Genomic DNA, 57,671 nt, shown 5'->3' on the forward strand with positions numbered 1-57,671 from the left:
GCGGTTCTTCTGGGGACTGCGCCTGCACCTGGTGTGCACTCCCGGCGGGCTCCCCATCGCCTTCGCCCTGACCAGCGCCAAAGCCGACGAGCGCACCACCCTGCTGGACATGCTCAAGGCCGACCCTGACCTGGTCACCCAACGCCCGGGGCAGACACTGACCGCGGACAAGAACTACTACGGGCGCGACTTCGAACGCGCTCTGGCCGAAGCGGGCCTACGGCTGCTGCGGCCGGCCCGCAAGGGCGAGCCCCCACGGGCCGGGGCGTACCTGCTGCGGCCGTTGCGTCAGGTCATCGAGTCCATCAACCAGACCTTCAAGGGCCAGCTGGACCTGGAGCGACACGGCGGTCGCACCCCGGGCAGGGTGATCGTCCGGGTGCTCCAACGTGTTCTGGCGCTGACCGCCGCGATCTGGCACAACGATCGCACCGGCCAGCCGGTCCTACGCTCTTTGACGGCCTACGACCACTGACCCCTTGGAATCACTCATCTAGTCGCGGTGACGGCGGGCCGGGTGGACGGGCTCCAGCACCGCCAGGCACTCCACGTGGTGGGTCATCGGGAAGGCGTCGAAGGCGCGCAGTTCCGTCAGCCGGTAGTCGGCCCGCTCGAACGAGGCCAGGTCGCGGGCGAGCGTCGCGGGATCACAGGAGACGTAGGCGACCCTGCGCGGGCGCGTCCCGGTCAGGGAGCGCACCACCTCGGCGCCCGTGCCGGCCCGGGGCGGGTCCAGGACGACCACGTCGGCGTGCACGTCCGCCCACTCGCGCAGCTGGGCGGCCACGTCGCCCTGCTCGATGCGCACCTGCTCCATGTCCCTGAGGTTGTACCGGGCGTCACTCACGGCCTGGGTACCGCTCTCCACACCCATGGCGCGCCCCTCGGGGCCCACCGCCTCGGCCAGCGCACCGGTGAACAGGCCCGCGCCGCAGTACAGGTCCAGGGCGGTCTCACCGGGCTTGGGCTCCAGGGCCTCCATCACGGCGGTCGTGAGGGCCTCCGCGGCTGCCGGGTGCACCTGCCAGAAGCCGCCCGCGCTGACGCGGTACTCGCGGCCGTTCGCCTGCTCGCGCACGCCCCGGCGCCCGCGCACCTGCTGGACGCGGCCTCCCTTGAACCGGCGCAGCACCGCGCTGGAGGTGCCCAGTTCGGGAAGGGCGTTCAGCTTGGCCCCGGTGGGGGTGACGACGACGGCGCGGTCCGCGCAGGCGGACGAGGCGACCGCCTCCACGTCCCGGACGCCCTCCCACTTCACGTCGGTCACGCCGAGCTCGGCCACGCCGGGGTGGGCGATCAGGCAGCGGTCGACGGGCTCGACGTCGTGGGAGCGGTGGCGGTGCAGTCCGGCGCGGCCCTCGGAGTCCACGGCGAAGCGCACGCGCGTGCGCCAGCCCAGGCCGTCGGGGGTGCCGGGCAGTTCCTCCACCACGACCTCGCGGTCGATCCCTGCGATGCGGTGCAGCTGGTCGGTGACGACCTTGGCCTTGAGCGCGCGCTGGGCCTCCGGGGAGACGTGCTGCCAGTCGCAGCCGCCGCACTTTCCCGGTCCGGCGAAGGCGCAGGGGGCCTCGACCCGGTCGGGGGAGGCGGTGAGGATCTCCACGGCGTCGCCGCGGAGGAAGCGGGAGGTCATCTCGGTGACGCGTACGCGGACCCGCTCGCCGGGAAGGGCGTGGCGCACGAAGACCACCTGGTCACCGTGGCGTCCCACGCACCAGCCCCCGTGCGCGACGTCGTCAACAGTCAGTTCGAATTCCTGGCCGGTCATGGTGGGGTGTCCTCAAGAGTGGTCGGGTCGCTTCTGGGTGACCCTGCGCGCACAGCCACCAACCATTCCCAATCTACCGGCCTTGACACACCATCCGCGCTGTTCCGTGGGCGGGGCGCCGGTCCCGGGGCCGACGCACGCGGCGGACGCGTCTGTGTCAAGGTGGGATCAGGCACGCGCGGCGTGCGTGACGGTCGGCTATCTCGACGGGAGTGCGGGCGAGGTGCACATCGTGATCATGGGGTGCGGCCGGGTGGGGTCCACCCTGGCGCACACCCTGGTGGATCTGGGGCACACGGTGGCGGTGATCGACCAGGACCCCGAGGCGTTCCGACGCCTGCGCGGCTCCGTGGCCAAGCACGCCGTCCGGGGCGTGGGCCACGACCGTGAGGTCCTGCTCTCCGCCGGAATCGACCGGGCCGGAGCGTTCGCCGCGGTCAGCAACGGTGACAACTCCAACATCATCTCCGCGCGGGTGGCGCGTGAGACGTTCGGGGTCGAGCACGTGGTCGCGCGGATCTACGACCCCCGCCGCGCGGAGGTCTACCAGCGTCTGGGCATCCCCACGGTGGCGACGGTGCGGTGGACGGCCGACGCGATCCTGCGCCGCATGGTGCCGGGTGACGGACGGCTCACGGTGGGACCGGAGTGGCAGGACGCGTCCGGGACCCTGGCGATGAACGAGCTGACCCTGCCGCCGGGGTGGGCGGGGCGCCGCGTCGCCGACCTGGAGGAGCGGGCGCCGATGCGGGTGGCCTACCTGACCCGCCGGGGACGGATCGTCCTCGCCCGTTCCGACGATCCGCTGGAGGAGGGCGACGTCCTGCACGTGATCGCCCACGGCCGGGACCTGGACGGGCTGCCCGGGCGGCTGCACGACGACGAGACGGGGCGTGGGTGAGATGCGGATCGCCATCGCGGGAGCCGGGAGCGTGGGCCGCTCCATCGCCACGGAGCTGGCGGGCAGCGGCCACGACGTACTGCTGATCGACCGGGACACCCGGGCCATCGGAGTGGACGACCTGCCCCAGGTGGAGTGGCTGCTGGCCGACGCCTGCGAGCTGGCCACCCTGGAGGACGCCCGGCTGGGCGGTTTCGACGTGGTGATCGCGGCCAGCAGCGACGACAAGGTCAACCTGGTGGTGTCCCTGCTGGCCAAGAACGAGTTCGGGGTGGACCGGGTGATCGCCCGCATCAACGACCCCGAGAACGAGTGGCTGTTCAACGAGTCCTGGGGCGTGGACCTGGCGGTCTCCCCGCCGCGGCTGATCGCCGACCTGGTCGAGGGCGCCCCGGAGGAGGGCCTGGACCAGGAGGGGGCCCTGCCGCCGCTGCCGGGCGCGGAGATCGCCGAGTCGGTGCTGCACGCCGAGAGCCCGTTCGCGGGCGGGCCGGAGAGCGGGTTGGCGGGGTCGCTGCCCGAGGGCGTGGCCCTGGTGGCGGTGGTCGGCCCCGGAGGGGTGCGCCCTCCCGCACCGGAGAGAACCCTGTCCGTGGGCGACACGGTGGTGTTCCTGGCCGAACCCGAGGCGCTGGGCACCCTGGAGGCCCTGATGGCGCCCCCGGACGAGGACCTCTAGCGCCGCACGCTCCCGCCTCATGCGTCGTGGTCTTGTACTCACAGCGAGGCTCGACGCTCGAACCCCGCTGTGAGTACAAGACACCCCTGGTGGGACGGGGCCTCTAGCCCTGCCGGGGGCCGCCCTCCCCGTGGGCGGCGGTTCCCTCCCCGCGCTCGTCCAGGGGGGTGCGCCCCCGGGCCAGCACCCACACCATGGCGGCGAACGCGGCGACCTGGAGCGGCCAGCCCATGGCGATCTTGGAGAGGCCCAGCAGGCCGAAGGTGTCGGCCCAGCCGTAGGTCTCGGCCATCCACAGCGGGTACTGCACGAGCACGCGGATCACGCAGGGCAGTACCAGCAGCCAGGTCAGGCGTGAGGCCAGGGAGAGCACGGCCGGGTTGGAGCGCCAGGAGGTGAAGTCCTCCTTGTTGCCGATGAACGGGCCGATCATCAGTCCGATCGCGGGCCAGCGCACCAGGACCGACAGGCTCAGCACCACGGCGTAGACGGCGTTGTAGATGATGCCCGGCAGGAAGGCGTCGGCGGCGTTGCCGCTTCGCATGGCGAAGACGGCGGCGATACCGATGCCGAACAGGCTGGTGACCACGTACTGCGCCGAGGAGCGCTGCAGGAGCCGGACCCCGCCCAGGAGCAGGGCCGCGGCCACACCGAGGCCGATCGACGTCCTCAGTTCCGAGGTGAGGACGTAGGAGACGGTGAAGGTCAGGGTGGGCATGGCCGCCTCGACCATGCCGCGCTTGCCGCCCAGCGCCTTGGACAGCTGGGAGCGCACGAGCGCCTCGACCGTGTCCTCGGTGACCGCCGGGGGATCCTCGGTGCCCGCCGGGGTGTCCTCGGCACCCTCCCCTCCGGGTTCCGGCTCCGGGGTGGGAGCGTCGCCCCGGTCGTCCGCCTCGGCCCTCGATGCGGCCTCCTCGGCGGCCCGCTGCTGCTCAGTCATTCTGCTCCGGTCCGGTCGGTCGTGGGTGGTCGGTCCTCACCAGGCGGTGCGCACGGCGCTGACCCGCCCGCCATGATGCCCCAGACTATGCGACCTGTCACCAACTCCGGAACACGCAACGTGGTCGATCGGACGCTCTCCGCTCTCCCCTGTCCCGTCCGGCCCTCTTGCCGCGTGCGACTCCTCACGCGGTTGTCCGCCCCCCCGGCCGGACCGGTGACCCTGGCGGTCACCCGGCCGACTCCGTACGCTGGCGGCCAGAGCCGCCGGAGCCGAGAGCGAGCGAGGGATCCCATGCAGCCGAGCACGTCCCCGAGACGGGACCACCTGGAGTTCGCCGCCTCCCTGGACCGGGTCCTGGCCCGGGCCGGCGAGTCGCACGTGTGGTCGCCCCACTCGGTGGGCACGGTGCTGGGTCTGCTGGCCGCCGGGGCCGCGGGCCGCACCCTGGCCGAGCTGGAGGCGCTGCTGGGCGCGGACACCAAGGGCCAGCTGGAGGCCCTGGACGCGGCCGTGGACACCGGTTCCGGCCCCGACCTGGCCACCCTGAACGGACTGTACGTGCCCGCCGACCTGGAGGTCCGGCCGGACTTCGAGGCACGGGTGCGCGAACGCGCCGGCGCCGAGGTGGAGCACGCCGACTTCGAGCACGACGCCGAGGGAGTGCGAGCCCGCGTCAACGGCAAGGTCGCGGACGTGACCCGCGGCATGATCAGGGAGCTGCTCCCGCCGGGCGGCGTCCACCCCGACCTGCGGCTGCTACTGGTCAACGCGCTGTGGGTGAAGGTGGTCTGGCCCGACCCCTTCGACCCCGCGCGGACCCGCGCCAGGCCCTTCCACGCCCCGTCCGGGAAGCGGAGGGTGCCCACCATGCACCGGTCGGCCCGCCTGCCCCACGCGCGCGCGGGGGGATGGAGCATGGTGAGCCTGGAGGGCGACCACGAGCTGGTCCTGGACGTGCTGCTGCCCGACGAGCGGACCACCGCTCCCCCGCCGGTGTCCGCCGGGGTGCTCGCGGACCTGTACCGCGAGCGCTCCTCCCAGCAGGTCGACCTGGCCCTGCCGCGCTTCCGGGTGGAGACCGACACCTCCCTCCTCGGACCGCTGGCGGCCGTGGGCGTGCGCGAGCTGGCCACGGACGGGGCGCGCCTCGACGGGATCAGCACGGAGCCGCTCAGGGCCGACGAGATCCTGCACCAGTCGGTGCTGAGGGTGGACGAGAAGGGTGCCGAGGGCGCCGCCGCCACCGCCGTGATGATGCTCATGGCGGCGGCCACGCCCTCCCGGCCGGTCCGGTTCACGGTGGACCGGCCGTTCGTGTTCGTGCTGCGCCGCCGCGAGGCGGTCCTGTTCCTGGGCCGCGTCACCGATCCGGTGGATCCGGGCCCGGCCTCCTGAGGCCGGTCGGCGCGCGCCCCCTTCCTCCCCGGCCCTCCGGGGCCTCAGACCTCGAACACCTCGAAGCCGGTGGCGAGCGGAACACCGGCCCACTCCCCCGCCCGGGCCGCGGCCTGGGGCAGGAAGGCCTTCTGGTCGAACCCGGACAGGTTGGACAGGTAGACCTCGTGGGCGTCCAGCGAGGCCACGCCCGCGGCCAGATCGTCCTCGCCCAGCTCCACGTAGTGGGTGGCCCGGGGCGAGGCGCCGAAGGCCACGAGGCGCACGCCCGACCACGGCCGCAGGCCCTCCTCGAACTGCTCGCGGAACACCCACCGGTTGGCGGCGTCGCGGACCGAGTCCAGCAGGGCCGGGCCGAGCACCCGGTGGTCGGCGTGGTTGAACCCGCCCCCGCCCGGGAAGTGGTCGCGGAAGTTGATGGAGACGACCACCTCGGGCCGGTGGCGCCGGATCGCGGCGGCGAGCGCGGCGCGCAGCGGCAGCCCGTACTCCAGGGTGCCGTCGGGGAAGTCCAGGAACTCGACGGTGGCGGCGCCCACGGCCGCCGCCGACGCGCGCTGCTCGGCCATGCGCAGCGGCGCGCACTCCTCGGGGGCCATGCTGTCGATGCCCGCCTCGCCCTTGGTGACCAGAAGCTCCACCACGTCCTTGCCCTGGCCGGTCCACCGGGCGATCGCGGAGGAGCTGCCGAACTCCAGGTCGTCGGGGTGGGCCACCACCGCCAGGGCGCGCTCCCAGTCCTCCGGGAGCGGCCGGGGCACGCTGTTCTCCGTCATCTGAGTCATGGGACACAGGTTACGGAAGGGACGCGTGCCCCCGGCGCGTTCCCGGCGTGTCCGGGATCAGGACGGTCCGGAACCGTTGGAGGCGCCGCCTGAGGGGCCGGGCTGGCCGCCGGGCGCGGCCCCGTTGGGCGAGCGGCCCGCGTTACCGCTCTGGGCCGCCTGCTGGGCGGCGCGCGTCTTGGCCGCCTGGGCCATCTGCTCCTGGATCTGCTTGGGCACGGTGATCGCCAGCAGCTCGTTCGGGGGCACCGGCTGGTCGCCGCGCACCACCACGACGTCGGCGAAGAGCTGCTCGACCTCGGACATCACCTCGGGCTTGGAGGCGCCCTCACCGCGGATCACGCCGCGCAGCACCCAGCGCGGCCCGTCCACACCGATGAACCGCACCCGCTGGGCGAGCTGCTTGCCGTCCTCGGTCTTGCGGCCCTTGACCGGTACCAGGGCCCTGAGCTCGGGGCCGAAGGTGCCCTCGTGGTCCTCGACCTTGCCGCCCTGTTTGACGACCTGCTCGCGCAACTCCTCGCGCATCTCGTCCCACAGGCCGGAGGACTTGGGCGCGGCGAAGGGCTGCACCTGCAGCGCGCTCTTGTCCCGCACCAGGGTCACACCGATGATCTTCTGCTTGCCCTGGGCGTCCTGGGCGACGTTGACCTGGATCTCGGTACCCTGCGCCATGGGCAGGAGCATGCTGCCCACGTCCATCCGCTTGGCCTCGGGGGCGTTCTCCGTGGAGTCCCACGGCCCGGTGGCGCGGTAGCGGTCGACCTCCTTGGCCGGCTGCTCGATGGGACCCTCCGGCTCGATCTCGTTGCCGAAGGAGACCGCTCCGGCGGCGCCCTCACGTCTGGGTGCGGCCTCCGTCCCCGTACTCTCGGTCTTCGCGTCCCGCTTCTTGCGGCGGCGTCCGAACACGCCCTCACCTCTTCGCTTTACGTTGGTCCCGGGATGACACCGGGGATTCGGGCGCCGTCACCTCTGTGCGGCGTGGCCCCCGGTCGAACCGAAACCGCCCGTTCCCCGGGGCGACTCCGGCAGGGAGTCCGCCTCGACGAACACCGCGCGCTCGACGCGCTGGATGACCAGCTGTGCGATCCGGTCGCCCCGGGACAGTTTCACCGGGGTGTCCCTGTCGGTGTTGAGCAGGGTCACCCTGATCTCACCCCGGTACCCGGCGTCGACCGTGCCCGGCGCGTTGACGATCGTGAGCCCGCAGCGCGCGGCCAGGCCCGAGCGGGGGTGCACGAAGGCCGCGTACCCCTCGGAGAGGGCGATCGCCAGGCCGGTGGGGACCGTGGCCCGCTCTCCGGGGTCCAGTACGGCGTCGACCGCGGTGTACAGGTCCGCGCCCGCGTCACCGGAATGAGCGTACGCGGGCAGGGGGAGGCCGGGGTCCAGGCGGTGGACCGTCACAGGGATCCGTCCGCCTTCCAGGGATGTGGTACTCACATTGGCCGAGCCTATCGCTCCTCCGGCTCCGGACCGGTGCCCAGCGCCGCCGGATCGTGACGCGGGGCGGTACCGGATTCCTCCGGCGCCGCCCCGCGGTGTTCGCTCCGGGGCTCCGCTTCGGCCCGTGTTCGGGCGCCCGGAGGCGGGAACCCTCGGCGCCGCCGGCGCCCGAAGCACCCCCTGTCGAGCGGGTGCTACCCCTCGACGGGATCGGGCAAAGTCACCTCGACGGTGAGCTCGGCGTCGTCGGTTGCCTGGAAGTCGATCCCGGCGGTACGGCCCGCGGCGGCGATGTCGCCACGGGCGGCGCGGGCGGCGTCGACCCGCTTGCCCGACACCCTGACGTGTTCGACCTCGGCCCGCATGGACAGTTTGGCCCCGGACTTGGCCTTGCGCACGGCGCGCAGCACCTCGGCGGTCGCGGACAGGACGGCCGGGTCACCGTCGGCGGCCGCCGTACGGTACTCGGCGGTCGCGGGCCAGCGCTGGGCGTGGACCGAGCCCTCCTGCCACCAGCTCCAGACCTCCTCGGCCACGAAGGGCACGAAGGGGGCGAAGAGCCTGTGCAGGGCGCCCAGGGCGATGAGCAGCGCGCTGCGGGCGGAGGCTCCCTCGGCGGAGTCGACGTCGTAGGCGCGGGTCTTGACCAGCTCCAGGTAGTCGTCGCAGAAGTCCCAGAAGAAACGCTCGGTGCGCTCCAGGGCCCGGGTGTGGTCGTAGGCCTGGAAGGCGGCGGTGGCGTCCTCCACGACGTCGGCCAGCGCGGCCAGCATCGCCCGGTCCAGCGGCTGGGTGACCCGCGCGGGGTCGGACGTCGCGCCTTCACCGGCCACGGACATGACGAACTTGCTGGCGTTGAGGATCTTGATGGACAGCCTGCGGCCGACCTTCATCTGGCCCTCGTCCATGGCGGTGTCGGTGCCCAGCCGCCCGCTGGCCGCCCAGTACCGGACCGCGTCGGAGCTGTACTTCTCCAGCAGCGCCAGCGGAGTGACGACGTTGCCCTTGGACTTGGACATCTTCTTGCGGTCCGGGTCCAGGATCCAGCCGGAGATGCCGGTGGTGCTCCAGGGCAGGGTGCCGTTCTCGAAGTGGGCCCGGACCACGGTGGAGAACAGCCAGGTACGGATGATGTCCTGGCCCTGCGGCCGGTAGTCCATGGGGAAGACCCGGGCGTACAGGTCCGGGTCGCGCTCCCAGCCGGAGGCGATCTGCGGGGACAGCGAGGAGGTCGCCCAGGTGTCCATGACGTCGGGGTCGCCCATGAACCCGTTCGCCTGCCCGCGCTGGTCCTCGGTGTGGCCCTCGGGCGTCTGCGAGCTGGGGTCGACGGGCAGCTGGTCCTCGTCCGGCAGGATCGGCTCGTCGTAGCGCGGGTTGCCGTCGGCGTCCAGCGGATACCAGACGGGGAAGGGAACGCCGAAGAAGCGCTGGCGGCTGATCAGCCAGTCGCCGTTCAGTCCCTCGACCCAGTTCTCGTAGCGGGCGCGCATGTGCTCGGGGTGCCAGGTGAGCTCGCGGCCGCGCTGGAGGAGCCGCTGGCGCAGGCCCTCGTCCCGTCCGCCGTTGCGGATGTACCACTGGCGGGTGGTGACGATCTCCAGGGGCTTGTCGCCCTTCTCGTAGAACTTCACCTGGTGGGTGATCGGCGTGGGCTCGCCCACCAGGTCGCCGCTCTCGCGCAGCAGGGCGACGGTGCGCTCGCGCGCGGTGTGGACGGTGGCGCCGACGAGCGTGTCGTAGGCCTCACGGCCGGGTCCGCGATCCAGGCCCCTGGGCGGGTCGGCGATGACGCGTCCGTCCCAGCCGATGATGGGACGGGTCTCCAGCTGGAGCTCGCGCCACCAGGTGACGTCCGTGGTGTCGCCGAAGGTGCAGATCATGGCGATGCCCGACCCCTTCTCGGGGTCGGCGAGGCGGTGTGCCCTGACCGGGACCTCGACCCCGAAGACCGGCGTGCGCACGGTGGTGCCGAACAGGTCCTGGTAGCGCTCGTCGTCGGGGTGGGCGACCAGGGCGACGCAGGCGGCCAGCAGCTCGGGACGGGTGGTCTCGATGTGGACCGGGGCGCCGTCGGGCTTGTGGAAGGCGACCTTGTGGTAGGCGCTGGGGCGCTCGCGGTCCTCCAGCTCGGCCTGGGCGACGGCGGTGCGGAAGGTGACGTCCCACAGGGTGGGGGCCTCGGACATGTAGGCCTCGCCGCGGGCCAGGTTGCGCAGGAAGGCGCGCTGGGCGGCGGCACGGGAGTCGCCGTCGATGGTGGCGTAGGTGTGGCGCCAGTCCACGCTCAGGCCCAGGCGGCGCCAGATGGACTCGAAGACCTTCTCGTCCTCGGCGGTGAGCGTGTCGCACAGCTCGATGAAGTTGCGCCGGGAGACGGGGACCTGCCGCTTGGGATCGGGCTTGGCGGGCGGCTGGAAGTCCGGGTCGTAGGGGACCGAGGGATCGCAGCGCACGCCGTAGTAGTTCTGGACGCGGCGCTCGGTGGGCAGGCCGTTGTCGTCCCAGCCCATGGGGTAGAAGACGGCCTTGCCGTTCATGCGCTGGAAGCGCGCGACGGTGTCGGTGTGCGTGTAGGAGAACACGTGGCCGATGTGCAGCGAACCCGAGACCGTGGGCGGCGGGGTGTCGATGGAGTAGACGTCCTCGCGGCTGCGGGTGCGGTCGAAGTGGTAGACGCCGGACTCATCCCATACGTCGACCCACTTCGCCTCGATACCGTCCAGCGAAGGCTTGTCGGGCATGCGGAAGGAATGAGAGCGGTTGGTCATGGGGCAATGGTAGTGCTCCCCGGGCCGTGATCGCTCCGGGTTTCCGCCCCTCACCCGAGGGTCGGAAACCCTGCCCCGGAGCGCTGGCGTGCGGGGTTGGCCCACGCGCTCGGAGAGCGGACATGAAAGTATCTCCCCGTACGGACGGGAGGGTGTGCGCCGGGCGCGCATCCTCGGCCACCCCAACGGAAACGGTGAAGGATTCGATGGCTAAGAAGGACGGCGGTGACATCGTCCCCGCGCTCGTCGGGGCAGCGTCCGGGCTCGCGGCGCAGTTCCTCATGCGCAAGGCGCTGAACTTTACCTGGGCCCGTGTGACGGGTGAGGAGCCGCCCACTGACGTGGACTCCCCCGACATCAGCCTCGGCCGCGCACTGAGCTGGGCCGTGCTGGCCGGTGTCGGCACGGAGGTGGCCCGGGTGCTGGCCGTACGCGCCGCCCGCGCGAAGCTGGTCGGCGCCGGCCCCGAGGAGCTGGACGTCTGACACCGGGGGCGCACCGCCCCCATGACGACGGCGGGCGGCCGACCGCACCGGAGTGTGGTCGGCCGTCCGCCGTCGTTTCCGCGACGCCCCCGGGTAGGGAGCCCGCGACCGCGGGTGCTCCACGCGTCCGCGAGCGTGCGGGGACGTGCTGACACCCGCCCGCGCGGGCGGGGCCGCCGGGAGGGACGGGGCCGGTTCAGGGGCCGTCCCGTCCGCTCAGGCGCACTCCTTGCAGACCAGCTGACCGGCGCGCTGCTCGGCGAGCTGGCTGCGGTGGTGCACAAGGAAGCAGCGCGAGCAGGTGAACTCGTCGGCCTGGCGCGGGAGTACGCGCACCGCGAGTTCCTCGCCCGACAGGTCTGCGCCGGGCAGTTCCATGCCCTCGGCAACCTCGTCGGGGTCGACGTCGATCGTGCCGGTGCCCTTGTCCACGCGCCGCGCCTGCAGCTCCTGGAGGCTGTCCTCGTTGATGTCCTCGTCAGTCTTGCGCGGGCTGTCGTAGTCGGTGGCCATCTCTGCTAACTCCATCCCCCTCGTTCAATGCCTCGTCGCGCGGGTGTAACGCTTGAGAGACCTTCGTTGTGCCCGATTCGGCCGATGAGTTTTCCCGGTGCCGGAGGACCGCGTCCCCTCCCGGGTCACTGTCCACAGGTCAGCAGTACTTTCACGGGGTCGTGACCGGAGACGGCCACGTGCGGTTACCGCCCAAGGATCGGTCCCCTGATGTACTACCCAACACCGGGCGTCTCGTAGACCTGGAAAACCCGTTTTCACCCATTCCGGACAAAACGCAAAGCGCTTCCCATGAGTGGGCAAAAACCAGGACATGCCCACGTCAGGAGGCATTCTCTCCGTGTCCACGCCCGGGGAAGCATACACACCCGAGTTCGGCCCCCGTGACACAGGCGGGCGTGTCTTCGGACACGTATAGATACCACGAAGTACGGCAGAACGCAGCCTGGACCCTTGGGGCTAGGACGGAACGGGAAGGCAGACTGTGACGACGAGGCCTCCTCCGGCACGCGGCCAGGCGGTCACCACGCCCTCGTGCGCGCGCACCACCGACCGGACGATGGACAGTCCCAGACCGGCGCTGCGGCCCGAGCCGACCCTGTCACTGGAGCCGCGGCGGAACGGTTCGAAGAGCCCCTCGATCTCGTAGGCCGGGATGACCTTGCCGGAGTTCTCCACCTGGACGGCGGGCATGCCCTCGTACATGCCGCTGCGAACGGTGATCTCGCCGTCCTTGACGTTGTACTTGAGGGCGTTCTCCACGAGGTTGCCCACGAGCCGCTCCAGCAGGACGGGATCGCCGACCACGGAGGCGGGGCGCAGGTCCTGGCGCAGGTGCAGACCCGACCCGGACAGCTCGCCCTCCAGCTGGCTGAGCACCGTCCCGGCGACCTCGCCCAGGTCGACCCTGGCCCGGACCTCCAGTTCGCGATCGCTCCTGGCGAGGAAGAGCAGGCCGTCGATGAGGCGTTCGTGGCGCGCGTTGGTCTCCAGCAGGGTCTGTCCGACGCTCTTGAGGTCGGAGGAGACCTCGGGGGCGCTGAGCGCCACCTCCAGCAGGGTCCGGTTGATCGCCAGGGGCGTGCGCAGCTCGTGCGAGGCGTTGGCCACGAAGCGGCGCTGGCCGTCGAAGGCGCGGTCCAGACGCTCCAGCATGCCGTCGAAGGTGTCGGCGAGCTCACGGATCTCGTCGTCGGGCCCCGACAGGGCGATGCGCTCGTGCAGGGAGCGCTCCGACAGGCGGCGGGCGATGCGGGTGATCTTCTGCAGCGGGGACAGCGCCCTTCCGGCCACCGCGTACCCCAGGGCGACCGCGAGCAGACCCACCAGGAACAACGCGAGCAGGGAGAACCTGGTGACGTGGGTGAGGACCTCGTCGATGAGATACCGGTGGGTGATCAGCTCCGAGGCGGTGTCCTCGTCCAGGAGCGCGTTGAGCAGGACCGCGACGATCAGGTAGTTGACCAGGACCAGGACCGATCCCGCCGCGAAGAAGAGCATCCCGTAGATGAGGGTGAGCCGCGCGCGCAGGCTGAGGTTGTCGGTGAAGCGGTACACGCGCTCGGCCGCGGCCGAGCGCTCCCCGCCCTCGGGCGCGGCGGCGTTCAGGCGCCGCCACGTACCGGTGTCGCCGGGCCGGGTGGGTTCCGCCTGTCCCGGTTCGGAGCGGTCCACCGGTCTCACAGCCGGTACCCCGCGCCGGGGACGGTCTGGATGACGGGAGGGTCGCCGAGCTTCTTGCGCAGGGTCATGACCGTGACGCGGACGACGTTGGTGAAGGGGTCGGCGTTCTCGTCCCAGGCCTTCTCCAGCAGCCCCTCGGCGCTGACCACCGTTCCCTGGGCGCGCATGAACACCTGCAGGACGGCGAACTCCTTCGGGGTGAGGGGGATCTCGCGGCCGTCACGGTGCACACGGTGGTTGGCCGGGTCGAGGGTGATGCCGTGGCGCTCCAGGACGGGGGGCAGCGGGGGCGCCGACCGGCGGCCCAGGGCGTGCACCCGGGCGATGAGCTCGGCGAAGGCGAAGGGCTTGGCCAGGTAGTCGTCGGCGCCGATGGTCAGGCCCTCGACCTTGTCCTGGACGCCGTCGGAGGCGGTGAGCATCAGGATGCGGCCGTTGTAACTCTCCTGGACGAGGGTCCGGGCGACCTCGTCGCCGTGGACACCGGGCAGGTCGCGGTCGAGCACGATCACGTCGTAGTCGTTGACCGCGGTGTGCTCCAGGGCGGTGTCCCCGTCGTAGACCACGTCCACGGCCATCGCCTCACGCCGCAGTCCGACCGCCACGGTATCGGCCAGGACTCGTTCGTCTTCGACCACGAGTACGCGCACGTTGTCCTTCTCAAGCGTTGGTGCGGGAGAGAGAGGGGGCCGCTGCCGGCGCATCCCCCAACACACCGGCAGCGGCGTTCTTGGTCCCGGCCGCGTCATCCGTTGTCCCACGAGCGGGGTAAGGAGACGGTAAACCCGCCGCGGCGGTCTCGTGCGACCTGCCGCTCTCCTCGCCCCGTGCGGACACGGGCGCTGGGCCGGGAGCTTCACTGCTCCCCTGAGCGCGGGGAGTCGCCGCCGGCGAATCCCCCAACCGCCGGCAGCGACTTAACCCCGCACATCTCAAATCTGACACATCAAGAATAAGAAACAAGTAAGCACAAGCCCTCACGCGCAAATGTGTCGTGGGACACCCTTGCCCGTTACTTGGCCATCCGACACCCGGCCCGGTCCGGACGGCCGCACCCGCGTCCCTCCGCACACGCCCCGCCGCGGCCGCGGGGCCCTCCCGTCCCGTGGAACCGGCCGGCACCGCACGAGAGGAGGTCACGGGAGGATTTCGCCAGGGGGCGGAGGTTTGGCGCGGGCCACGGTGCGGTACAGGTAGGAGATGCACGCGTGGACACCGGCCCCGGGCCGGACCGCGACGTGCACGCATGTCACAGGGACGTGACTACTTCGATCATGCGAACGCTGCGGCGTGCGCGGACGGATTCCGCACCGGTCCACGGCCGTGTACCGGTGCCTACCCCTGGAAGAGGTGCAATGGGCGAGTTCCTCGCGGAGATCAAGGTCCGCATCAACGAGACCTACCGGTCGTTCCAGGCCGCTCAGGCCGAAGGGGACGACTTCCTCGCCGACACGCATGCGTCGGAGTTGGAGGATCTTTACCGCATCGCGGCTCGCAACGGCGTCGACACCTGCGCCTAGCTGACCGGAGGGCGCGGTGGGACATGACCTCCCACCGCGCCCTCCGTGTGTCCGGACCCGTGTTGCGCCTCAGCCGTCGGTGTCGGCCCCCAGCGGCGCCAGGAGCGTCCGCAGGGACTCCTGGAGCTCCGGGCGGCCGGCGATGACCAGGTCCTCGCTGGGCGGCCCGCCACGCAGGTCCCCCACACGCAGGCCCGCCTCGCTGGCGACCAGCCCGGGGGCGGCCCAGTCCCAGACGTGGAGTCCGCGCTCGTAGTAGGCGTTGACACGTCCCATGGCCAGTCCGACCAGGTCCACGGCCGCCGATCCTCCGCGCCGGATGTCGCGGACGCGCGGAACCACCTCCAGCAGGATCCTGGCCTGCTGGGCCCGGCGCTCGGGGAGGTACCCGAAGCCGGTGGCGACCAGGGCCTGGTCCAGCGGCACCGCGGGCGGGGCCTGGATGGTCCGGCCGTCCAGGCGCGCGCCTCCCCCGAGCACCGCCTCGTACATCTCACCGCGCCGGGGGACGTTCACCGCGGCCGCCACGACCACACCGTCGACCTCGGCGGCGATGGACACGGCCCAGTCGTGATGTCCGTACAGGTAGTTGACGGTGCCGTCGATGGGGTCGACGACCCAGCGCACCCCGCTGGTGCCGCCCTCGTCGTCGCCGCCCTCCTCCCCCAGGACGGCGTCGTCGGGGCGCTCGGCGAGCAGACGGGCCCGGATGAGGTCCTCCGTGGCCCGGTCCATCCTGGTGACGACGTCGGTGGGGCTGGACTTGGTGTCGAGCACGGTGATGCCCGCCTGTCCCTCCCTGGCGAGTTCCCCCGCCTCCGCCGCCACTCTCACGGCGAGGTCGCGCAGGCTCTCCCGGTCGGGTGCGGCGCCGGTGGTACTCACTGGATGTCCTCCCTGTCGTGGCGCGGTGTCGCGCGGGCTGCTCCCCGCACGCGGGTCCGGTCGGGCACCGCGGCGGCGCCCGACCGGTTCACGGACGGTTCAGAGCAGTTCGGGCCTGCTCCACTCCTTGCCGTGCACATGGTGGTCGAGGAAGGCGAAGACCGTCTCGTACCAGACCTGGGCGTTGCCGGGGCTGAGGATCCAGTGGTTCTCGTCCGGGAAGTACAGGAACTTGGCGTCCACCTCGTGCAGCATCAGGTCGCGCCACAGGCGCAGCCCCTCGGAGACGGGTACCCGGTAGTCCTTGTCCCCGTGGATGACGAGTATCGGGGTGCGGATGTCGTCCGCGTGCAGGTGCGGCGAGTTCAGGGTGTAGCGCTCGGGGCGGTCCAGCGGGGTGCCGAACTCGTGCTCCCACACCGGCGGGTAGTCGGTGGTACCGCTGAAACCGTCCAGGCCCCACAGGGATGCGTGGGAGACGATGGCCCGGAACCGGTCGGTGTGCCCGGCGATCCAGTTGGCCATGTAGCCGCCGAAGGAGCCGCCCATCATGGCGGTGCGCTCGGCGTCGATGTCCTCGCGCGCCTCGGCCGCGTCGGTGACGGCCATGATGTCAGCGAAGGTGCGCGGTCCCCACCTGCCCCATGCGCGGCGGAGCATGTCCTGCCCGTAGCCGGTGGACAGGGCGGGGTCGGGCAGCAGGACGGCGTAGCCGCGCGCGGCGAGCAGCCACGGGTTCCAGCGCCAGGACCAGCCGTTGAAGCTCATGTAGGGCCCGCCGTGGACCCAGAGCATGAGCGGGGAGGGAGAGTCGGCCGAGGCCTCCTCGGGCAGCACCAGCCAGGAGCGGATGCGGGTGCCGTCGTCGGCGGTGGTCTCGATCTCGGTGAGGGTGCCGGGCATGGTCAGCTCGGACCCGGGCGTGCGCAGGTACTCGGGCCGGCCGTCGACGGCGCCGGCGGCCAGGCGTACGGGCGCGGGCGGGGCGTCCCAGGCGTCACGCAGCGCGTACACGTACCGCCCGTCGGGTGACGGGTTGAGGTTGCTGTAGGCGCCGTGGTCACCGGTGAGGCGGGTGACCGTGCCGTCGGCCAGGTCGATCCGGAAGACGGGGCGGCGACCGTTCTCGTCGGCGACGAAGAACACCGCTCCGGAGTCGGCGGCCCAGGCGAGGTCGCGCGGCCACAACTCGTGTTCGGGGAGCAGGTCGCGGCCCTGTCCGGTGGCCAGGTCGACGAGCCACGCGGTCTGGTCACGGGGCTCGCCGTCGTAGTCGCCCTCGAAGTCGCGCGAGAGCAGGACGTGGCGGCCGTCCGGGGAGACGAGCGGGCCGCCGAACTCGTGGTCGGGGTCGGAGGCCAGGGTGCGGCGCTCACCGGTGGCGGTGTCGACGGCGACGATCTCGGAGCGCCGGGCGCCCCCGCCGACGGGCACCTGCCACTCGGTGACCAGCAGGGAGCCGTCGGGGGTGAGCGCGCCGCCGGCGCCCAGGAGGGCCATCCCGGCGTCGGGGGTCAGGTCCCTGAGGTCGCCGAGGCGGGAGTCGTCGTCGGCCGGAGGCTCGGCGACGAAGTGACGGGGGTGGTCCGGGCCGATGTCGCTGTCCCAGGAGCGCACGGGCAGCGCCTCGTGGAGGATGGCGGTGACCCCGGCCTCCTCCCGGGCCTTGCGGGCCTCCTTGTCGGCCTCCTCGTCCACGCTGCGCGGGAGTGTGTCGGAGGTGACGGCGACCAGCCCGGAGTCGCGGGCGACGGTGAAGGAGCCGATGCCCCCGGGGCGGGAGGCGACCTGGCGTGCCTCGCCTCCGGCGGGCAGCAGCCACAGGGAGGCCCCGGCCTTGTCCTCGGCCTTGGTCTCGGGGTCGGGACGGCCGCTGGTGAACAGGACCGAACCGTCAGGGAGGAAGCCGACACCGCCCTCGCCCTTGGCGGAGCGGGTGAGGCGCTTGGGGGCGCGCCCGCCCTCGGCCTCGGGGGTGACGTCGATCTCCCACAGGGCGCTGCGGAAGGACTTGGAGTCGGGGGCGATGCCGCTGACGGGCGCGACCAGACGGGTTCCGTCCGGTGAGAGGCGCAGTCCGTTGACACGGCGGAGTCGGACGTACTCCGGCAGTTCATACCAGGAACGAACCAAGACACATACTCCTGAACGTCGACTTGTGATCTGGGCAGACACTACCGGTCGGGCCCCGGGGGGAGCCGGTCCCCCGCCCGCCCCAGGGTGGTGTCAGCAGTGTTTACCCAGCTTCCCACACGTCGGCGCGCCGTGTCCCCGCCTCACCCGCCCCGCCCTCCAGGGCGGGCCCTCGTCTCAGGCCGGGCAGGAGCAGTCGGCGCAACGGGTGAGGGAGCTCAGGCGCCGGGGCTCCGACCGCTCCGTGTACTCGCGGACCAGGTCGGTCACCATGGACACGAACGCGGGGTGTGTGCCGGGGCTGAGCGCGCGCTCGTAGCCGATACCGAGCTTCTTGGCGGTCTCGCGGGCCTCCACGTCGAGGTCGAACCTGACCTCCATGTGGTCGGAGACGAAGCCGTGCGGAACCACGACCACGGCGGGCACGCCCTCGGCGGCCAGCTCGGCCATGCGGTCGTTGACGTCGGGCTCCAGCCAGGGCTGGCTGGGCGGGCCGCTGCGGCTCTGGTAGACGAGCTCGTGGGGGTGGTCGCGGTCGAGCCGCTCCACCACCAGGCGCGCCACCTCGGCCAGCTGGGCACCGTAGGCGCCCTCCGGCCCGAAGCCGTGGCCGGGGCCGCCGCTGGCCTCGGCCATCGAGGTGGGAATGGAGTGCGCGGAGAAGAGCAGCCGTACGCCCTCGCGCTGCTCCGCGGGCAGGGCGGCCAGGGAGGCGCGGGTGTGCTCGACCAGCGGCTCGACGAACCCGGGGTGGTCGTAGAAGGGCCGGACGAGGTCCACCTCGGGAGCGTCCTCCCCCAGCGCCGCGCGGGCGCGGGCGATGTCCTCCTCGTAGGCGGTACGGCTGGACCAGTTGCAGTACGCGGAGGTGGGCAGCGCCAGCACCCGGCGCACGCCGTCCTCCCTCATCCGGGCGAGGGTGTCCGTGAGCATCGGGGTCCAGAACCGGTTGCCCCAGTAGATCGGCAGGTCGATCCCGTTGGCGGCGAAGTCGGCGGTGACCGCGGCGAGCAGGTCGCGGCACTGCTGGTTGATCGGGCTCACCCCGCCGAAGAGGAAGTAGTGCTCGCCGACCTCGACGAGCCGCTCCCGGGGGATGCCGCGTCCGCGGGTGACGTTCTCAAGGAACGGGATGACCTCGTCCTCGCCCTCCGGACCGCCGAAGGAGATCAGCAGAAACGCGTCGTAGTAGCTCATACGACTTATGAAACCAGCTCGTCCGCACCCGCTCGCGCGGCCTCCCGTGTCCGTGTCCTGTGGTCTTGGCCTCCTCCGCCGGCGGGCCGCGCACCCGGGCCCCTGTTCACGTGACCGACTGGTCGGTAATGTCACGGCATGACAGATGTGTTGTGGCACACATGGGCGGGCACCCACCAGGCCCGCCCCAGGCGCACGGCGGCCCCGGGAGGCACGGCGGGGGTCGCCGCGGCGGTCTCCTCGGCCGCCGCCGAGGACCTGCGGGTCCGCATGGTCGGTACGGGGCACTCCTTCACCGACGTGGCCGTCACCGACGGCCTGCTCCTGTCCCCCACCTCCCTGACCCGGGTGCGCTCGGTCGACCCGCTGGAGGGCACCGCGACGGTCGAGGCGGGCCTCCCCCTGTGCGACCTCAACGACGTGCTGGCCGGACACGGTGTGGCCCTGGCCAACATGGGCGACATCGCCGTGCAGACCATGGCGGGCGCTGTGCAGACGGGCACCCACGGCACGGGCAGGGACACGGGCGGCCTGGCCGACCAGGTGGTCGGCATGGAGATGGTGCTCGCCGACGGCTCGGTGGTCGAGTGCTCCGCGGAGCGCGAACCGGACCTCTTCCACGCGGCGCGGGTCGGCCTGGGCGCGTTCGGCGTGGTCACCGCGCTGACCATGGCGGTGCGCCCGGCGTTCCGGCTGCACGCGCGGGAGGAGCCGATGCGGTTGGAGGAGGTGCTGGAACGCCTGCCCGGGCTGCGCGCGGACAACGACCACTTCGAGTTCTTCTGGTTTCCGCACACCGACAACACCAACACCAAGCGCAACAACGTCAGCGCGGATCCGGCCCGGCCGCTGTCATCCTTCCGGGCGTGGCTGGACGACGAGTTCCTGTCCAACACGCTCTTCGAGGGGGTCAACCGGGTGTGCCGGCGCTTCCCCGGCGCGGTGCCCGCGGTGAACCGGATCAGCTCGCGGGCGCTGTCGGCGCGCGACTACACCGACGCCTCGTACAGGGTGTTCGCCTCGGTGCGCGACGTCCGGTTCGTGGAGATGGAGTACGCGATCCCCGCCGAGCACCTGGTGGACGTCCTGCGCGAGGTGCGGTCCGTCGTGGACCGGGGCGGGCACCGGGTGAGCTTTCCGGTGGAGGTGCGCTTCGCCCCGGCCGACGACGTGTGGCTGTCCACCGCCTACGGCCGCGACACCGCCTACGTGGCGGTGCACATGTACAAGGGGACTCCGTACGAGGCCTACTTCGCCGACGTGGAGGCGGTGTTCACCTCCGTGGGCGGGCGCCCGCACTGGGGCAAGATGCACACCCGCGACCGCTCCTACCTGGAGGGGGTCTACCCCAGGCTGGACGAGGCCCTGGCGGTGCGGGAACGGGTGGATCCCGGACGCAGGTTCTCCAACGCCTACCTGGAGCGGGTCCTGGACTGAGTGACCGGCGCCCGCCCCCGGCCGGTCCCGTCCGTCACGGTGGGGCCGGGGCGGAGCGGGACGGGCGCGGTCCCCGGGTCCTCGCCCGCGCGGGCGAGGACCCGGGCTCACTCCTCCGGAGGGGCGGGTGGCTCGGGCGCCGGGACGGCCTCCCCACCGCCCTGCTCTCCGGCTCCGGGATCGGGGGCCTGCTCGACGGGTTCCTCGGGAGTCTCGGGATCGTCGGCGGGCGGAGCGGTGGGTGCGGGGCTCGCCTCGGCACCGTCGCCCCCGGGTGCGGGCTCGGTCGGCTGGGGGTCACCGGGGGCCCCGGGAACGCCGGAGGTGCCGTCCTCCCCCCGTGGGTCGGAGCCCTCGGGAGCCTCACCGGTGGTGGCGGGGTCCTCGGATCCGCTCTCCTCGGCCGGGGGCGCGGAGGTGGTGCCGCCGAACAGGGTGGGCGCGGTGGCCTCGTCCGTGCCCCGGGTCCAGGAGGTCAGCGAGCGCCCGGTGAACAGCTCGAAGGCCAGGATCACCAGCATGGCCAGGACGAACACCACGACGGCCGGGACCATCGCGGAGCGCCAGCCGCGCCGTCGGCCTCCCCTCCGGGGCCGTGACCCGTCGCCGGGACCGTCCGCGTCCGGGTCGTCCGGGTCCGGGTCGTCCGGGTCGGCCACGGATGTGCGCGCGGTGGCACCGGGGACGTCGGCGTGCGTGCCAGCGGCCCCCTCCAGAGGGGGCAGGGCCATGACACGGGTGGCGTCGGAGTCCTCGGGGAGGGATCCCGCCTCGGTGACCTCACACAGCGGTCCGGTCCCGAAGACCCCCTCGGGGGCCGGGGCGACCGGTGCCCCCGGCGCGTTCGGAACCGGTGCCCCGGCGTGGCCGCCGGCCCTGGCCCTTCCGGCCAGCTGCCGGGCCTGCTCACCGCTGCGCGAGAACCAGTGCTGCAGCAGCGGGCTGACGAGGGTGCTGAGCGCGGCCATGCCGGCGGCGCCGATGACCGTGCCGTACACGTTCAGGTAGGAGGCGGCGGTGGCCGCGGCCAGTGTCGCGCCGGCGGCTCCGGCGACCTGGGACGCGGTCAGGTCGATCCGCTTCCTGCCGCCTTCCTCCGCCCCCTCCTCCTCGTGGTCGTCGTGGTGTCCGGTCCGACCCATCCGGTCGTCCCCCTTCTTCGGGCGCGCACGGGCGCGGCGGGAGCTGGCAAGAGCGGAATGGGCGTGTGGTGGGGCAGACAGCCCCACAGGCCCCAAGCATCACATTTCACTCATAGAGGGATAACTAAGGTTAAGGGCGACAGGTTTCCGATAACGCCATCAAAGAAGAAGCATCACTCTCTGACACACACCGGCGTGTCGAGTTGCGTCCCGGAGGATCCCCCTACTCGGCGAACGGCCCGAGATCTGAGTTTTTCCCAGGCCTGGGGTGATTCGAGGTGTGCGGGATACCATCACGGCGGAGCCTTCGCGCGGGATCGGCGACATTCCCCCGCGATCGCTCCCGGTCGCCGAAGGGTCGGCGTGTCAAGATTGGCAACGAAGCGACCGTGAGGGCTCCGGGGCACCCGGGGCATCTCCCACCGCGGCACGTGCCGTGGACCGGGAGGCGGGCACACAGTTCGGACATGCCGGGCGCGGTACTGGCCGAACAGTTGTCGGCCGACCAGACTTGGAGAACGCGGGGGTCGGTCGTGGGACCTGTCCCTCGACGGGACGCGAAAGGGAGGGCGATGCACGAGCTTCGCCTCGTGGCCGTGAGCGAGGACGGCACCTACCTGGTGCTCGCCAGCGCCGGCCGTGGAACCCGCTTCATGCTGCCCGTCGACGACCGCCTCCGAGCCGCAGTACGCGGCCAGTTCTCCCGGCTCGGCCAGTACGAGATCGAAGTGGAGAATCCGTTGCGCCCCAAGGAAATCCAGGCCCGCATCCGGTCCGGCGAGACCGCGGAGGCCATCTCCGAGATCTCCGGTATACCCATCGAGCGGGTCCGCTGGTTCGAGGGCCCAGTCCTCCAGGAGCGCGAGTACATCGCCCAGCAGGCCCAGCGCGCCAGCGTGCGCTCGCAGGGCGACGCCGCTCCCGGACCCTCGCTGGAGGAACTGGTCACCAAGAGGATCGGTGCGCACCAACTGGAGACCGGCGACGCGGCGTGGGACTCGTGGAAGCGCGAGGACCGCTCGTGGCAGCTCAAGCTCGTCTTCATGCACGGCGGTGACGAGCGCGTCGCCCACTGGCTCTACGAGCCCAGGCACAACAGTGTGACCCCCGCCGACGAGGAGGCCGCGCTGTTCTCCTCGCCCGAACCCGTGTCCTCCCCCGGCGCGAACGTGACGCCCTTCGCTCCGCGCCGTCCCGAGGCCGCCACCGACCTGCCCCGCATCGACGCGCAGTCGGCCGCCGAGCGCCGTCCCGACCACGCCGTGCCCCGCCGCCGCTCCTCCGACGTGTCCCACGACGAGCCGCTGCGCTCCGCGCCGGTGGCCCGTCCCGAGAACGACCGGTTCGACGAGGCGCGTCCCGCGCCCGTCGATTACCACGCCGCCGACCGCGACGAGGACCGGTTCCCCGAGCGTCGCCCCCGCGAGAGCGAGAGGGAGTGGTACGCCGAGCCGCGCGTGGAGCGGCCCGCCGAGCGTCCGGAGCCCCGGACCGAACCCGCCGACCAGCGCCGTCAGCGCCCCGAGCCCGTCGACCAGCGTCGCCGACGCCCCGAGCCCGAGCGGCGGCCCGCGATCGCCTACACCGAGCCCATGGAGCGGCCCCGCCGCCCCGAGCGCCGCCCCGCGCCGGAGTGGCCGCCGGAGACCCGTCCCGCTCGGCCCGCGGAGCCCGAGACGGCCCCACCGGCCGCCGAGGACCCGGTACAGGCGCGTCCGGCGCCGCGCCGCCGCCGGGCCACCATCGACCTCAACGACGCCGGAGTCCCGCGCCGCGCCGCCGAGGAGCCGCCCGCGGCCGCGGTCCCCGCCGCCGCCAACGGAGGTCCCGAGCACTCCGCGCCCAAGCGCAAGGGCCGTGGCCGCCGCGCCTCGGTGCCCTCGTGGGACGAGATCATGTTCGGTTCCAAGAAGGACGAATAAGCCCGGACGAAAAGCCTGGGGGAGGGCGGCCGCACCCGGGGTGCGGCCGCCCTCCCGTGTGCCTCAGCCCCGTTCCCGGCCCCGGCCCCTCGGATCGGACGGCTCGGAGCCGGCCAGGAACGGGCGCACCATCTCGGGGGTGACGCGCGCGGCGAAGTCCACCGACCCCGCCAACGAGGCGTCCTGGGCGGTGTAGCCGCCCGCGCCCGCGCCGACCGTGACCTGGAGGTCGGCCAGGGAGGAGCGGCGCTGGAAGAGGGTCTGCGTCCAGGTCCAGCCGATCACCGCCGACCGCTCCACCGTCGCCTGGTTCCGGCGCAGGGAGCCCGAGCGCACGCTCACGCGCTCGCCGTCGTAGCCGTGGCCCAGGGAGCGGTACCGGTCCACTCCCACGAGGGCGCCCAGCGCCGCCAGGACTCCCGACACCCAGGCCAGCCACACCACCTCCATGGCCAGGGCGGCTCCCAGGACCAGTACGAACGGCCCCACCGAGCGCGTCAGGCGGCGGTACAGGGCCGCGCGCGGATGGCGGTCCAGACGTCCCCGGTACAGGGTCAGCGCACGGTCCACGACCGCCTCGACCCTCGTCCGGCGGCCGATCGGCAGCAGCACCGCGCGGTTGGCGGTGTCGCCCAGCCCCGTGACGACGGCACGCAGCCGTACCGCGCCGCGCGTGCGTTCGAGCGGGTTGTCCAGGAGTTCGTACCCGCGGATACGGCGCTTCTCCAACGTCACGCTGCGCCGGGTGAACAGACCCCGCTCGGCGACCAGGGAGCCGTCGCGCTCCTTGAGGGTGAAGCCCCAGTGGGTGAGGGAGTAGGAGACCACGGCGAACACCGGCATCAGCAGCACCAGCACACCGGCGAAGGCCACCGCGGAGACCACCAGGAACCCGCGGTCGGAGCTGGTCACCCAGTCCACGACGTAGTCGGCGAAGAGCTCACCCGCCGCCTGCTGGACCATGCCGGACAGGGTGGCCAGGACCACGAAGGGGGTGAGCAGGTAGCCCAGGCTCAGCACTCCGTACAGGTACCACGAGCGCGGCATGGTGAAGTAGGTGACGGTGTCGTCCCCCGCTGGCGCCGGAGCGCCGTCGTGCTCCTCCCCCGTACCCGTCCGCGCCCCCTCCGCAGAGGGGGCGGCGGCCGCCTCGGGGCTCCGGCCGGTGAGCACCGCCCGGCGGTGCAGCAGCACCCGACGCAGCCGTTCGGCCTCGGCCGCCTCCACGGCGTCGAGCTTTCCGTCCTCGGTGGTGCCCGCCGATCCCGCGGCGGCCTCGATGCGGACCACGGCAACGCCCAGCAGCCGGTGCAGCAGGGTACTGGTGACGTCCACACCGCGCACCCGCTCCAGCGGGATGGTGCGCCGGGAGCGGCGGACGAGCCCCCGGCGGATCTCCAGCCGGTCTTCCGCGACCTCGTAGCGGGTCGTCCGCCAGGTGACGAACCCGCCCACGAGCAGGGCCACGACGGTCGCGCCCGTGGCGGCCAGCACCCAGGCGTTGAACCCGCCGACCACCAGGCCCGCGACGATCGGCAGCAGGAGGCCCTTGAGCTGGTTGATGGGACCGACGACCATGCTCCGGGAGCTGAGCCGGTGGACGTGCTCGGTCCCCGGCGGGGCCGGACCGTCCTCCTCCTGACCGCCCCACCAGTCACGGGGGGCGCCGGACGGCTCATCCGCGTCCCGCGCGTCCTCGGGCGGCGCCCCCTCTCCGGCGGGACCGTGGCCCGGCCCTGCGTACGCGTCCCCGAAGGTGCCCCCGGAGACGTCTCCGGGAGTGCTTCCGGGGGCGGCCCAACCGCCGTGGCCGGGATCGTCCGGGTGTCCGTGGTTCTCGTCGTGTCCGTCCATCAGGTCGCGTCGTCCCGCAGTGCTCCGGCGCGCACGGCCAGCTCCTCGCTCAGACGTCGGGCCTCCTCCTCGCCCAGCCCCTCGATCGTGGACGACCCGGCGTAGGAGGCGGTCTGCACCTCCAGTGTCGCCACGTCGAACATCCGCTCAAGCCACCCCTGCGTGTGGTCGACCGTCTGCAGCCGGCTGACCGGGACCAGCTGCCAGGAGCGGCTGACCCAGCCCGTCCGGGTGTAGATGACGTCGTCGGCCACCTCCCAGCGGTGCACCCGGTAGCGCCAGGAGGGCACGATCGCCACCCTGAGCAGGGCGTACACCGCGTAGGCGACCGGCAGCAGCCAGGCGTTGTCCCGCGCCCACGCCGGTATCCACGCCCAGCCCAGTGACGAGACACCCCAGGCGAGCGCGCAGACCAGCGCGAGGGTGAACACGCTGGCGAACAGCAGACGGACGGTCCACACCCCTATCGCGCGTCCGCTCACGCGGTGCAGTGGCGGGCGCAGTCGTGCGGTCTCCCCCGTGCCGGATCCGGGTGGTTCGGGTGTCCCTCCGGGACCGGGGGCGGTGTCGTGCGGTGGGGTGTTCATCACCCGCCCGAGTCTAGGGCCTTGGTTTCTCCTTCCCGAGGCTTCGGGAACGGTCCGTACCGGTACGGAGGATTTTGTCAGCGTTCTGTCAGACCGGGTCGGCACACTTGATGACAGACGTTGAAAAGTGGAGGTTCGATGACTGACGCCATTCGCGCGGAAGGCCTGGTCAAACAGTTCAAGGGCAAACGGGCCCTGGACGGTGTCGACCTGACGGCCAGGACGGGGGCCGTGCTGGGCGTTCTGGGGCCCAACGGGTCCGGAAAGACCACCATGGTCCGTATCCTGGGGACCCTGCTGCGCCCCGAGGAGGGCCGTGCCGAGGTCGGTGGGTTCGACGTGGTGCGCCAGCCCCACGAGGTGCGCCGCCTGATCGGGCTGACCGGCCAGTACGCGGCGGTCGACGCCGACCTGACCGGAACCCAGAACCTGGTGCTCATCGCCCGGCTGCTGGGCTTCGACCGGGCCGGCGCCCGGGCCCGCACAGCCGAGCTGCTGGAGCGCTTCGACCTCTCCGACGCCGCCGGCCGCCCCGCCAAGACCTACTCCGGCGGCATGCGCCGACGGCTGGACCTGGCCGCGAGCCTGGTGGGCCGCCCGGAGCTGCTGTACCTGGACGAGCCGACCACCGGCCTGGACCCGCACAGCCGCAACGGTCTGTGGGACGTGGTGCGTGGGCTGGTCGACGACGGTGTGACCGTCCTGCTCACCACCCAGTACCTGGAGGAGGCCGACCGGCTGGCCGACGACCTCATGGTGCTCGACCACGGGCGGGTCATCAGCCGGGGCACACCCGAGGAGCTGAAGAACCAGGCGGGCGACCAGGTACTGGAGCTGCGCACGGTCGAGGGCTCCGAGCTGTCCCTGGCCACCAAGATCATCGAGACGGTCACCCGTACGCCGGTCACCTCCGACGGGCTGCGCGCCAGCGTCCCGGTCACCGACTCGGGCGTGCTGCCCGAGGTGGTGCGCCGCCTAGACGAGCAGGGCGTGGCGGTCGCCGAGCTGTCGCTGCGCAAGCCCAGCCTGGACGAGGTGTTCCTCGCCCTGACCGGGCACGCCGCCGAGGACGGGACCGCGGACGACACCGCGAACGAAGGGACCAGAACATGAGCGCCGTGACGACCCCGACGCGGTCGGCGCAGCCCGGGGGCGGCCCCGGTACCCCGGCGCGGATCACCCCGCTGACCACCGTGCAGAACGGGCTCCAGCTGGCCTGGCGCAGTGTCCTGAAGATCAAGGCGAACCCCGAAGAGGTCTTCGGGCTGATGCTGCAGCCGGTCATGTTCGTGACCCTGTTCGTCTTCGTCTTCGGACAGGCGATGATGGGCGACTGGCAGACCTACCGCGACTTCCTCATGCCGGGGATCATCGCCCAGTCGGTCATCTTCGCGACCCTGGGCACCGGGTTCTCGCTGAGCCAGGACGTGGAGAAGGGCATCTTCGACCGGTTCCGGTCACTGCCCATCGCCCGTTCCGCCCCGCTGACCGGGGCGATCCTCGGCGACCTGGTCAGGTACACGATCACCGTGGTGATGGTGATGCTGGTGGGCATCGCCATCGGCTTCCGCCCCGAGGGCGGTGCGGTCGGCGTGGTCGTGGCGGCCGCCCTCGTGCTGCTGTTCGCCTCCGCCCTGTGCTGGATGTCGGCCTTCGTCGGCATGATCGTGCGCACCCCGATGGCGGTGCAGGCGTTCGGGATGATCCTGATGTTCCCGCTCACCTTCAGCAGTTCGGCCTTCGTCAGCCCGGACGACATGCCCAGCTGGCTGCAGGCCGTGGCCGCGAACAACCCGGTCACCCATGTCGTGGACGCCATGCGCGCCCTGATGCTGGGCACGGGCGACGCCACCGGCCCGGTGCTGTGGAGCGTGGTGTGGACCGTGATCATCACCGCGGTCTTCTTCCCGCTGGCCGTGTGGGCCTACCGGCGCCGCACCTGAGCCGCCTGACGCACCGCTGACACCGCACCGCTCCGGGAGTCCCCCGCCCGGGGCGGCGCGGTGCCGGCCACTCGTCCACGCACACGGGCACGCGGGCCGCCGCGACGGCGGTTCGGGGGAACGGGCTCCCGGACGTGTTCCCGGGACGGGGAGGCCGGGGACTCAGAAGTACCAGTTCGCCCTGCGGGGCCCGGTGTCGGGCACGATCGGGGCCAGCCACTCGTCCACGCGCCCGCGGATCCGGTCGGCGTCGTCGGTCCGCGCCTCGGCGACCAGGCGGACGTACTCCTCCTCACCCAGTGCGCGGCGCACGCGCCGCCGGGCCCGCGCCACGAACGGGGTGGCGGTGTCGGGCACGCCGCGCAGGGCCTCGGAGCATCCCAGCAGCAGAGCCGCCCGGCGCGGCTCCTCCTCGGCCGTCATCATGGCGAACACGTCCATGACCTCGGCGCACACCGGCCCCAGACCGTGTGTGGCCAGCCACCACGCGCGTCCGGCCTCCCGCCATGCCTCCTCGGAGTCACCCGACATCCAGGAGACGATCGCGCACATGGCCCGCCAGGCCGCCTCGATGTAGGCCGGAAAGAACCCGCCCAGTCCGGTCAGGTCGGCCCCGATCCGCTCCAGGACCTCGCGGGCCGCCTCCAGGTCGCCCGCCTCGCGCAGCCACTGGGCCTCGCCCAGCCGCAGCAGCACCATGTGTTCCTTCTCGACCGGACCCTCGGAGGCGAGCAGCGTCCGCAGGTCGTGGTGGGCCGCCTCCAGATCACCGAGGTCGGTGAGGACCTGGGCCCGGCGGATCCGGAACATCACGGACATCCCCCACAGCCCCGCGTCCTCGGTCCTGTTCACTCCCCTGTCAAGGAGTTCACGGCAACGCCCGAGGTCGTCGAACCGGTGCACGTCCACCAGGTGGGCGAGCGCCTGGCACTCGCCCCAGGTGTCCCCGCACGCGCGAAACCCCTCCAGAGCGTCGGTCGCCCTGCCCATGGACCGTCCGACGTGCCCGGAGACGGCGTCGAGCAGGGACAGCAGCAGCCGCACCATGGCGCGCATCCACGGGTCGGGCTGGTCCATCGCCGCGACGAGGCGGTCGTGGGTGGTGTCCACCCGCCCCTCGATCAACGCCCCGTACACCAGGCCGTACACCAGCATGTGGTGCTCCTCGACCCGTTCCCCGGCCTCGTCGAGGACGGCCTCGATCCGGCGCAGGCGCTCCATCATGGCCTCGTGGTCCAGGGTCCCGTCGACGGCCCGGTGGAACAGGCAGCTGGCGTAGGCGACGGCGCGCCCCTCGGGCACGCTGTCGCCGACCATGTCCAGGACGGCCTCCGACCACCGGTTGAGCTGGCGCCAGGATCCGCCCAGGGTCCAGTACCACTGGGTGTGCTCGACCAGGTCCAGGCCGAGCGCGGTGTCGCGGCGGTCGACGGCCCAGCGCACGGCCGCACCGCAGTTGTCGGCCTCGGCGTCCAGGTGTGCGAGCAGCTCCCGTTGGCGGGGTCCGCGCAGCAGCGGACCGGCCTCGCGCCACAGGTCGCGGACGTGGCGGGCGTGCCCGTCGCGGACGCGCTCCTCCTCCCCGCTGTGCTCCAGGCGCTCGGCGGCGTAGGCACGCACGGTCTCCAGCAGCCGGTAGCGGGGCGGCATGTCGTCCCTGGGCGGGTTGTCGGCGGTCACCAGGGACTTGTCGACCAGGCCGAACAGGACGGTCCACACGTCGTGGCCACCGACCGCGCCCTTGGTTCCGGGATCGGCGCAGACGCGTTCGACGGCCTCCAGGGTGGCGCCACCGGTGAAGACCGACAGGCGTCGCAGCGTGCGGCGCTCGGGCCCGTCGAGCAGGTCCCAGCTCCAGTCGACGACGGCACGCAGCGTGCGGTGGCGCGGCAGCGCCGACCGGGACCCGCTGGTGAGGAGCCGGAAACGGTCGCGAAGCCGGTCGGCGAGCTGGGCGGCGGTCATGGAGCGCAGACGTGCGGCGGCCAGTTCCAGGGCCAGCGGCATGCCGTCCAGCTCCCGGGCGACGTGCACGACGTGGGCGACGTTGTCGGGGGTGAGGCGAAAGTCCGGCCGGACGGCGGCGGCGCGTTCGGCGAACAGGATGACGGCGGGGTAGGCGGCGGCCTGCTCGGCGGTGGCGTCCTCCGGCGGCAGGGCCAGGGAGGGGACGGTCATGAGCTGCTCGCCCGGCACGCCCAGGGGTTCGCGCGAGGTGGCCAGGATCCGTAGGCGCGGGCACCCGGCGAGCAGTGGGGCCACGATACGGGCGACGTCCTCCACGAGGTGCTCGCAGTTGTCCAGGACGATGAGGGCGGGTTGGTCGCCGACGAAGGAGACGACGCGGTCCAGGGGCGAGGCGGTGGCGGCGCTGGTGGACCGTGCCTGGAGCACGACGTGCTCGCGCAGTCCCAGCGCGTGGGACAGGGCCTGGGTGATGTCCGCGGCCGTCCTGGAGGCGAGTTCGACGAACCAGCCGCCGCGGGTGAGCAGGTGCGGTGCGCGGACGGCCAGGGCGGAGGCGCCCTCGATCGCCAGGCGGGTCTTGCCCGCACCGCCGGGCCCGAGCAGGGTGACCAGGCGCCCCCGTGTGAGCAGGTCCACGGTGGTGTCCACCTCGTCCTCGCGCGCCACGAAGCTGGTCAGGGTGTCCGGCAGGCGCAGGAACGGGGCGGGCGCGTCGGCGGGCCCGGTCGTCTCGGGGGACGGCCCCGCGCCCGCCGGGCGGGGCGCGTCGAGTTCGCCGCGCAGCAGTCTCAGGTGCAGGTCCCGCGACTGGGGCGAGGGGTCCAGGCCCAGTTCGTCGGCGAGGTGTGTGCGGAAACGGTCGTAGGCGGCCAGCGCGTCGGCGGTACGGCCGGTCGCGGCCAGGGCCCGTACGAGGAGTTCCAGAGGGCGCTCGCGGTGCGGGGCGCGGCGGGCCAGGGCCTCTGCCTCGGGGAGGAGCTCGGTGTACCGTCCCAGGTCGGCCAGGGCCGCCAGGTGGTCCTCCCGGGCGGCGCTGCGGGTCTCGGACAGGCGCAGCGCGGTGTCCTCCGCCAGACCGTGCGCGGTCAGGTCGGCCAGGGCCGGCCCCCGCCACAGGGAGAGCGCCCCGTCCAGGTCGCCGGCGGCGTCGGCGGGCCTGCCCGCCGCGAGGTGGGACCGTCCCCGCCTGACCAGGGTCTCGAACCGGACCAGGTCCACCTGACCGGGGTCGACGGCCAGCCGGTACCCGGAGGCGTCGCCGTCGATCACGACGCCCTCTCCCAGGGCGCGGCGCAGGCGGGAGACCAGGGCCTGCAGGGCGTTGCCCGCCGCCGAGGGCGGACTGCCCGTCCAGATCGCGTCGGTGAGCTCCTCGGTGGTCAGCCGTCGGCCGGGGCGGAGCAGGAGGAGGGCGAGCAGGGTGCGCAGGCGCGCACCGCCGATGGGGACGGGCCGCCCGGTCGCGTCGTGGACCAGGAGAGGCCCCAGGATGGAGAACCGCACCGCACCATGATCACCGATCGCGCGGACGGGCGCCCATGACCGGACGCTCCTTCGCCCCCGCTTCTCTCCCGGCTGAACGAAACGGGGCACACCCTCGGGGAGACGCAAGCGGTGACGGCAGACCGAGTGCCCTCCCGGCCACAGTAGGGTTCGCTCTGGAACGTGTTCGCGGTGCCCGTGGCGGCACCCGCGCGTTCTCCACCGAGTCCGGCACCGGGTGTCTCCCGAGCACCGCGCCGGTGGTCACAGCGAGTTGCGCCTCCACGGCCCGAAAGTCCAGCAGGAGTCCCATTGTTCCCGGCCCTCCCCTTCCCTCGGATCACCGGTGCGCCGCGTACGGCCCCCACGCCCCCCGGCACACGCGCGGGCGCGGTCGCGGCGGGGGCCGCCGCACTGGTCCTGACCACGGGCTGCGGCATTCTCTCCCCCGGCCAGAACGGTGACATGCCCGACGACATCAACGTCACCAGCCCGCTCATGCAGGAGGGCCAGCCGATTCCCGCCGCCTACTCCTGCGGCGGCGCCAGTGAGGAGATCGAGGACGGAGAGACTTCCGGGGACGGCGAGGCCGATGAGGACGGCGGAACCAATGAGGGTGGCGAAACCGATGGGGACGGAACCGGGGACGAGGAAGAGGTCCAGGCGGCGTACTCGCCGCCGCTGAGCTGGTCGGGGCTACCCGACGAGGCGGGCTCGATCGCGCTGGTGGTGGACGATCCGCAGGAGGCCCGGGTGTTCTGGGTGGTCTACGACCTGGACCCGGAACTGGTCGAGCTGCGCCAGAACACCGTTCCCGCCGACGCCAAGCAGGGACAGAACAGCGCCGGTGAGTCCGCCTACGGTGCGCCCTGCCCCGAGGCCGGGGAGACCTACGAGTACCGGTTCACCGTGTACGCGCTCAGGGGTCCGCTGGGCCTGCCGGAGGGCGCCCCGCTGAGCGCGTCCCTGGAGGCGATCGCCGACCAGGCCGTCGCCCGTGGAACCCTGGTCGCGAGCAACGAGTGAGACGGGGCGCCGTGGGAGTCCCGCCCCACCCGGAATCCGGATGATTCCATGGCTTCGGGCCCACGGGGATTCGCCGAGGAAGCTCCCTTCTCCCTCTGCACACAGCGCACGACAACGCATACAGTGGGCCTGTGTCCCTCGCCCCATTTCAGATGACCGATATCCGTTCACTCGCCGCGTGGCGCCCTGACCCGAAACCGCACCGGACCGCCTGCGTCCTCCCACCCGCGCAGGTCAGATACACCGGAGCATCGTGGAACCAGGCGGTCGCCGCCTCCCCTCGACCGGTCTTCACCAGGCCGGTCTCCGGTGCGATCCGGGCGCGGCCGACCTCCCCAAGGTAGTGCGTACAACATGACCGTAACCGTCATCATCATCATCGCCGTCATCGTCGTGCTCGCCATTCTCGTGCTCCTCCTGCTGGGAATGCGCTCGCTGAGTATCGGCTCCCGCGAAGACGACTACGACGAGTACGAGGACGAGGACTACGACGCCGAGGACGCTGACGCCGGAAGCGCCGACGACCGGACACGGGGCCGGGAACGGGGACGCGGACGGGGCGAGAAACCGGCACCGCGTGGGCGCGCCCGCCGATCGCGCCAGGACGACGACGGCAGGACGGAGCGGCGCCCCAAGGGCAGGCGCAAGCGCGAGGATGACGACTGGGGCGACGATCCCGACTCCCTGTCCGACAACGACTTCTGGTCCAGCCTGAGCGAGGACGGCCCGGCACAGCGCCCCTCGGCAGGGCCCCGGGACGGCTTCGGAGACAGGGACGGGGCGCCCGACGTCACCGCGTACGAGTACGAGGACGACTACGACGACGCGTACGAGGACTACGACGACCAGGAGTCGGGACCGCCCGGAGCCACTACGGTCATGCCCGCGGCCAGGGGCGGGAACGCCGACCCCGCCGCGGACCTGGCGGTGCTGGCCAGTCTCGGGCAGAACAGCGTCCCGCAGGTCTCCGACGGCCGGGAGCACCAGGCGCCCGAACCAGGACGCCACGGGCAGGGCACGCACGGCGAGCCCGCGCCGTCCCCGAGGCAGGAGGAGCGCCGCGAACGCCCCGCTCCGCCTCCGGCCCAGCAGCCCGACCGGGGAGGGCTCCCCCAGCCGTCACAGACCGCCGCACCGGCGGCCTCGCCCCCCGAGGACCCCCTCGGCCCGGGGTCGTGGTCGCCCGGCTCCTCCTACTCCCCCTCGTACGGCGATCCGCTGGGGGCCTCCTCCGGCTCGCGTGACCCGTTCGGCGACCGCCCGTCCTACGACAGCGGCACGATGAGCCGATCGGACTACCCGGGGCTCCCGGACGGGCCGGAGCGCCCGGTCTCCGACCCGCTCGACCCCGGTTTCCGTCCCTCGGTGCCGGCACCGGACGCGGACGTGGGATCGCCGATATGGTCCAGCTTGGACACCGGCGCGCACCAGCGCTCGGACCTGGGTTTCGGCGGCGGCCAGAGCGACATGGGCAGGGTACCGGGGCCCGGCATGGGCGGTGGTCCGCTCCCACGTCCCGCGGGTGAGGCCTCCGATCCGCTGACCGGGGGTTACCGCACGTTCCCGGAGCCGTCCTACGACACCGGAGCACAGCGGTACGCCCCCTACGACAGCGGCACCCACAACCGCGGGGACTTCGGCGCACCAGGAGCGGGACGGCCGGAATACGACACCGGCAACCACACCCGCCCCACCTATGACAGCGGCACCTTCAGCCTCGACAACTACGACACCGGACCCCACACCCGCGCCCCCTACGACAGCGGCACCCACAACCGCGGGGACTTCGGCGCACCGGGACCGGGACGACCGGAATACGACACCGGAGCGCAGCGGTACGCCCCCTACGACAGCGGCACCCACAACCGTGGAGACTTCGGCGCGCCAGGAGCGGGACGGCCGGAATACGACACCGGCAACCACACCCGCCCCACCTATGACAGCGGCACCTTCAGCCTCGACAACTACGACACCGGACCCCACACCCGCGCCCCCTACGACAGCGGCACCCACAACCGGGCGTCCTACCAGGGCCCCAATCCGCCGCTGTGGGGCGGTCGGGAGAACGGTGAGGCGTTCGGGGCACCCTATGGTCCCGGCGGGACGGGCGCCCCGGGCGGGATGAGCGACCCGGGAGGCAGGGGCGGCCCCGGCGGTGTGGGCGACCCCGGCACCCCGGTGCGCGGTGTGCCCTCGCCGTTCAACCAGGGCCCCGCGGTCCCGCCTCCCGGTCACCCGCGCTCCCCCGGCGGACCGGCGTTCCCCGGTGGGGCACAGAACCACCCGTACGGTCCCCATCCCACGAACGGCCACCCCGCCGACCAGGCCCGCGGGGACCTGCCCCCGGGGTACGGCGGCTACGCGGGGCCGAGCGACCGCTTCGACCCCCCGGCGACCGGTCCCGCGGGCGGCTACTCCGACCTCCTGAACAGCGGCTACCCGACCGGTCCGCAGCCACAGCAGCCCGAGTACGGCGGCTACCCCGGGGAGGGATGGCACCCCGGCGGCGAGGGCCGCCACCCCAGCGGACCGCAGGCCCCGGCGCAGTACCCGGCCGAGCCCTACGACCGGTACGGATACGGCCGGGAACACCATGAGGGCGGGTACGAAGGCGGTTACGAGGACGGCCGCTTCCTGTGACCCCTCCTTCCAGGCATCCATAACGCACGGTAGCGGACACCCGGACACGGCGTCCGGACCGGTTCACCGCTTCACACCCCCGAGGTGGTGGGGACATCCCCGCCACCTCGGGGGTTCTTCTGTTCGGGTTTCCCCCGAAGACGTGTGAAGACAAGAAAATGGTTACCAGAACCACAACAGACCGTAACACCACACGGCGAAGATTGACTACAATTGGTAATCAACAGGGAACTCTCCGGGTTCGCTCGCCCTCTCGCCTCCACGAGCGCCCCCAGCCCGGACACCGCCGTCCCCGAGCGCCCACGCACCACCTGCCTGGTCCAACCCGAACGGAGTAACCATGCGCAACGACGCCCAGGGAGCCGCACCCGAGAGGCCGCCCGCCACGGCGGCCGTATCCGGGCCCCGCCTCGACCGCGGAAGGGTCGCCGCCGACGTCGGCGCCTCGTTCGTGGTCTTCCTGGTCGCCGTTCCCCTGTCCCTGGGGATCGCCGTCGCCTCCGGCGCCCCGCTCGTCGCCGGGATCATCGCCGCCGTCGTCGGCGGAGTCGTCGCCGGACTGGTCGGCGGATCGATGGTCCAGGTCAGCGGCCCCGCCGCCGGTCTGACCATCATCGTCGCCGACCTGATCATGACCCACGGTTGGCGGGTCACCTGCCTGATCACCCTGCTGGCCGGACTGGTCCAGCTCGCCCTGGGCGCCTTCCGCATCGCCCGGGCCGCCTTGGCCGTCTCCCCCGCCGTGGTGCACGGCATGCTCGCCGGGGTCGGGGTCACCATCGCCCTGGCCCAACTGCACGTGGTCCTGGGCGGGGAGCCGCAGAGCTCGGCGCTGGCCAACATCACCGACCTGCCCGACCAGATCGCGCACAACCACACCCCGGCGGTCGCGGTCGGCGTGATCACCATCGCGATCATGTTCACCTGGAACAGGCTGCCCTCCCTGGGGCGGTTCCGGCCCGCCGTGGTGCCCGCGGCCCTGGTGGCGGTGGGCACCGCGACCGTCATCGCCACCACGAGCCGCTGGCAGATGGAGACCGTCGTCCTTCCCGACTCACTCGCCGGCGCCTGGAACGGCCCGTTGCTGCCAGGGCCCGGGCAGTGGCACGGCGTGGCCGTGGGCGTGGCCGCCGTGGCCATGGTCGCCAGCGTCGAGTCGCTGCTCGCCGCGATCGCCGTGGACCGGCTGCACAGCGGGCGCCGGGTCATGCTCAACCGTGAGCTGTGCGGACAGGGCGTGGCCAACACCATCAGCGGCGCACTGGGCGGACTGCCCGTCGCCGGTGTGATCGTGCGCAGCACCACCAACGTGCGCGCGGGGGGCCGTACCCCGCTCTCGACCGTCCTGCACGGGGTGTGGATCCTGCTGTTCGTCGCACTGTTCGCGAACGTGGTCGAGCTGATCCCGATGCCCGCGCTGGCCGCGCTGCTGGTGTTCATCGGCGTACGGATGGTCTCGGTCGCCCACCTGCGCGACCTGCGCCGCCACCACGAGGGCAGCGTCTACCTGGTGACCCTGATCAGCGTGGTCTTCCTGGGACTGCTGGAAGGAGTGTCCATCGGTTTCGCGCTGGCCATGATCGTGTCCCTGCGCAGGCTCACCAAACTGACGGTGACCACCGAGGAACGCGCCGACCGCGTGCACGTCACCGTGCACGGCTCGCTCACCTTCCTGGGCGTTCCCCGGCTCGCACACGTGCTGCGCACCGTCCCCGAGGGCGCGCGGGTCGACCTGGACCTGAACGTGGACTTCATGGACCACGCCGCCTTCGAGGCCATCCACGCCTGGAGGGTGGACCACGAGCGCACCGGCGGCAGCGTCGACATCGACGAGGTCCACGAGAACTGGTACGCGCGCAACTCCACGTTGTCAGCGCCCGCGGGCAAGACCGGGCCCGGGGGCCTGGCCCGCTGGTGGGCGCCCTGGGACATGCGCGGTGACGCCGGCCGGGAGGTCAACCCGCTGGGTCTGCTGGCCGCCGGCGCCCGCGAGTACCACTCCAGCACGGCCGACCGGATGCGGTCGGTGACGAACCGCCTGTCACACGGCCAGCATCCGACCGCTCTGTTCGTCACCTGCGCCGACTCACGGGTGGTGCCCAACGTGATCACCGCGAGCGGGCCCGGCGACCTGTTCACGATCCGCAACCTCGGCAACCTCGTGCCGCCGTGGGAGGCTCCGGGCGACGGGTCGGTGGGCGCGGCGATCGAGTACGCGGTGAACGTCCTGCGGGTGCCCTCGATCGTGGTGTGCGGCCACTCGCACTGCGGGGCGATGACGGCGCTGCTGGAGAAGGCGCACCTGGAGCCGGGTGAGGCGGGGACCTCGCACATGTGCCGGTGGCTGGCCAACGGCGCGGGGAGCCTGGTGCGCGCGGGCGAGGAGTCCGGTGCTCTGGCGGGCCTGCCGACCGCCGAGGCGCTGCGCCGCCTGGCCCAGGCCAACGTGGAGGAGCAGATCGGCAACCTCATGGGGTACCCGGTGGTGCGCGAGCGGGTGGAGTCGGGCGAGCTGGAGCTGTCGGGAATGTACTACGACCTGGAGACGGCGAGGGTACACCTTCTGGACGCCCGGACGGGTGAGTTCGCGCCCGTGCGGGACGCCCAGGGCGTGAACGAGCCGGTGCCCCGGCCGAGGCCGGGTGCGAACGAGGGCGATCAGCTACTGGACGAGTCGTCCTCGGGCGCGTCGTCGCGTCCATCCTGCTGAACACCCGAGGCCTGGTAGGAGGCGAGCAGGATGATCACCACGATGGCCAGGACCGGCAGGCCGAAGAGAGCCACCCAGAAAGTGGTGGATTCGAACAAGAGTCACCCATTCCCGTGAACGCGGATACCCGTGGGCCGTCGACCCCGGACGTCGGTCCACGGGCGTACACGCTCCGGAACTCGCCCGGGGTGGGGAGCGCAGGGCCAATCTATCGGTGCGCGAGGGCAGGAGGCCATCACCACCGGGCTGTAGGGGTGTAGCCGTGCGGCGCGCCCCGCGCCGATGCCCGCGGAGGCCCTCGACGACAGCCTGTCCCCTACCCGGGCGGGGCGCGGGGCGACCGGTCCCCCGCGCTCCCCGGCTGGTCCACCGGAGCAGACAGGGAGCAAACACGGCCGACTCTCGCTCGCCGCGGCGCAGTTCAGAGACTCGGAGGAGGGGGAGTCGGCCGGTAAGCCGGATTCTGTCGGTCCCGGGGGACCGGGCGACCATCCATCTGGGACCGCCGTTGCCGACGGCCTCGGTGCGGTCTACCCGCGGACTCGGGCGGGCCGCCCTCGAACATCCGCGCGGGAACCCTGGGGTTCCCTTTTTGACCTTGCTCCGGGTGGGGTTTACCAAGCCGACCGGATCACTCCGGCCGCTGGTGGTCTCTTACACCACCGTTTCACCCTTACCACCGCGAGCGGTGGCGGTCTGCTTTCTGTGGCACTGTCCCGCGGGTCACCCCGGGTCGGTGTTACCGACCACCCTGCCCTGTGGAGTCCGGACTTTCCTCGAACCCGCGCACCTGGCGCGGTCCGCGGCCGCCTGGCCGACTCCCCTCGCTCCTCATCCTACGCCCTGGCGGGAGCCCTGATTCCCTCCCGGAACCTCAGTCCAGGTGGGCGGTGTCGTTGAGTGAGCGCACCACCATGGGGCCGTCGGAGAACACGTCCACCTCGTTCAGGCACGCGGTGTCCAGGTGCATCCGGTACAGCGCGTCCAGCGGTGCGAGCACGGCCTGCTGCACCACCACCTTGATGGGTGTCACGTGCGAGACCACCAGGACGGTACGCCCCCGGTAACGCTCGACCAGGGCGTCCCTGGCGGCGGCCACCCTCCGGGCCACCTCCGCGAAGCTCTCCCCGCCGGGCGGAGCCGTCTCAGGGTCGGCCAGCCACCGGTCGACCTCGGCCGGGGCCTCGGCCCTGGCCTCGGCGAACGTCATCCCCTCCCAGACCCCGAAGTCGGTCTCGACGAAGCCCTCGTCGATCTCGACCGGCAGCCCGAGCGCCTCGGCGGCGTGGGCGGCGGTGTCCCTGGTCCGCAGCAGCGGCGAGGAGACCACCGCGTCGATCGCGCGCGAGGCCAGGCGGTGGGCCGCCGCCTTGGCCTGCGCGTGCCCGTCCTCGGTCAGCGGGATGTCGCCCCGCCCCGCGAAGCGGCGCTCCACCGACAACGGCGTCTGCCCGTGCCGCAGCAGGAGGAGCCGGGTCGGCGTGGTGTCGTGCGTCCCCCAGACGGTGCTCACCGCGCGTCCTGGCTGCCCAGACCCGACTCCTCGGTGCGGACCAGGATGCGGCGGCAGTCCTCGCAGCGCACGACGGTGTCGGCGGGGGCGGCCTTGATCTCGTTGAGCTCGACGGTGCTCAGAGCCAGCTTGCAGCCTCCGCAGCGGCCGTAGCGCAGCGGCGCCGCGCCCACGCCGTCGTACTGGGCGCGCAGCTTGTCGTAGAGCGCCAGCAGGTCGGCGGGGACGTCCTCGACCACGCGGGCACGGTTCTCGACCACGCGGGCACGATCCCACTGGATACCGGCCGCCGCGGTGTCGCGACGGGCGACCACCTCGGTGTACTCGGCCACGGTCCGCTCCCGCTCGGCGGTCAGGCGGACCACCTCGGCGTTGAGCTCCTCCGCGCGCTCCATCACCTCCAGGACGACCTCCTCCAGCTCGGCCTGACGACGGCCCAGCGAGACGATCTCCGACTGCAGGTTCTGCAGCTCCTTGGCGTTGGTGATCTGTCCCGACTCCAGACGCTTGGTGTCCCGGTCGGAGCGGGAGCGCACCTGGTCGACATCGCTCTCGGCCTTACGCTGCTGGCGTGCGACGTCGGAGGCCTTGGTCTGGGCGGAGACCAGCTCGCTGTCGATCTGGTCCACCCGCTCCTTGAGCCGGTCCGCCTCGGCTACCTCCGGCAGGTTCCGCGCGCGGTGCTCCAGGCGATGGAGATCGGTGTCCAACTCCTGGAGGTCGAGCAGTCTGGCCTGTGCTGCGGGTTCGGCTTTCACGTGTGACGTCTCCTGGGGTGGCTGGGGAAGGCGAGGATGCCGCCCGCGCCCTACTCTGTGCAGTTGGTCGGACCGCCCCGTGCGAGGCGGCGGGCTCTCAGACGTGTGAGACGGCCTGTGACCAGGCGTCCGTCACCGTCGTAGAGACGCGGATCTCCACGTTAGCCCCATCGGGACCGACCGTGCGCCCGAGCGCCTCGGCCAGGCGGTCGGCGCCGTCGGCCAGCCAGGGCCACTCGCTGGCGAAGTGGGCGGTGTCGATCAGGGCGGGACCACCCGGCTCCTCCACGAACTCCGAGGCGGGGTGGTGGCGCAGGTCGGAGGTGACGAAGACGTCCACCCCGGCGGCCCGGGCGGCGCCGAGCAGGGAGTCTCCCGCGCCCCCGGACACCGCGACGGTGGTCACGAGGCGGTCCGTGTCCCCGGCGACGCGGATCCCGGCGGCGGTGGCGGGCAGTGCCCGCGCCACCTGCCCGGCGAACTCGCGCAGCACCACCGGCCGCTCCAGGACGCCGACCCTGCCGATACCGCGGCGCCCCTCGGGATCGGTGGCGTCGGGATCCAGGGGGCGCAGCGGCCCGGTGAGGCCGACGGCGCGGGCCAGGGCGTCGGACACCCCGGGCGAGGCGGTGTCGGCGTTGGTGTGCGCGGTGTACAGGGCGGTCCCGGAGCGGATGAGCCGGTGCACGATCCGCCCCTTGGGAGTACTGGCGGCCACGCTGGTGACGCCGCGCAGCATCAGCGGGTGGTGGGTGATGATCAGGTCGGCGCCCCAGGTGAGGGCCTCGTCGACGACCGCGTCGACCGGGTCGACGGCGAACAGGATCCGCGCGACCGGCTGGACGGGGTCGCCCGCCACGAGTCCGACCGCGTCCCAGGAGGCGGCCCACGCGGGCGGATAGACCTGCTCGAAGGCGGTGGTCACATCGGACAGTGTGGGGTGCGCGGTCTCGGTGTTCACGGCCACGAGACTAGCGCCCTCCCTGCCCGCCGGTGACGTGTTCGCACGGGAGCGGACCGGTGTGGTCACCGGCACGGACGGGCCGCTCCACGCGGCCTCTAGGCTTTGGTCGATGAGGAACAGTGAGCAGCGGCGGCCACCGTCCCCGGTCGGCGCGCACGTCCCGGTCGCGGGTGGCATGGCCACCAAGGGGCTGGCCTACGCCGAGGAGATCGGCGCCGAGACCGTCCAGGTGTTCGTGTCCAACCCGCGCGGATGGGCGACCAGCGCGGGCGACCCCGCACAGGACGCGCTGATGCGCGAGCGCACCGACCTGCCCGTGTTCGTGCACTCCCCCTACCTGATCAACCTGGGCACCCCCGGCGAGGAGACGGCGGAGAAGTCGGTGCGCTCACTGGAGCACGCGCTGCGCCGCTCGGCCGAGATCGGCGCGCTGGGCGTGGTGGTGCACACCGGTTCGGCCGTCTCGGGCGGTCGGGAGACGGGGCTCTCGCGCACCCGCGAGCGGCTGATGCCGCTGCTGGAGGAGCTGGGCGAGGACGTCCCGCCGGTGCTGCTGGAGCCGATGGCCGGGCAGGGCCAGGTCCTGTGCGCGACCATCGACGACCTGGCCGCCTACCTGGAGGTGCTGGAGTGGCACCCGCGCGTGGGCGTGTGCCTGGACACCGCGCACATGTTCGCCGCCGGGCACGACGTCTCCACGGCGGAGGGCATGCGCACGGCCCTGGACCGCTTCGGCGAGGTGGTCGGCGCCGACCGGCTGAAGGTCGTGCACTGCAACGACTCCAAGGCCGCGTGCGGCAGCTGCAAGGACCGGCACGAGAACATCGGCGCCGGATACATCGGGGCGGAACCGTTCGGGGAGCTGTTCCGTCACCCGGTGAGCGCCGGGGTGCCGCTCATCCTGGAGACCCCGGGCCCGGCCGGTCCGCACTCCGCCGACGTGGCCACCCTGAAGAAGCTGCGCGGGGCCTGACCGGCGTCGGGGCGGTCATCCCTCCGGTGAGGGGCCCCCGTCCGTCCTGTCCTCGGTTTCGGGCAGGACGGGGAAGATGTTGACCTGGATCTCGACGCTCTCGGTGCCGGGGTGGCTCTCGGGGGTCCGCCCCTGGAGGCGCCCGCTCCAGGACCGGAGGAAGTCGTGGAGCCTCCCGGCGAACTCCACGGTCTCCTCGGGGGTCAGCCGGGCGACGCTGACGGAGTCGGTGGCGGCGTCCTTCCACCGCCGCACCGCGGGAGCGTCGGGGGTCTCCGACACCGCCGCGGTCCACTGGTCGAACCGCTCCCGCCGCTGCTGGTAGTAGCGGTTCAGGACGCTCTGGGCGATGAGCCGGGTCTCCGGGTCGCTGAGGAACTCGTGCCCACGCATGCTCCAGCCGCCGGGCCGGACCCGCCACCAGCGCTCGCGTCCGCCCGTGTGCCCGGGTTCGTTGTCGATGAACCCGTAACGGGAGAGCTGCCGCAGGTGGTAGCTGGTGGCACCGCTGCTCTCCCCCAGGCGCCGGCCCAGGATGGTGGCGGTGGCCGGACCGTTGAGCCGGAGCTCCTCCAGGAGGCGGGCGCGCAGCGGGTGGGCCAGGCCCCGCAGGGCCCGGGCGTCGATCTGCAGCTGTTCCTGGGACTCGGGGGCCGCGTCGGGATCGTCGTTCATGGCGTCACCGTACTGCGCGGGACCTTCCACAATCAGTCCTCTGCAAAGTTTGCTTTGCTTCGTGGGCATGGGTGTCCTCCGGCGACAGCGTCGCGGGCGGGGTCAGCGGTCCTGGTCGGCGGCCAGCTCCGCGGCGGCCTCGTCGGACAGCCGGGCGCACTCGGCGACGGCCCTGTGGAAGACCAGGGGTGTGACCACCATGACCAACCCGCCGACGAGGAAGGGCAGGGCCAGGTCGATCCGGCCCAGCAGCCCGCCCAGGAGCGCACCGCTCGGGGCCAGGCCCCAGCCGAGCATGCGGCTGGCGGAGCTGGTGCGGCCGCGCAGACGGGAGGGGACCACGGTCTGGAAGAACAGCGAGCCGGCGACGTTGGAGACCGTCATGCACAGGCCCAGCAGGCTCCACACGACGGCGGCGGCCCAGGCGTGGGGCAGCAGGCCGACCATGAGCAGACACGCCCCCATCCCCAGGTATCCGCCCATCATGACCGCCCTGCGGCCGATGCGCGCGACGAGTCGAGAGGCCGACACCGACCCCAGGACACCGCCGACGGCGATCGAGGAGACGAAGAGCCCGTACAGGGCCGCGGGGACGCCCAGCACCTCCTGGGCGTGGAGCACCAGCACGGCGGTGGCCATCTGCACGCCGATCATGATCCCGGCGTTGTTGAGCATCAGGGCCCGCATCAGCGGTTGACCGAAGACGTAGCCGAGGCCCTCCCGAAGCGAGCGCAGGGTCCCCTGGTCAGGTTCGGTCTTCCCCGTGTCCTCGGACGCGGCGACCAGGGAGGGGGTGCGCCGCAGCATCGCGACGACGGTCAGTACGAGCACGGCGCACAGGCCGTAGGACACCGCCGCCCCGGCCACGGGCAGGACGGCGGCGACGGCGAAGAGCACCCCGGCCACGGGAGCGGCCAGGCACTCCTGGGCGACCAGGCGACCGCCCTCCAGCCTGCCGTTGGCCCGGTCGAGCAGCCGACCCGGCACGAGGCGGGAGACGGTGATCCGGGTGACCGGATCGGTGACCGTCTCGCAGCAGATCACCACGAACAGCGTCGCGTACATGGCCCAGACCGTGGCCTGGCCGGTGGCGACCGCCACGGCGAGGAGCGCGACGGCCACCGCGGCGACCGCGCTGGAGGCCGTCATGGCGCGCAGGCGGTCGACCCGGTCGAGCAGCACGCCCGTGAAGGGGGCGACCAGCAGCCAGGGCAGGAAGCGTGCCACCGTCAGGCCCGCGACGGCGAGTGGGTCGTGGGTCAGGGTGGCGGCGATCAGCGGCAGCGCGGTGGCGAGCGTGCCGTCGCCGAGGTTGGTGAGGGTCCCGGCCGTCCAGAAGCGGTGGAAGGCCCTCCCGAGGCGCTCTTCGCGCGGTGGTGCGGTGGCGGCGGAGAAGGGGTCTGTTGCCATCTCGGTCTCCTGGGGATCGGGAAGATGGCACCACCGTATTACAAAGTTTTCTTTGCAAATTTCTGCATGCAAAGCTTTCTTCTCGCCACCTGGAGAAGCAGGTCCACTGCCCTGGGTAGCTAAGTGCGCATTTTCGACCGTCCCGAGACCGAAAGCCCGCCATGGGCGACAATGGGGGCAAGCCCCGGGCTCCGGGGCGGGTCGCGGATGAGGAATGAGGTGTCGCCGGATGGACCCGGTCTCCATGGTCCTGGGAGCCACGATCGCGCTCGGCGGGTTCCTGTTCGGCCGCCTGGTGACCAAGCGCCAGGCGCGGGAGGCTCTCGAACAGCAGCACAGACGGGAACAGGCCAGGGCCCTGGGCGGCCGGCAGAACCCCCAGCCGCTCTGCGGGTGCGGACACCACCTGGTCTTCCACGACCAGCAGACCAAGAGGTGCCAGACCCAGGTGGTCATCCCCGGCCGCTGGACCGGGCAGTCCAGCTCCACCTACCGCCAGTGCATGTGCCAGGGCTACCGGGGCCCGCTCCCCCTCGACGAGTACTACGCCCCCGACTACCTGAACGAGACCGACGGCTGACCCGGGATCCGTCACCTTCCGCCACGAGCGCGAGGGGCCGCCGCGCGGTCGTCCACAGGGGCTACCGCCGACCGGCCCTTTCCGCTTTCCTGGGATGGGGAGTCCGAGGACGGGTGTCCGAAGCACCGCCTGCCCCGGACCTCCTCCCCTACGACCGCAAAAACCCGCCCTCCGCACGGCGGTGCCGTACCCGCCGCCTTTGCGGAACCGCCCCGTCCAGGCCCCGGACCCACGGACACCGCGGACCCGTACGCGACCAGCGCCACGATGCGGGAACCTGGAACACGGGACCCGCCGGGATGACAATGTCCTCCCCCGACACCAGAATGTCCCCGCACCGAACAGCCAGAGAGTGGACGTTGAACCAGTGACGACCCCTGCGACACCCACGATCGACCAGCGCATCGCCGAGGAGCTCGGCGTGGGCGCGCACCAGGTCACCGCGACGATCGAGCTCCTCGACAGCGGATCGACCGTGCCCTTCATCGCCCGTTACCGCAAGGAGGCCACCGGCGCGCTGGACGACGTCCAGCTGCGTGCCCTGGAGGAGCGCCTGCGCTACCTGCGGGAACTGGCCGAACGCCGCACCGCGATCCTGGAGTCGATCCGCTCCCAGGGCAAGCTGGACGAGGAGTTGGAGGCCCGCGTCAACGCGGCCGACTCCAAGGCCCGTCTGGAGGACATCTACCTCCCCTACAAGCCCAAGCGGCGCACCAAGGCCCAGACCGCACGCGAGGCCGGGCTCGAACCGCTGGCCGAGGCGCTGCTGGCCGACCCCGGTCTGGACCCGCAGGAGACCGCCGCCGCCTACGTCGACCCCTCCGGGGGCGTGGCCGACACCAAGGCCGCCCTGGACGGGGCCCGCGCCATCCTGGTGGAGCGCTTCGCCGAGGACGCCGACCTCACCGGGCTCCTGCGCGAGCGGCTGTGGGAGAGGGGCCGCCTGGTCTCGGCCGTCCGCGAGGGCAAGGAGGAGGCGGGCGCCAAGTTCGCCGACTACTTCGACTTCTCCGAGGCCCTCACCCACGTTCCCTCCCACCGCGTCCTGGCCATGTACCGGGGCGAGAAGGAGGAGGTCCTCACCCTCACCCTGGAGCCGGAGGAGCCCCCCGCCCAGAACCCCGACGGCACCACGCCCCGCAGCACCTACGAGAACGCCATCGCCCACCAATTCGGGATCGTGGACCGCGGCCGGCCCGCCGACCGCTGGATCCAGGACACCGTGCGCTGGGCCTGGCGCACCCGCATCATGGTGCGGCTGGACATCGACGTGCGCATGCGGCTGTGGCAGCGGGCCGAGGACGACGGCGTGAACGTGTTCGCCGCCAACCTGCGCGACCTGCTGCTGGCCGCCCCCGCCGGGAGCCGCACCACCCTCGGCCTGGACCCGGGGCTGCGCACCGGTGTCAAGGTCGCGGTCACCGACGCCACCGGCAAGGTCGTGGCCACCGACACGGTCTACCCGCACGTGCCCCGACGCGACTGGGAAGGCTCCATCGACAGCCTGGCCAGGCTGTGCGCCGCCCACTCCGTGGAACTGGTCGCCATCGGCAACGGCACCGCCTCCCGTGAGACGGACAAGCTCGCCGCCGACCTGATCAAACGCCACCCCGAGCTCAAGCTCACCAAGGTGATGGTGTCGGAGGCGGGCGCGTCGGTGTACTCGGCCTCGGCCTACGCCTCCGAGGAGCTACCGGACCTGGACGTGTCACTGCGCGGCGCCGCCTCCATCGCCCGACGTCTGCAGGACCCGCTGGCCGAGCTGGTCAAGATCGACCCCAAGTCGATCGGCGTGGGCCAGTACCAGCACGACCTGGCCGAGGCCAAGCTGTCGCGCTCGCTGGACGCCGTCGTCGAGGACTGTGTGAACGGCGTGGGCGTGGACGTCAACACCGCGTCGGTTCCGCTGCTGACCCGGGTCTCGGGCGTGACCTCCACCCTGGCGCGCAACATCGTCGCGCACCGCGACGCCAACGGCCCGTTCCGCGTCCGTAAGGAGCTGCACTCGGTGCCGCGTCTGGGGCCCAAGGCCTTCGAGCAGTGCGCGGGCTTCCTGCGCGTGCCCGGCGGCGACGACCCGCTGGACGCCTCGGCGGTGCACCCGGAGGCCTACCCCGTGGTGCGGCGCATCCTGGACCGGGTGGGGACCGACCTGCCCTCGCTCATCGGCGACAAGGACGTGCTGTCGCGGGTGCGTCCCGAGGACTTCGTGGACGACACGTTCGGCCTGCCGACGGTCAGCGACATCCTCGCCGAACTGGACAAGCCCGGCCGCGACCCGCGGCCGGCCTTCACCACCGCCACCTTCAAGGAGGGTGTGGAGAAGCTGGAGGACCTGGACCAGGGCATGATCCTGGAGGGCGTGGTCACCAACGTGGCGGCCTTCGGCGCGTTCGTGGACGTGGGCGTCCACCAGGACGGCCTGGTGCACGTCTCGGCGCTCTCGCACAAGTTCGTGGAGGACCCGCGCGAGGTGGTCAAGCCGGGCGACATCGTCAGGGTCAAGGTCCAGGACGTCGACATCCCGCGCAAGCGCGTCTCGCTGACCATGCGCCTGGACGACGAGGCCCCCTCCGGCGGCGGCAGGGGCGGCCGTCAGGAACGCGGCGACCGCGGTGGCGGTGGGGGCGACCGCCGTCGCGGCAACGGCAACGGCCGTCGGGGCGACGGCGGCGGACGCGGTGGCCGCGGCGACGCGGCACCGTCGGGCGCCATGGCCGAGGCGCTGCGCCGCGCGGGCCTGGGCAAGTAGTACCCGCTCCTCCCGTACCCGTCCGGGCCCCGGACACGTGCCACGTCCGGGGCCCGCTCCTCGTCAGCGGACGGTGGGGCCCAGCCGGGATCAGACGCGGTCCCTGGGGATCACCGAGGTGTAGATCTTCGTGGCCACGCGCCTCGTGCCCTCGTAGGCGTCGAGCGTCGCGTGCAGGTGGAAGTCGGTCGCCGTGGAGGTGAGCGTCGTACGGGTCTCGGTCCGCACGGACCAGTCGCCGCGGGCGAAGCCCATCGTCCACGCCGTCTCGCCCCGGACCGAGTCGTGGTCGTCGCCGACCCGGCCGTAGTGCTCCTCCGCGCGCCGGGTCACCTCCAGTCCGATGTCGTCGAAGCACACCGTCCCCAGGTCCTTGACCACGTTCAGCGAGGCCTCGTAGTTCACGAGGTTCTGGGCCAGGTCCCACCGCTCCTCGCCCTGCTCGATCCGGCTCGTCGTGACGGGGGCGGTGCCCTCGGGTTCGCCGAAGGGCGCCACCCCACGCCCGTCGTCCCCGCTTTCGACAGGGCGTACCGGAAGGTGTACGCGGGTGTGCTCCCCCTGGAACACGGAGAGGGTCACCGGCTCGGGCGAGGGCCACACGAGCGGCCAGTAGGAGGTGGAGACCGAGACCCTCAACCGGTGTCCGGGCGGGAACGCCTGCGCCACACCGTTGAGGGGGACCGAGACACGGTACCTGCGCCCGGGCACCAGCTTCTCCGGCCTCTCATGACCGTTGGCGTGGGTGAGGTTCAACAGCCCGTAGGTCACACGCGTGGCCTGTCCCTTGGGCGTGACGTCGCACAGCCGCACCGCGACCATCGCGTCGGGCTGGTCCACGGCGAGTTCGAGGTCGACCACCGCGGAGCCGAGGATCTCCACCCGTTCGGTGAGCGGCACGCTGTCGAAGACGATGGAGCCGCCGTCGTCCTCGCGCTGGTCGTAGGGCAGGTCCGGAGGAGCGTTGTAGGAGCACCACTTGCCCGCGTGCTGTCCGGTGGACAGCGGGGAGGACAGGGTCAGGGCGTCCTCCCTCCTCTCCGGCTCCCCCTCTCCGAGCACCCGCCCGGACCCCAGCGAGCGTGACTCGAACACGACGTTCGGTGACGGCCACTCCCGCTCACCGACCCAGCGCCCCGGCCGCTCCTCGTAGGCGGTGGAAGGAACCACGCTCTCCTGCATCCAGGCCCGCAGGGCGGGTGCCTCCATCACGTCGTTGTCGATGCCCTTGAGCCAGCGGTCCCACCAGCGCACCAGCTCCCGGAGGAAGTCGATGGCGGGGCCGGGCTGGCCCAGGTGCGGGTACTTGTGCGACCAGGGGCCCAGCAGTCCGAGGCAGGGAACCCCCAGCCCCGCCAACAGCCGGAAGACCGAGTTGGAGTAGCCGTCGGCCCAACCGCTGACGGCCATGACGGGCACCTGGATCGCGCCCAGGTCCTCGATCACCGAACCGTGCTTCCAGTACCCGTCCCGGTGCTGGTGCCGCAGCCAGGTGTCGAGCCACAGGCCGCTGTGCTCCAACCGCTCGTGCCACATCTTCCGCCACTGCCCACCGACCAGGGCCGGATCGGGCGGGCAGGAGTTGTAGGCGAACATCGTGGAGGCCCAGGACAGGTTGTCCCCCAGCAGGCACCCGCCCATGAAGTGCACGTCGTCGGAGTACCGGTCGTCGGTGGAGCAGGCCGTCATGATCGCGCGCAGGCTCTCGGGCCGCCGCGCGGCGACCTGCAGGGCGTTGAACCCGCCCCAGGAGATGCCCATCATGCCGGTGCGGCCGTCGCACCAGGGCTGGTCGGCGAGCCAGGCGAGCACCTCCTCGGAGTCCAGGAGCTCGCGTTCCAGGTACTCGTCGGTGAGCACCCCCTCGGAGTCGCCGCTGCCGCGCAGGTCCACGCGGGCGCACGCGTACCCGTGTCCGGCCATGTAGGGGTGGTGTATCGAATCGCGTTGCGCCGTCAGGTCGCGCCTGCGGTACGGGATGAACTCCAGGACCGCCGGTACCGGGTCCTCCTCGCTCCCCACCGGGCGCCAGATCCGTGCGGCGAGCCGGACGCCGTCACTGAGCGGGATCTGGACGTACTCGTCCTCACGGACGTCGTTCGGAAGATCGCTGACGGTTCTCATCGTCACCGGCTCCTCTCTGTACTCAGTCCTCTTCGCCGGTGTCCCGGATCGTGAAGGGCAACTCCTCCACGCAGGCCCGGTACCTGCGCTCGCACTCCGCGCTGTCCCCCGCTCCCACGAACACGTGGGCCAGGTCGAAGCTGTAGCTGTCCTGGATGGACAGGTCGGAGAGCCGCTGGCCCCGGCTCACGACGACCTCCACCTTCGTGCCCGGCACCTTCTCCTCCGCGCGCGCGATGTCCTCCTCGGTGGGCACCGCCGAGACGAAGCCGTCGCGGAAGCGGCGCAGGAACCACTTGGCGGCCACCGCGTACCCCCCGTCGCGTTCCAGCTCGGGCTCCTCCCCCAGGGCGAGCCTCAGGCCGATCTCGTGGTTGGACACCCCGCGCACGAGTTCGAACAGCCTGGCGTGTGACTGGGAGTGCCGCGGATTGATCTCCAGGAGCCTGATGGCGCCGCTCCGCGGGTCGTGGAAGTACTCGATGTTGAAGGTGACGTCGTCCAGTCCGACCCGGGAGATCACGCGCTCGGTCAGATCGGTCAGGCGGTCGACGACCTCCTCGGGTACGGCGGAGGGGTACTCGAAGCGCAGAAAGCTCGATGTGCCCGGATAGCAGGGGGAGTCGACGATCCCGTAGACGTGGGGAACGCCGTCACGGACGTAGCCCTCGACGGTGAGCTGGTCACCCGTGGCCTCCTCCTCGACCATTGCGGCCGTGCCCCCGGCCTCGGCGACCGCCGGAGGCAGCCGTACCCGGTCCATCACCCACTGGAAGGGCTCGCCGAGGCGTCCGGCACCCGCCCTGATCTCCTCCATCGCCTCGCCGAACCCGGTGTCGTCGGTGACTCGGAAGGCCAGCTCGGAGGAGAAGGACTTCACCGGTTTGACCCACAACGGGTAGGACAGCCCCTCCGGTTTGGCCGTGTCCTCAAGATCGACCTCGGCGAACCGGGGGACGGCCTCGGGGATGACGGCCCGCTGTTCCAGGCGGCTCCAGTACTTGTGCTCGCACCGGACGACGGCGTCCAGGGGCGCGCACGGCAGTCCCCGCTCCCGGCCGAGCAGCGGCACCAGCGAGCTGACCGGGAAGTCCCAGAAGCCGAGGATCGCGTCGACCGTGCCCTCGAAGGAGTCCAGCCTCTCGGTCGCCAGGGCGAGCAGGCCGGGCATGTCCACCTCCCGGTCCTGGCCGAGCTCGTCGAGGCCGAGCAGGGGGAGGAAGCGGTAGCCGCGTTCGTCGGGCAGTGAGAGCAGGACCTCGTGGTTCTGCTCGTCGAGTCCCAGGACGAAGACGTTCGTGGTCATCGTTCACCTCCGGTGGGATGGTGTTCTCCGGTGGCCGCGCCCGTCCCCTGGGAGATCGCCTCTTCGGCGCACACCAAGAACCAACGCCACCCGCCCCTACCCGTGGGGCGCTCACCTCTCCCGCCCGGTCCGGCCAGAACGGGGGATTTCCCAAACTTTTACCTCCGGCACCGGCTCCGGGGAAGTCGTCGGGGCGGATCGGCGCCGACGTCCCGATCAGCGCCTCACCAGACGGGGCGCAGCGAGGGCGGGCCCGGTTCCCCCTCCCCGGGCCGGGTGAGGCCCGGTTACCGCCCGTGGACCGCCCCACCGGGGCCGCACGCCTACTTGGGGGCGATGGCCACACCGGACCACAGGGCACGCACGGGCGAGGGGTCGCCGGCGTGCAGCAGGTCCTCGGTGTTCCACACCTTGACCGCGGTGGCGTCGGCGCTCACGGCGGGCCATCCCGGATCGCCGGCGGCGGCGAAGTCACGCCAGGCCGCGACCATGCGGCCCGACAGCGCCCGGTGCGCCTCGTCGGGCTCGCCGTCGAGCAGGAACCTCCCGAAGTCGGTGTCCAGGTTGCCGAACGCGAACGGCAGGTCGAAGGCGTGGCACGCGCCCAGCCGTCCCTGCATGGCGGGGCTCTCCGCGGCCAGGCGGAAGAAGTGGGCGCGGCCCCCGGCCGCGGCGTGGGCCTCGGCGAAGCGCACGGTGTACTCGGCGAACAGGGCGTCGCCCTGGATCGCGGCGTACAACTCGCGCAGGGTGGCCCCCGGGTGCACCTCGCGGTAGGCGGCCACCGCGTCCTCGCCCAGCCCGAGCCGGGAGGCGGTCACCGCCAGGTCGGACTCACCGTCGATCTCCACGCTCTGCCCCAGCTCGGTGAACAGCCGGTACTCGTGGGCGTTGTGGCCGATGAGCAGGTCCACCCCGGCGGCGGCGCCGCGTGCCACCGCCTCCAGCGGGGCCTCGGGCAGCTCGGGCCCGCCGACCACGGGCGCGAAGCAGGTGAAGGGCTGGGTGCGCACTCCCCCGGACCTCTTCGACGGGGAGTGGGCCAGCACGATGTCGATGGCCTCCAGCAGCCTCTCCGGCGGCAGCGCGGCCAGCGCCCCGACCTCCAGCGGGACTCCGGCGGCCCCGGCGATCCGCTCGGAGACGGACCGCGCGGTGTCCACGGTGAGCATGTCGCCGGGGACGCTGTGCGCGACCGCCCGCCGGAAGAGCCCCCGGGCGGTCGGGGAGGCCATGAGGGACACCACCGAACCGGCGCCGGCGGACTCGCCCGCCACCGTCACGTTGTCGGGGTCTCCGCCGAAGGCGGCGACGTTCTCCCGCACCCACCGCAGCGCGGCGGCCTGGTCGAGCAGGCCGCGGTTGTCGGGCCGGCCGGGCACGTGGCCGAAGCCCTCGAAGCCCAGCCGGTAGTTGATCCCGACCACGACGAGGCCGCTCTCGGCCAGCCTGGTGCCGTCGTAGGTGAGCTCGGAGGCGGCGCCGACGATGTAGGCGCCGCCGTGGATCCACACGAGCACGGGCGCCCGGTCGCCCTCGCGGGCGGCGGTCCACACGTTGAGGGACAGGCAGTCCAGGGACATCTCCGGGTCCCAGGGCGCGGCGCCGAGGAGCTGGTTGCCCTGCGGGGGCGGCGGGCCGAAGGAGGTGCAGTCGCGGACGCCGTCCCAGCCGGAGGCGGGCGCGGGGGCGGCGAAGCGGTGTTCGCCGAAGGGGGCGGCGGCGTAGGGGACGCCCCGGTAGACGGTGATCTCACCGCTCTCCGAGCGCGGCGATGCGGTGCCCCGGACCCGTCCGGCCGTTGTCTTCACTGTACGCTCGGCGTCCACGTGCGTCCTCCCGATCGGTTCGCGACACTCCCACCTAACAACGTTAGGTAAACAGGCGCAAGACCCGGGGATCCCCCGCCGCGCCGGGAAACCGTCAGCCGCTCCCCGGCACGGCGGGCCGTTCCTCGGCACTCCCGCGGAACGGCGGCCCACTCCACCGGTTTCCGGCCGGTAACATACCATCCGGTCGGTTTGAACGTACGAACGAAGGGTCGCCATGCGCGCCATCCAGATCACCGAGTTCGGTGGACCCGAGGTCCTCACCCCCACCGAACTGCCCGACCCCGAACCGGGACCCGGCGAGTTCCTCGTCGACGTCACCCGCGTCGGCATCAACTTCGCCGACACGCACCAGGCCGAGAACAGCTACCTGTCCCCCGCGTCCCTGCCCCTGGTCCCCGGCATGGAGATCGCCGGGCGCACCTCCGACGGCCGCCGCGTCGTCGCCCTGGCCACCAGCGGCGGCTACGCCGAGAAGGCCACCGCCGATCCCAACATGTGCTTCGACATCCCCGACGGGGTCTCGGACGAGGACGCCCTCGCCCTGCTGGTGCAGGGGGCCACCGCCTGGGTGCTGCTGCGCAAGTCCGTGCGGATGGACCCGGGCGAGTCGGTCGTGGTGCACGCGGCGGGCGGCGGCGTGGGCACCCTCGCCGTCCAGCTGGCCAAGCGGTTCGGCGCCGGGCGGGTCATCGCCGTGGCCAGCAGCGAGGAGAAGCGCGCGCTGGCCCTGGAGTTGGGCGCGGACGCCGTCGTGGACTCCTCCGCACCCGACATGACCGAGGCCCTGGTCGGGGCCAACGGCGGCCAGCGCGTGGCCGCCGTCCTGGACATGGTCGGCGGCCGGGTCACCGACCAGAGCGTGCGGGCCCTGGCCCCCTTCGGCCGCCTGGCCTTCTACGGGATGGCCTCGCGCGAGACGCCCAGCCCGGTACAGCTTCCCAACCTCATGCGCTTCTCCACCACGGTGGGCGGCATGTGGCTGCCGCACGTGTGGACGCTGCCGGGCAACGTGATGGACCGGGCGATGGCCGAGCTGTTCACCCTGGTGGCCGAGGGGCACCTCCGGACGGTCCTGGGCGGGTCCTACCCCCTCGCGGAGGCCGCCCGGGCGCACGAGGCGCTGCGCTCGCGGGGGACCATCGGCAAGCTGACCCTCGATCCCACTGCTTGACCCGTTAACCGGACAAGCATCACCTTGACGACGTAGATCCGCATATGTCCGGTTCGGCCGACTGCTCCACCCACCGCTCCGCGGGCCCCGCAGGAAGCCGGTGGACGCGCCGTCGGTGATGGTGCCCGGCACGCTGTGCACACGCCCGGATCGACGGGGCCGAGGCCGGCCGCGGCCCCGTCGATCCGGGCGGTGGCCATCAGGCTCCAGGTGTCCCCGGGTGCCGGCGCTGGTAGGGATGATCCTGAACGCCGACGGACTCCAGCCCGCCGTGCTCGACCACGGGCAGCAGCGCCCACAGGTCCCGCGGGGAGCCGCTCTCCGGTGAGGCGAGGACTCCGAAGCCCACCCGGCGTCCGTGGTCGGTACCCACAGGCTGCCTCTCGCTACGCCTCCGCGCTCGTGAAGCACGACCAGGCCGAACTTCGCACATCGTCTCGCGAGAGGTCGCCTGGACGGCCGCTCGCCGACCCGAAGGCCTTCCAGAGCACACTCCCTAGTCGTGGGGAGCGTGGTAGACCAGATCGGAGTAGTCGGGGTGACGCTGGATCCAGCCCTTGACGAAGGGGCACAGCGGGAGCACCGCCAGGTCCCGTGAGCGGGCGTCGTCCAGGGCCCCGCGGACCAGCGTTCCGCCCAGCCCCTTTCCCTCGTGGGCCGGGTCGATCTCGGTGTGGGTGAGGGTGATGAGCTCCCCGGTGAGGATGTACGCGGCGAACCCGGCCATCTCCCCCTCGTCCCTGATCTCGTAGCGTCTCTGGTCTCGTGCGTCGACCACTTCGGCTGCCATGTCCACCCTCATTCGTCGGTCCGTGGTAAGACGTCGTTGGCCCGCGCCGTCATTGTCGCGCGTCGGCGCGCCCCCCGCCCCTTGCGGCGCGCACCTTCCGGGACATAGAGTCGCCATGCATACCGACCAGTCGGTTTAAGGAGAACGGAATGACTTCCCGGTTCGGCGGCCGGACCGCCATCGTCACCGGTGCGAGCCGGGGCATCGGCCTGGCCATCGCCCAGCGACTCGTCGACGAGGGCGCGCGCGTGTGCGTCACCGCGCGCAAGCCCGAGCCCCTGGAGGAGGCCGTGAAGGCCCTGGGCGGCCCCGAGCACGCCATCGGCGTCCCCGGACGGGCCGACGACCCCGAGCACCAGGACGCGGCGATCGCCGCCACCCTGGAGGCCTTCGGCAGCGTCGACATGTTCGTCAACAACACCGGCATCAACCCGGTCTACGGGCGGATGGTCGACCTGGACCTGGACGCGGCCCGCAAGATCTTCGAGGTCAACGCCCTGTCGGCGATCTCGTGGACGCAGAAGGCCTACCATGCCTGGATGGCCGAGCACGGCGGCGCCGTCGTCAACGTCTCCTCCGTCGCCGGGACCAAGCCCTCCCCCGGCATCGGCTTCTACGGCGCCACCAAGGCGATGCTCATCCACATCACCGAGGAACTGGCCGTCGAGCTGGGCCCCGGCATCCGCGTGAACGGCGTCGCCCCGGCCGTGGTCAAGACCAAGTTCGCCGCCGCGCTCTACGAGGGCCGCGAGGAGAAGGTCGCCGCCCAGTACCCCCTGGGCCGCCTGGGCGTACCCGAGGACGTCGCGGGGGCGGTCTCCTTCCTGCTCTCCGACGACGCCGCGTGGGTCACCGGCCGCACACTCGTCCTGGACGGCGGCATCACCCTGACCGGAGGTGTGTGACATGGACCTGACCGACACCGGCGCCGTCGTCACCGGCGCGGGCAACGGAATCGGCGCCGCGCTCGCGCGCAGGCTGGCCGGGGCCGGGGCGCGCGTGGTGGTCAACGACCTCGACGCGGGGGCCGCCGAGGCCGTGGCCGCCGAGATCGGCGGAGTGGCCGTTCCCGGCGACGCCGCCGGCGAGGCGGGCGTCACCGCGCTCGTGGCCGAGGCCGGAGCCCACCTGGGCGGCATCGACCTGTACGTGGCCAACGCGGGCGTGGGCGTGGGCGGCGGTCCCGAGGCGTCGGAGGCCGACTGGGACCTGGCCTGGCAGGTCAACGTGATGGCGCATGTGCGCGCCGCACGTGAGCTGGTGCCCGGCTGGCTGGAGCGCGGCCACGGCCGCTTCCTGACCACCGTGTCGGCGGCGGGCCTGCTCACGATGCTGGGCAGCGCACCGTACTCGGTGACCAAGCACGCCGCGCTGTCCTTCAGCGAGTGGATGGCGGCCACCTACGGGGACCGCGGGATCACCGTGCAGTGCATCTGTCCGCTGGGTGTGCGCACCAACCTGCTGGAGAGCAGCGGCGAGACCGGGCAGGCCATCCTGTCCCCGGAGGCGATCACCCCCGAGGAGGTCGCCGACGCGGTGATGGTCGGCCTGGCCGACGAGCGCTTCCTGATCCTGCCGCACCCCCAGGTCGCCGACTACTACGCGGCCCGGGCCACCGACACCGACCGCTGGCTGGCGGGGATGCGCCGCCTGCAGGCCAAGGTCTTCGAGGGGGACGCGTGAGCGGGCGGCATTCCGGCGAGGAGCTTCCCGGCCTGGACCTGGAGCGCCTGCACGCGTACCTGGACGGGGCCGTGCCCGGCCTGGTCTCGGGGACGCTGGAGGGCCGCGTGGTCGCGGGCGGCAAGTCCAACCTGACCTACGTGGTCACCGACGGCACCGGCAACTGGGTGGTGCGCCGCCCGCCGCTGGGCCACGTGCTGGCGACCGCGCACGACATGCCCCGCGAGTACCGGGTGATGAGCGCGCTGCGCGACACCGCCGTGCCCGTCCCCCACACCCACGTGCTGTGCGAGGACACCGAGGTGCTGGGCGCGCCGTTCTACGTCATGGAGTACGTGGAGGGCACCCCGTACCGCACCCGCGACGAGATCGCCCCGCTGGGCCCGGAGGCCGTCCGCGGGGTGGCCGAGGCGCTGATCACCACCCTGGGCGACCTGCACGCGGTGGTGCCCGAGGACGTCGGGCTGGGCGAGTTCGGCCGGCCGGAGGGCTTCCTGGAGCGCCAGGTGCGCCGCTGGGGCAAGCAGCTGAACGCCTCCCGCAGCCGGGACATCCCCGGCATCGACGAACTGCACGAGAAGCTCGCCGCCACGCTGCCCGAGCAGTCGGCGTCCGCGATCGTGCACGGCGACTACCGGCTGGACAACGCGCTGGTCACCCCGCGGGGACGCATCAACGCGGTCCTGGACTGGGAGATGGCCACGCTCGGCGACCCGCTCGTGGACCTGGGCCTGATGCTCGTCTACCAGAACCAGCCCGTGGGCTCGGGTGAGGCACCCGCCACCTCCGCCGAGGGCTACCCCTCCCCGGAGGAGCTGGTGGGCATGTACGCCGCAGCGACCGGCCGCGACGTGTCCCGGCTCGGCTGGTACGTGGCCCTGGGCTGCTTCAAGCTCGCGGTGATCGCCGAGGGCATCCATCTCCGGCACAGCCAGGGGCTGACCGTCGGGGCGGGCTTCGACCGGGTCGGCGAGATGGTCGCCCCGCTGGTGGAGCGCGCGCACACCATGCTCAAGGAGGATTGAATGGACTTCGCCCACGACGAGGAGACCGAGGAGCTGCGCGAGCGGCTGCTGGCCTTCATGGACGAGCACGTCTACCCGGCCGAGGCGGTGCTGGCCCGGCAGCTGGCCGAGAGCGACGACCACTGGTCGACCGCGCCGGTGGTACGCGAGCTGCAGGCCGAGGCCCGCGAGCGCGGCCTGTGGAACCTGTTCCTGGCGGGCCACCCCGAGCACGGCGGCCTGCCCAACCTGCGGTACGCGCCGCTGGCGGAGATCACCGGGCGCAGCCCCCGCCTGGCCCCGATCGCGCTC

Annotated in this window: 48 protein-coding genes and 1 other RNA gene (1 of these 49 running past the window's edge); 21 read left to right on the top strand and 28 right to left on the bottom strand. The window is 72.3% G+C overall.

All coding sequences use genetic code 11. The annotated features are described in order from the left end of the window. The coding region (locus tag FYX01_RS24830; protein ID WP_150245923.1) for a transposase at positions 1-475 on the top strand (475 nt) is incomplete at its 5' end. Between the two features lie 18 nt (positions 476-493). Here FYX01_RS24830 and FYX01_RS24835 read toward each other — a convergent pair. Next, complete coding sequence (locus tag FYX01_RS24835) at positions 494-1,771, bottom strand: class I SAM-dependent RNA methyltransferase (protein ID WP_150245926.1); 1,278 nt, start codon at positions 1,769-1,771, stop codon at positions 494-496. A 223-nt stretch (positions 1,772-1,994) separates the two neighbouring features. On the opposite strand from FYX01_RS24835, the gene FYX01_RS24840 reads away from it, so the two are divergent. Together FYX01_RS24840 and FYX01_RS24845 are read left to right on the top strand one after the other, a co-directional pair. Further along, positions 1,995-2,672, top strand: coding sequence for a potassium channel family protein (locus FYX01_RS24840; RefSeq protein WP_150246051.1), 678 nt, complete (start codon positions 1,995-1,997; stop codon positions 2,670-2,672). After that, positions 2,665-3,351 (top strand): potassium channel family protein, encoded by a 687-nt coding sequence (locus FYX01_RS24845; RefSeq protein WP_150245930.1) that lies wholly within the window; start codon positions 2,665-2,667, stop codon positions 3,349-3,351. Before FYX01_RS24840 ends, FYX01_RS24845 begins: the two co-directional genes overlap by 8 nt. A gap of 103 nt (positions 3,352-3,454) precedes the next feature. Here the strand turns inward: FYX01_RS24845 and FYX01_RS24850 are convergent, their stop codons facing one another. After that, positions 3,455-4,294, bottom strand: coding sequence for a DUF3159 domain-containing protein (locus tag FYX01_RS24850; RefSeq protein ID WP_150245933.1), 840 nt, complete (start codon positions 4,292-4,294; stop codon positions 3,455-3,457). A 294-nt stretch (positions 4,295-4,588) separates the two neighbouring features. Between FYX01_RS24850 and FYX01_RS24855 the strand changes: the two genes are divergently transcribed. Further along, a complete protein-coding gene (locus tag FYX01_RS24855) occupies positions 4,589-5,692 on the top strand; it encodes a serpin family protein (RefSeq protein WP_150245934.1) in 1,104 nt (367 codons plus the stop codon). Between the two features lie 44 nt (positions 5,693-5,736). On the opposite strand, the gene FYX01_RS24860 is transcribed toward FYX01_RS24855, so the two are convergent. From FYX01_RS24860 to valS, 4 genes are all read right to left on the bottom strand, one after another. Continuing rightward, positions 5,737-6,477, bottom strand: coding sequence for a PIG-L deacetylase family protein (locus FYX01_RS24860; protein WP_150245935.1), 741 nt, complete (start codon positions 6,475-6,477; stop codon positions 5,737-5,739). 57 nt (positions 6,478-6,534) lie between these two features. Further along, positions 6,535-7,389: a DUF3710 domain-containing protein gene (locus FYX01_RS24865; protein ID WP_150245936.1), complete on the bottom strand. Its 855-nt coding sequence runs from the start codon at positions 7,387-7,389 to the stop codon at positions 6,535-6,537. A gap of 57 nt (positions 7,390-7,446) precedes the next feature. Beyond that, entirely contained in the window at positions 7,447-7,923 is a 477-nt protein-coding gene (gene dut, locus FYX01_RS24870) for a dUTP diphosphatase (protein ID WP_150245937.1), read from the bottom strand. Between the two features lie 197 nt (positions 7,924-8,120). Then, the gene (gene valS, locus FYX01_RS24875) at positions 8,121-10,697 is read right to left on the bottom strand and encodes a valine--tRNA ligase (protein ID WP_150245938.1); all 2,577 of its coding nucleotides are present in this window, start codon (positions 10,695-10,697) and stop codon (positions 8,121-8,123) included. Positions 10,698-10,903: 206 nt separating this feature from the next. Between valS and FYX01_RS24880 the strand changes: the two genes are divergently transcribed. Next, complete coding sequence (locus tag FYX01_RS24880; protein WP_150245939.1) at positions 10,904-11,182, top strand: DUF4235 domain-containing protein; 279 nt, start codon at positions 10,904-10,906, stop codon at positions 11,180-11,182. Positions 11,183-11,398: 216 nt separating this feature from the next. On the opposite strand, the gene FYX01_RS24885 is transcribed toward FYX01_RS24880, so the two are convergent. The 3 genes from FYX01_RS24885 to FYX01_RS24895 form a co-directional block, all read right to left on the bottom strand. Continuing rightward, entirely contained in the window at positions 11,399-11,695 is a 297-nt protein-coding gene (locus tag FYX01_RS24885; protein WP_013153901.1) for a DUF4193 domain-containing protein, read from the bottom strand. 459 nt (positions 11,696-12,154) lie between these two features. Beyond that, positions 12,155-13,378, bottom strand: a complete 1,224-nt coding sequence (locus FYX01_RS24890) for a sensor histidine kinase (protein WP_150245941.1) — start codon at positions 13,376-13,378, stop codon at positions 12,155-12,157. Further along, the gene (locus FYX01_RS24895) at positions 13,375-14,028 is read right to left on the bottom strand and encodes a response regulator transcription factor (RefSeq protein ID WP_150245943.1); all 654 of its coding nucleotides are present in this window, start codon (positions 14,026-14,028) and stop codon (positions 13,375-13,377) included. Before FYX01_RS24895 ends, FYX01_RS24890 begins: the two co-directional genes overlap by 4 nt. 705 nt (positions 14,029-14,733) lie before the next feature. Between FYX01_RS24895 and FYX01_RS26380 the strand changes: the two genes are divergently transcribed. Further along, a complete protein-coding gene (locus FYX01_RS26380) occupies positions 14,734-14,898 on the top strand; it encodes a hypothetical protein (protein WP_190394478.1) in 165 nt (54 codons plus the stop codon). A gap of 69 nt (positions 14,899-14,967) precedes the next feature. On the opposite strand, the gene FYX01_RS24900 is transcribed toward FYX01_RS26380, so the two are convergent. The 3 genes from FYX01_RS24900 to FYX01_RS24910 all read right to left on the bottom strand — a co-directional run bounded on the left by FYX01_RS24900 (position 14,968) and on the right by FYX01_RS24910 (position 19,113). Then, a complete protein-coding gene (locus tag FYX01_RS24900) occupies positions 14,968-15,783 on the bottom strand; it encodes an inositol monophosphatase family protein (RefSeq protein WP_150245945.1) in 816 nt (271 codons plus the stop codon). Positions 15,784-15,882: 99 nt separating this feature from the next. After that, positions 15,883-17,916 (bottom strand): S9 family peptidase, encoded by a 2,034-nt coding sequence (locus FYX01_RS24905; protein WP_150245947.1) that lies wholly within the window; start codon positions 17,914-17,916, stop codon positions 15,883-15,885. A 177-nt stretch (positions 17,917-18,093) separates the two neighbouring features. Continuing rightward, positions 18,094-19,113: a ferrochelatase gene (locus FYX01_RS24910; protein WP_150245949.1), complete on the bottom strand. Its 1,020-nt coding sequence runs from the start codon at positions 19,111-19,113 to the stop codon at positions 18,094-18,096. Between the two features lie 138 nt (positions 19,114-19,251). On the opposite strand from FYX01_RS24910, the gene FYX01_RS24915 reads away from it, so the two are divergent. Beyond that, positions 19,252-20,550, top strand: a complete 1,299-nt coding sequence (locus tag FYX01_RS24915; protein ID WP_150245951.1) for a D-arabinono-1,4-lactone oxidase — start codon at positions 19,252-19,254, stop codon at positions 20,548-20,550. Positions 20,551-20,657: 107 nt separating this feature from the next. Here the strand turns inward: FYX01_RS24915 and FYX01_RS24920 are convergent, their stop codons facing one another. Next, positions 20,658-21,692: an ICP22 family protein gene (locus tag FYX01_RS24920; RefSeq protein ID WP_150245953.1), complete on the bottom strand. Its 1,035-nt coding sequence runs from the start codon at positions 21,690-21,692 to the stop codon at positions 20,658-20,660. 572 nt (positions 21,693-22,264) lie between these two features. Between FYX01_RS24920 and sepH the strand changes: the two genes are divergently transcribed. Continuing rightward, entirely contained in the window at positions 22,265-23,614 is a 1,350-nt protein-coding gene (sepH, locus tag FYX01_RS24925) for a septation protein SepH (RefSeq protein ID WP_150245956.1), read from the top strand. A 63-nt stretch (positions 23,615-23,677) separates the two neighbouring features. Here the strand turns inward: sepH and FYX01_RS24930 are convergent, their stop codons facing one another. After that, positions 23,678-25,468, bottom strand: a complete 1,791-nt coding sequence (locus FYX01_RS24930; RefSeq protein ID WP_150245959.1) for a PH domain-containing protein — start codon at positions 25,466-25,468, stop codon at positions 23,678-23,680. After that, complete coding sequence (locus FYX01_RS24935) at positions 25,468-26,055, bottom strand: PH domain-containing protein (protein ID WP_150246054.1); 588 nt, start codon at positions 26,053-26,055, stop codon at positions 25,468-25,470. The genes FYX01_RS24930 and FYX01_RS24935 overlap by 1 nt, the downstream gene beginning before the upstream one ends. A gap of 138 nt (positions 26,056-26,193) precedes the next feature. Here FYX01_RS24935 and FYX01_RS24940 point away from each other — a divergent pair, with 138 nt between their 5' ends. Both FYX01_RS24940 and FYX01_RS24945 read left to right on the top strand, forming a co-directional pair. Then, positions 26,194-27,168: an ATP-binding cassette domain-containing protein gene (locus tag FYX01_RS24940; protein WP_150245963.1), complete on the top strand. Its 975-nt coding sequence runs from the start codon at positions 26,194-26,196 to the stop codon at positions 27,166-27,168. Beyond that, positions 27,165-27,998 (top strand): ABC transporter permease, encoded by an 834-nt coding sequence (locus FYX01_RS24945; RefSeq protein ID WP_150245965.1) that lies wholly within the window; start codon positions 27,165-27,167, stop codon positions 27,996-27,998. The genes FYX01_RS24940 and FYX01_RS24945 overlap by 4 nt, the downstream gene beginning before the upstream one ends. Positions 27,999-28,160: 162 nt before the next feature. On the opposite strand, the gene FYX01_RS24950 is transcribed toward FYX01_RS24945, so the two are convergent. Then, complete coding sequence (locus FYX01_RS24950) at positions 28,161-31,469, bottom strand: ATP-binding protein (RefSeq protein ID WP_150245968.1); 3,309 nt, start codon at positions 31,467-31,469, stop codon at positions 28,161-28,163. A 291-nt stretch (positions 31,470-31,760) separates the two neighbouring features. On the opposite strand from FYX01_RS24950, the gene FYX01_RS24955 reads away from it, so the two are divergent. The 3 genes from FYX01_RS24955 (at position 31,761) to FYX01_RS24965 (ending at position 37,824) form a co-directional block, all read left to right on the top strand. Further along, positions 31,761-32,474 (top strand): YbhB/YbcL family Raf kinase inhibitor-like protein, encoded by a 714-nt coding sequence (locus tag FYX01_RS24955; RefSeq protein ID WP_150245971.1) that lies wholly within the window; start codon positions 31,761-31,763, stop codon positions 32,472-32,474. 354 nt (positions 32,475-32,828) lie between these two features. After that, complete coding sequence (locus tag FYX01_RS24960) at positions 32,829-35,114, top strand: hypothetical protein (RefSeq protein ID WP_150245974.1); 2,286 nt, start codon at positions 32,829-32,831, stop codon at positions 35,112-35,114. Positions 35,115-35,454: 340 nt separating this feature from the next. Next, complete coding sequence (locus tag FYX01_RS24965) at positions 35,455-37,824, top strand: SulP family inorganic anion transporter (RefSeq protein ID WP_150245976.1); 2,370 nt, start codon at positions 35,455-35,457, stop codon at positions 37,822-37,824. Here the strand turns inward: FYX01_RS24965 and FYX01_RS26385 are convergent. From FYX01_RS26385 to FYX01_RS24985, 5 genes are all read right to left on the bottom strand, one after another. After that, positions 37,773-37,922, bottom strand: coding sequence for a hypothetical protein (locus FYX01_RS26385; protein WP_170293640.1), 150 nt, complete (start codon positions 37,920-37,922; stop codon positions 37,773-37,775). The two genes, FYX01_RS24965 and FYX01_RS26385, sit on opposite strands and share 52 nt — an antisense overlap. A 338-nt stretch (positions 37,923-38,260) precedes the next feature. Beyond that, an RNA gene (rnpB, locus tag FYX01_RS24970) (RNase P RNA component class A) lies at positions 38,261-38,646 on the bottom strand. A 52-nt stretch (positions 38,647-38,698) separates the two neighbouring features. Continuing rightward, positions 38,699-39,337, bottom strand: coding sequence for a histidine phosphatase family protein (locus tag FYX01_RS24975; protein WP_150245979.1), 639 nt, complete (start codon positions 39,335-39,337; stop codon positions 38,699-38,701). Beyond that, complete coding sequence (locus FYX01_RS24980; RefSeq protein WP_150245982.1) at positions 39,334-40,095, bottom strand: zinc ribbon domain-containing protein; 762 nt, start codon at positions 40,093-40,095, stop codon at positions 39,334-39,336. The genes FYX01_RS24975 and FYX01_RS24980 overlap by 4 nt, the downstream gene beginning before the upstream one ends. A 97-nt stretch (positions 40,096-40,192) precedes the next feature. Further along, positions 40,193-41,062, bottom strand: a complete 870-nt coding sequence (locus tag FYX01_RS24985; protein WP_190394479.1) for a Nif3-like dinuclear metal center hexameric protein — start codon at positions 41,060-41,062, stop codon at positions 40,193-40,195. Between the two features lie 106 nt (positions 41,063-41,168). On the opposite strand from FYX01_RS24985, the gene FYX01_RS24990 reads away from it, so the two are divergent. Continuing rightward, positions 41,169-42,032, top strand: a complete 864-nt coding sequence (locus tag FYX01_RS24990; protein WP_150245988.1) for a deoxyribonuclease IV — start codon at positions 41,169-41,171, stop codon at positions 42,030-42,032. Between the two features lie 15 nt (positions 42,033-42,047). Here the strand turns inward: FYX01_RS24990 and FYX01_RS24995 are convergent, their stop codons facing one another. Beyond that, entirely contained in the window at positions 42,048-42,707 is a 660-nt protein-coding gene (locus FYX01_RS24995; RefSeq protein WP_150245991.1) for an ArsR/SmtB family transcription factor, read from the bottom strand. Between the two features lie 102 nt (positions 42,708-42,809). Continuing rightward, the gene (locus tag FYX01_RS25000) at positions 42,810-44,117 is read right to left on the bottom strand and encodes an MFS transporter (RefSeq protein ID WP_150245994.1); all 1,308 of its coding nucleotides are present in this window, start codon (positions 44,115-44,117) and stop codon (positions 42,810-42,812) included. Between the two features lie 229 nt (positions 44,118-44,346). Between FYX01_RS25000 and FYX01_RS25005 the strand changes: the two genes are divergently transcribed. Further along, positions 44,347-44,697 carry a hypothetical protein gene (locus FYX01_RS25005; RefSeq protein WP_150245997.1) on the top strand — a complete coding sequence of 117 codons (351 nt, stop codon included), beginning with the start codon at positions 44,347-44,349 and terminating at the stop codon, positions 44,695-44,697. Positions 44,698-45,064: 367 nt separating this feature from the next. Beyond that, positions 45,065-47,449, top strand: a complete 2,385-nt coding sequence (locus FYX01_RS25010; protein WP_150246004.1) for a Tex family protein — start codon at positions 45,065-45,067, stop codon at positions 47,447-47,449. 90 nt (positions 47,450-47,539) lie between these two features. On the opposite strand, the gene FYX01_RS25015 is transcribed toward FYX01_RS25010, so the two are convergent. The 3 genes from FYX01_RS25015 to FYX01_RS25025 form a co-directional block, all read right to left on the bottom strand. Next, positions 47,540-49,573, bottom strand: a complete 2,034-nt coding sequence (locus tag FYX01_RS25015; protein WP_150246009.1) for a CocE/NonD family hydrolase — start codon at positions 49,571-49,573, stop codon at positions 47,540-47,542. Positions 49,574-49,595: 22 nt separating this feature from the next. Beyond that, complete coding sequence (locus FYX01_RS25020; protein ID WP_150246012.1) at positions 49,596-50,879, bottom strand: ATP-grasp domain-containing protein; 1,284 nt, start codon at positions 50,877-50,879, stop codon at positions 49,596-49,598. Positions 50,880-51,202: 323 nt separating this feature from the next. Continuing rightward, positions 51,203-52,708, bottom strand: coding sequence for a carboxylesterase/lipase family protein (locus tag FYX01_RS25025; protein ID WP_150246016.1), 1,506 nt, complete (start codon positions 52,706-52,708; stop codon positions 51,203-51,205). 217 nt (positions 52,709-52,925) lie between these two features. Here FYX01_RS25025 and FYX01_RS25030 point away from each other — a divergent pair, with 217 nt between their 5' ends. Then, a complete protein-coding gene (locus tag FYX01_RS25030) occupies positions 52,926-53,882 on the top strand; it encodes a quinone oxidoreductase family protein (protein ID WP_150246019.1) in 957 nt (318 codons plus the stop codon). A gap of 199 nt (positions 53,883-54,081) precedes the next feature. Here FYX01_RS25030 and FYX01_RS26390 read toward each other — a convergent pair whose 3' ends face one another. Both FYX01_RS26390 and FYX01_RS25035 read right to left on the bottom strand, forming a co-directional pair. Continuing rightward, positions 54,082-54,255, bottom strand: coding sequence for a hypothetical protein (locus tag FYX01_RS26390; protein WP_190394480.1), 174 nt, complete (start codon positions 54,253-54,255; stop codon positions 54,082-54,084). A gap of 123 nt (positions 54,256-54,378) precedes the next feature. Then, positions 54,379-54,672 carry a GNAT family N-acetyltransferase gene (locus tag FYX01_RS25035; RefSeq protein WP_150246021.1) on the bottom strand — a complete coding sequence of 98 codons (294 nt, stop codon included), beginning with the start codon at positions 54,670-54,672 and terminating at the stop codon, positions 54,379-54,381. Between the two features lie 149 nt (positions 54,673-54,821). Here FYX01_RS25035 and FYX01_RS25040 point away from each other — a divergent pair, with 149 nt between their 5' ends. The 4 genes in view from FYX01_RS25040 to FYX01_RS25055 are tightly spaced (at most 1 nt apart) and all read left to right on the top strand, a layout consistent with a single transcriptional unit that may run on beyond the window. Beyond that, entirely contained in the window at positions 54,822-55,577 is a 756-nt protein-coding gene (locus tag FYX01_RS25040; protein WP_150246024.1) for an SDR family oxidoreductase, read from the top strand. A gap of 1 nt (position 55,578) precedes the next feature. Next, a complete protein-coding gene (locus FYX01_RS25045) occupies positions 55,579-56,355 on the top strand; it encodes an SDR family oxidoreductase (protein WP_150246026.1) in 777 nt (258 codons plus the stop codon). Beyond that, entirely contained in the window at positions 56,352-57,380 is a 1,029-nt protein-coding gene (locus FYX01_RS25050; RefSeq protein ID WP_150246030.1) for a phosphotransferase family protein, read from the top strand. The genes FYX01_RS25045 and FYX01_RS25050 overlap by 4 nt, the downstream gene beginning before the upstream one ends. Next, positions 57,381-57,671: the start of an acyl-CoA dehydrogenase family protein gene (locus FYX01_RS25055; RefSeq protein ID WP_150246033.1), read on the top strand. It continues 921 nt past the right edge of the window; 291 of the gene's 1,212 nt are visible here — the first part of the coding sequence; it begins with the start codon at positions 57,381-57,383; the stop codon falls past the right edge of the window.

It is taken from the genome of Nocardiopsis quinghaiensis, assembly GCF_008638365.1.
In the GTDB taxonomy this organism is placed as follows: domain Bacteria; phylum Actinomycetota; class Actinomycetes; order Streptosporangiales; family Streptosporangiaceae; genus Nocardiopsis; species Nocardiopsis quinghaiensis.

Excerpts from the sequence above, each read along its gene's own strand:
- FYX01_RS25000 (WP_150245994.1), bottom strand. The coding sequence starts at position 44,117 with ATGGCAACAGACCCCTTCTCCGCCGCCACCGCACCACCGCGCGAAGAG.
- FYX01_RS25020 (WP_150246012.1), bottom strand. The coding sequence starts at position 50,879 with ATGACCACGAACGTCTTCGTCCTGGGACTCGACGAGCAGAACCACGAG.
- sepH (WP_150245956.1), top strand. The coding sequence starts at position 22,265 with ATGCACGAGCTTCGCCTCGTGGCCGTGAGCGAGGACGGCACCTACCTG.
- FYX01_RS24945 (WP_150245965.1), top strand. The coding sequence starts at position 27,165 with ATGAGCGCCGTGACGACCCCGACGCGGTCGGCGCAGCCCGGGGGCGGC.
- valS (WP_150245938.1), bottom strand. The coding sequence starts at position 10,697 with ATGACCAACCGCTCTCATTCCTTCCGCATGCCCGACAAGCCTTCGCTG.
- FYX01_RS24855 (WP_150245934.1), top strand. The coding sequence starts at position 4,589 with ATGCAGCCGAGCACGTCCCCGAGACGGGACCACCTGGAGTTCGCCGCC.
- FYX01_RS24935 (WP_150246054.1), bottom strand. The coding sequence starts at position 26,055 with ATGAACACCCCACCGCACGACACCGCCCCCGGTCCCGGAGGGACACCC.
- FYX01_RS24995 (WP_150245991.1), bottom strand. The coding sequence starts at position 42,707 with ATGAACGACGATCCCGACGCGGCCCCCGAGTCCCAGGAACAGCTGCAG.
- FYX01_RS24835 (WP_150245926.1), bottom strand. The coding sequence starts at position 1,771 with ATGACCGGCCAGGAATTCGAACTGACTGTTGACGACGTCGCGCACGGG.
- FYX01_RS24940 (WP_150245963.1), top strand. The coding sequence starts at position 26,194 with ATGACTGACGCCATTCGCGCGGAAGGCCTGGTCAAACAGTTCAAGGGC.
- FYX01_RS24885 (WP_013153901.1), bottom strand. The coding sequence starts at position 11,695 with ATGGCCACCGACTACGACAGCCCGCGCAAGACTGACGAGGACATCAAC.
- FYX01_RS24910 (WP_150245949.1), bottom strand. The coding sequence starts at position 19,113 with ATGAGCTACTACGACGCGTTTCTGCTGATCTCCTTCGGCGGTCCGGAG.
- FYX01_RS25045 (WP_150246026.1), top strand. The coding sequence starts at position 55,579 with ATGGACCTGACCGACACCGGCGCCGTCGTCACCGGCGCGGGCAACGGA.
- FYX01_RS24880 (WP_150245939.1), top strand. The coding sequence starts at position 10,904 with ATGGCTAAGAAGGACGGCGGTGACATCGTCCCCGCGCTCGTCGGGGCA.
- FYX01_RS24965 (WP_150245976.1), top strand. The coding sequence starts at position 35,455 with ATGCGCAACGACGCCCAGGGAGCCGCACCCGAGAGGCCGCCCGCCACG.
- FYX01_RS24850 (WP_150245933.1), bottom strand. The coding sequence starts at position 4,294 with ATGACTGAGCAGCAGCGGGCCGCCGAGGAGGCCGCATCGAGGGCCGAG.
- FYX01_RS24920 (WP_150245953.1), bottom strand. The coding sequence starts at position 21,692 with ATGGGTCGGACCGGACACCACGACGACCACGAGGAGGAGGGGGCGGAG.
- FYX01_RS24915 (WP_150245951.1), top strand. The coding sequence starts at position 19,252 with ATGACAGATGTGTTGTGGCACACATGGGCGGGCACCCACCAGGCCCGC.
- FYX01_RS24960 (WP_150245974.1), top strand. The coding sequence starts at position 32,829 with ATGACCGTAACCGTCATCATCATCATCGCCGTCATCGTCGTGCTCGCC.
- FYX01_RS25040 (WP_150246024.1), top strand. The coding sequence starts at position 54,822 with ATGACTTCCCGGTTCGGCGGCCGGACCGCCATCGTCACCGGTGCGAGC.
- FYX01_RS25015 (WP_150246009.1), bottom strand. The coding sequence starts at position 49,573 with ATGAGAACCGTCAGCGATCTTCCGAACGACGTCCGTGAGGACGAGTAC.
- FYX01_RS24990 (WP_150245988.1), top strand. The coding sequence starts at position 41,169 with ATGAGGAACAGTGAGCAGCGGCGGCCACCGTCCCCGGTCGGCGCGCAC.
- FYX01_RS26380 (WP_190394478.1), top strand. The coding sequence starts at position 14,734 with ATGGGCGAGTTCCTCGCGGAGATCAAGGTCCGCATCAACGAGACCTAC.
- FYX01_RS25035 (WP_150246021.1), bottom strand. The coding sequence starts at position 54,672 with ATGGCAGCCGAAGTGGTCGACGCACGAGACCAGAGACGCTACGAGATC.
- FYX01_RS25005 (WP_150245997.1), top strand. The coding sequence starts at position 44,347 with ATGGACCCGGTCTCCATGGTCCTGGGAGCCACGATCGCGCTCGGCGGG.
- FYX01_RS25030 (WP_150246019.1), top strand. The coding sequence starts at position 52,926 with ATGCGCGCCATCCAGATCACCGAGTTCGGTGGACCCGAGGTCCTCACC.
- FYX01_RS24860 (WP_150245935.1), bottom strand. The coding sequence starts at position 6,477 with ATGACTCAGATGACGGAGAACAGCGTGCCCCGGCCGCTCCCGGAGGAC.
- FYX01_RS24930 (WP_150245959.1), bottom strand. The coding sequence starts at position 25,468 with ATGGACGGACACGACGAGAACCACGGACACCCGGACGATCCCGGCCAC.